A 56069-nucleotide genomic window follows, 5' to 3' on the forward strand; every position below is an offset into this window, starting at 1 on the left:
CGCCCGCGTCGTCGCCAGCATCCAACGGCACCTCGACAACCTCAAACCCGACACACGGGTTGACCCAGGCCCGAGGGCCGGTTAAACGCGGATCGTTTGACCTGTTTGACCAGGCGGTTGTAGCCCTCCGTTCTCGCGTTCGTGATACCGGTGGTGATGAACGCGTTGATTTCCGGCCACCACGTGTCGACCATCTTCGCCAACGTGATCAACTCCGGGATCTGCGAATCGATGCACCATGCGAAGAATCGATGCAGCCGATGTGAGGTTCGAAGCCGATCTCCACCGTCGCGGACCGTCGACAACAGCGTTCGTAGTTCTTCTTTCGCGATGTAGGCCGACAAGATCTGCGCACTGGGGTCCTGCGCGTCGATTTCATTCCACATCCGAGTAAACCCGTTGTCGGACATACGTTCCCGCCCGCGCAGCAACCGCCGTCGGTTTGCCCATTCCGGATCGATCGCCCGTCCACGCCGGGACCGCTGATCCCACGTCACCCGTTGCCGGACCTTGGTGACCGCCTCGTTCGCTTTGGCGACGAGATGGAAATGATCGACCACCAGCACTGCGTTCGGCAACAGGTCCGGGGTGCGGACTGCGGAGGCATAGACGGCGGCGGGGTCGATTGCGACATACTCGATGCCGTCTCGAAACTGCGCACTGCGGGCACGGAGCCAGCCCACCACTGTCGCCGACGTGCGACCGCTCTGCTGCCCGAGCAAGCCCTGAGAGCCGCTGATGTCAACGAAGCCGGTGTCCCACGGATCGGTGCGCACCCAAGTGCCGGTCGTCGCGCAGCGGTCCCATCGAGGCCTGCCGCGGCGGGTCTCATCGATCCCCAACACCCGCACTGGGTCCGGTTCGGCCAACGTCAGCTCAGCCAGGGCGACGAATCGGCGGTGAGCGGTCGGCCACGACACGCCATGACTGGCGGCAACTTCGGAAACGGATCGGGCGGCGTCACCGATCGCCCAGCCCATCGCGCGACCGAGCCGGCCGGTCACCCTCGACCGCGGCGGAAGCTCGCCGATGCTCTCGGTGAACGATCCGCGTTGACAGTAGTCCTCCCTGCATCTCCATCGTGTTTTGTTCCACTGCAATGCAATTGGACTATCGCCGTATGGGATATCTTTCGGTCTGGTGACCGCATGCCCCTTCACCGATGTCGACACCACCCCGCAACCCGGGCATGCCGCTGCCCGCTCGTCGTCGGTGAAGAACTCCACCAGCCGCACTCCGACGTCGTCATTGGATACGCGGTCCACGCGTACTCCGGGCAACCCGAACAGCACTGTCGTACTCTGATCCACGCCCTTGGTTCCTTCTGCAGTCGGAATGTGTCGCAACATCCAGACTTCAGGGGCCAAGGGCTTTCAGCTGGTAGACGCGCCGAATGAGCTCAGGGCCAGGGTTGCCCGCTCAAGATCGAAGAGCCCCTATGCCACGGCGCACGCGAGAGCCAGAGGTTCGAATCGGAATCTCCGGCTGGACGTATGCGCCGTGGCGAGGCGACTTCTATCCAGCCGGCCTGCCGCACCGCGCTGAGCTCGGATACGCGTCGACGCACCTGTCCTCGATCGAGATCAACGGCACCTTCTATGCAATGCAGAAGCCGTCGAGTTTCGTGAAGTGGCGCGAGGAGACGCCGGAAGATTTCGTCTTCGCCATCAAGGGTGGCAGATACATCACCCACGTCAAGCGTCTCGTCGGTGCCGAAGTGGCGCTGGCGAATTTCTTCGCCACCGGGGTGTTGAGTCTGGGCGCCAAGCTCGGTCCCATTCTGTGGCAGCTTCCACCCAATTTTCAGTTCGATGCGGACAAGGTCGCTGCATTCTTCGATGTACTTCCTCGAACGACAACGGCAGCAATCGAACTCGCCGAGCAACGGGACGACAAGCTGTCCGAGGATCGAGTGAATCTCGACGTCGATGGAGACCGCCCGCTGCGACATGCACTCGAAGTTCGGCACCCGAGCTTTCAGGTGGAAGAAGCTGTCTCGCTGTCGAGGGAGAACGGTATTGCCTTCGTCGTTGCAGACAGTGCAGGTAAATATCCGTACGTCGAGACGCCGACTGCAGAATTGATGTACGTACGTCTGCATGGCGCCGACGAGCTCTACGCGAGCGGCTACACCGAAGAAGCGCTCGACGGTTGGGCAGCGAAGATAAAAAAGTGGACCGAGCAGGGCCTCGACGTCCACGTGTACTTCGACAACGATGCGAAGGGTTTCGCACCGTTCGATGCAATGAAGCTGATCGAGCGGTTGTAGCGCTTTCTACCCTCGTATTGGGTACTCGCTAGATATTCGTAGATCGGCCGAGACGGAATAGTCGGAGCCTGCGCAGCGTCAGAACCTGCATGACTACTTCGGACAATGCCACGCCCGCCGCCGCTTCCGGGACGTTCCGGCTCGGTGGCGACCTCGAGATCAACCGCCTCGGATACGGGACGATGCAGCTGCCGGGGGAAGGCGTCTGGGGAGAGCCGAAGGATCGAGCTGCCGCCATTCGCGTTCTCCAGCGGGCCGTCGAGCTGGGCGTGAACTTCTTCGACACCGCCGACAGCTATGGACCTGAGGTTGCCGAGGACCTACTGCGCGAGGCCCTCCATCCTTACCGTGACGACGTCGTCATCGCCACCAAGGCCGGACTGACCCGTCAGGGCCCCGGCATCTGGACGCCCGTCGGACGCCCCGCCTACCTGCGTCAGCAGGCAGAACTGAGTCTTCGACGTCTCGGGTTGGACCGAATCGACTTGTTCCAGCTCCACCGAATCGACCCCGAGGTAGCGCTGGAGGACCAGGTCGGTGAGTTGAAGAAGCTGCAGGACGAGGGAAAGATCCGTCACATCGGGTTGAGCCAGGTTTCGGTAGCCGAGGCGGAGGCCGCGCAGAAGATCGCGCCGATCGTGTCCGTTCAGAACCTATATAACCTCTCCGACCGATCTTCGGAGGAGCTGTTGGACTGGTCGACAGCCAACGGCGTCGGCTTCATCCCGTGGTTCCCCCTGGCAACGGGCAAGCTCAGCGGCGAGGGCAGTCCGTTGTCCACGCTCGCGAAGCAGCACAATGCCTCGCCGTCACAACTTGCACTGGCTTGGCTGTTGAAGCGTTCGCCGGTCGTGTTGCCGATCCCGGGAACCTCGAGCGTGGAGCACCTGGAAGACAACCTCGCGGGCGCGAGCGTAGAACTCACCGACGACGAGTTCGACGCGCTTTCTACCGCAGGAGCCTAGAGCCGTCCCATACTGCCGCGTTCGAGAAGTGACGCGAGCAGCTCCCGAGGCAACGACAGCGGCGGCATCGAGCTGAGCTGAATGCTGTCCGGCGCATCGAGATTGCTGTTCTTGATTTCACCGATCTCGTCGTGCAGATGTTCCATTTTCACGTCGAGTTTGTTCGCACTTTCGGCAGCATCGGTGAGCTCGTCGAGCAGCGAGACGGGGATAGCGCCTCGGTATTTGTAGAAGATCTTGTGTTCGAGGCTTGCCCAGAAGTCCATCGCGATGGTGCGGATCTGTAGCTCTACGAGAACGGGCTGGACTCGGTCCGTCATGAATACAGGTATCTCGACGATCACGTGAAGACTCTTGTAGCCGTTGGGTTTCGGATTGGCGATGTAGTCCTTGATCTCGATGACCTCGACGTCGCTCTGCCCGGTCAGCATGTCGGCGACGCGGTAGGTGTCGGAGATGAAGCTGCAGGTGATCCTGATGCCTGCAATGTCGAAGATGTTCTTGCGAATGTCTTCGAAGGTGAGCGGGCAATTTTTGCGCCGCGCCTTCTCGAGAAGGCTCTCCGGCGTCTTGAGTCGAGATGTCACATGTTCGATCGGCGAATACTGATGGATGTGCGTGAATTCCTCCTTGAGGATATTGATCTTGGTCATCAGTTCGTCGGTGCCGAACTTGTACCCCATCATGAACCGCGTGAAGTCGTTCCGCAGTTGAGCGACCTGCGCGGCGGTCGTATCCAGTGAATCTGCGGCCGAATCGCTGTTCTGCATAGCTCGATTGTCCATCAATGTCCGAATCTACGCGTCAAGCCCCTAGGCTGGGGTCTTGCCTGCCTGCCCGCGAATCGAAGCTCGCGTCGCCGCAGCGATCTCCGAGTGGCGGCGTGAAGGTGACATCGCCGCAGGTTCTACAGGCATGAGTGCGGTGATGGCCGCGGCCGCAGGAGCATGCCCTCGACCCGACCAGCACGGTTCGTGGGCCGAGGGCATGACCGCGAGCGCACCGCAATGGTGCATTCTCGGACCATCGATCGCCCGATCGATGGAGCGTTCCTGAAGTGTCGGGTCGATCTGATATCGCCATGAAGGCCCCGTTTTTGCCGAATGTTTTTGGACCGTCCGCGAGTGTTGACTTCCCGGACGGCTCGATGAGAATAGCACAACAATCGAACGTATGTTCGTAGCGGGCGTATGCAATGACCACAACCACAACCACAACCACCGCAACGCACACCAACTCACCCGTGGCTGCTCGTGTCGGCTGGGTGCTCACCGCGTTGATCGCGATCTTCCTGATTTTCGATGGAGTCACCAAGCTGATGAACGTGCAGGCGGTGAAGGACGCAACCGTGGATCTCGGCCTTCGGGAGGAGATGATGCCCGTCGTCGGCATCGTTCTACTCGTATCGCTGGCCCTGTACTTGTTGCCGCGCACAGCATTTCTCGGTGCCGTGCTGCTTACCGGTTACCTCGGTGGCGCGGTCCTCACCAACTGGCGCGTCGACAAGCCGCTGTTCAGTACCGTGCTGTTTGCGGTGTATGTCGGGATCGTGGTGTGGGGTGCACTGTATCTCCGGGATCCGAAAGTACGTCAGGTCATGCCTTTCGTGCGCTGACGCGGATGCCCTCCGGAATCAGAGGGCATCCCTGGCGACCTCGAACAGTGTTACGGACTGATCGGCGTCTGCTCGTGCCGCCAGGAACGCCTCGGGGTCGATCAGATCCGCTTGACCGACGATCGAACCCAGATCGGCTATGCGTTCGACGCCGGTCAGGACCATTTCCTCCTCGACCGTCCCCTCGGCATATCCGTAATAGCAAGTCGAAGTGGTGTGGATGTGGTCCTTGTCGATGCGATTCGCGCGACCCTCGATCTGACGGATCTCGATGGGTGTCCACCGAGGGTCGTGGATGAGAGTGACCCGAGGAGCGGCCGTCGACACCGCCTTCTCTGGCAGCAGCAACTCGTTGGAATGCAGGTTGATCGCACTTGTCGTCGTAGACACGATGACTCGTGCAGCGCCGGTTTGAAATCGGCGAATCTCGGTCTCCTGGGCCGCGCTGCTCATACTGCCGTCGACCACTGCGACATCGAGACCCTCGTCGCGGAGAGACTGCGACAACTCGGCGACTGATTCGCGATAGAACATCGACACGAACACCTGATTGCCGTCCCGCACCCATGAGCGGACCTGGTCAGCAGATGCGGGAATGCGTAAGTACGAGCACTTTTGGCGTAACCGCAGTGCGGCCGCTCGCGTACTCGGGTTCTTCTGGAGCACCCGTCGACCGCTCACGGTCTTCCAGTTCGGCAGTCCTACTTCCTTGCGATAATCCACCCATGCCGAGTGATAGAGCCGCTTCTGCACAGCCGTCAGTTCCTGGCCCAGAGGCTCGCGCGGCGTGGGCGGAGACGGCCGCGAAATCGACCATGGGACAGCGCCACCGGATAGCCAACGATGGATGGTGCCGATGTCGCGCTCGCGTCGTGCAGCATCCTCGGGCTCCCACCGCCACGTCTTCAGTCCGGTTGTCGCCTTGCCTTCCTTGAGCGCGAAGCCCGACTCCTCGAGGAACGTCGCCCATTGCGCGGTGATTGCGTGGCCGAGGCCTGCGTCGTCACCGATGATCGGCTCCTGCGCACGACTCTGCTCGATCGCCCGGGCCATGTACGCGAAATGCATCGGTTGATAACCGGGGGTGGCGGACATCCAGACGACGGCGCGTGCAGCCTCTTGGTAGCGCCAGAGGATCTGCGACTGCTGCGACTCGATATTCATCAACGCGTGCGACTCGTCGGCCACCACGATGTCGATGTCGAATCGAAGTTCGCCGAGCGTGATGGTCCTCTTGTTCTGTGTTCGCTTGCGTTTGCCCAGATCTACATCCTCGGGGACCGTCAGCAGCTTCTTCGTCGACTGATAAGTCACCAGTAGCCAGCGCTTACGCTCGGACGGATGAACATCGGCCTCGGTGTCGGCGATGGTGCGCCGCCAACCGGGAAGAGCACCTTTGGGTGCTACGACCAGCACTGTTCCGATGCTCGGATCCTCCATCTGGCGGACGGCCTCGCACACGGCAAGAGTCTTGCCCAGACCCGTCGAGTCCATCTGGGCGAAATACGGGAACCCGTTGTCCAATGCTTCGAGATGCCTCCGCACCGACTCGAGCTGCGTCTCGCGCGGCGTCATCGACCGCTCGTGCATCTCCTCGGGCCGCCACTCCTCGTTGGCGTCGTCCTCGATCCAGCGCTGCAGGCTGTACGGCATCGACTCGAACGACGCCAAACCGTCGGGCAGTTCGGTCCCGTAGAACGCGAACACCCGCGGACCCGGATGCCACCGAGCACCGGAGGCCGACGCGAGAGCGCGATCCTCGAACGGTACGTCGAGGACCCACACTCGCTCACCCGGGTCCGGCAACCGTAGGTCCGGCGCGACGGTCTTACGGGGTGCACGCTTGCGCGTCGTGGTCCGCTTGGCAGGTGTCCGCTTGGCAGCGGCCTTCTTCGCAGGGGCTTTCTTGGTCGTCGACTGTGCTGCCGTCGACTCCTTGAACTTGCGCGCAGCGGCGCTCTTGCCTGCGCCGATGGTTCTCGCGGTGGTTGTGGGCTTGCGTCTACGAGGTGGCATCGGATCCAGTCTGTCGTACGGTGTCCGAAATACCGTAGAGGACGGCACCGACATCCCCTGGCCGTGCGAAGCATGCACCATTTTTGCAAACCGGATGCCCTCGCTATGACGTGATCGAGGGAGCGAGGTTCCGAACAAGCGTGCTCGCTCTCCACCCCACATGCTCGGTGATGTCCTGCCATATCGTGTGCGGCGGCACTACGGTGGTGACCATGAACTTCAGTGACCATCAAATCGGTATATATGCCCAGGGCATGTTCACCGATCAGAGGCCGCAGATCACCACGAACCTGGCCAGGCTGGAGGAGCAGGCCGCTGCCACCCTCAGCCCGGAAGCTCTCGGGTACATCGTCGCCAGCGCAGGTAGCGGTTCTACGGCACGCGCGAACCGCGATGCATTCGACGAGTGGCGGATCGCCCCGCGCATGTTGCGGAGTTCAGCAGAGCGAGATCATGCGGTCACAGTGCTCGGCACTTCCATGCCCGCGCCGCTGATTATAGCGCCGGTGGGTGTTCAGACTCTCGCGCATCCGGACGGTGAGCTTGCGACAGTGCGGGCAGCCGCCGAGCTTTCGGTGCCCTACATTCACTCCACTCAAGCTTCCCATTCGTTCGAGCAGATCGCCGAGGCTGGTGGCGACGCCCCCAGGTGGTACCAGCTGTACTGGCCCACAGACGAATCCGTTCTGCTCAGCTTTCTCGATCGAGCCAAGGCATCGGGATTCACGACGCTTGTACTGACGCTCGACACGACGCTTCTCGGCTGGAGGCCGGCCGACCTCGACCGTGGATACCTGCCGTTCCTGGCGAACCTCGGGATCGAGAACTATCTGACCGACCCGGCATTTCTCGCGGGTCTGGATCAATCGGTCGAAGCGAATCCTGTTGCTGCAGCTATGCACTGGGCGCAGATATTCCCCAACCCTGGTTTGAACTGGTCCCAGTTGGCGTTCCTGCGTGAGCAGTGGGACGGACCGATCGTATTGAAGGGAATCTGCACGGTTGCCGACGGCCGAGCAGCCGTCGATCACGGGGTGGACGGGATCGTGGTGTCCAATCACGGTGGGCGCCAGATCGACGGCGCTCGTTCGTCGTTGAGCGCGTTGCCGGATATCGTGGACGCCGTCGGTGATCAGCTGACGGTCTTGTTCGATTCCGGTGTGCGCACCGGGTCCGACATGGCGAAGGCGCTAGCGTTGGGGGCCGACGCGGTGCTGCTGGGGCGGCCGTTTCTGTACGGTTTGGCGCTCGGCGGCCAGGACGGTGTGGCGCATGTATTGCGTTGTCTTCTCGCTGAATTCGATCTCGTCACCAGCTTGTCGGGTCATACCGGTGCCGCCGAGCTCGGTCGTGAGTCGGTGATCCGAGCATGAGCGGTCAACCTGCCTGGGTCGATCACGCTATCTGGTGGCACATCTATCCTCTGGGATTCGTCGGTGCCCCGATTCATGACTGGGACGGCGGTTCGCTCGAGGACGAGCATCGACTGCACCGCATCGTCGACTGGTTCGACTACGCCGTGGAACTAGGGGCGTCGGGAATTGCCCTCGGTCCGATCTTCGCCTCCGCAAGCCATGGATACGACACCATCGATCATTTTCGCATCGATTCGCGGCTCGGCACCGAAGCGGACTTCGACGACGTCATCGGCCAAGCTCGTTCGCGTGGACTGCGAGTCATGCTCGACGGCGTATTCAACCATGTGGCACAGGCATTTCCGCGATTCGTGCAGGCGCTCGAAGCGGGACCGGATTCACGGGAGTCCGAGTGGTTCCACCTCGACTGGTCCGGTGCAGGACCGACTCATCGTAATTTCGAGGGCCACGATGAACTGGTGACGCTCAACCATGACAGCGCCGCGGTCGAGCAGTATGTCGTCGATGTCATGTCGCATTGGCTCGAACGGGGTGCAGACGGATGGCGTCTCGACGCGGCATACGCTGTGCCGCCGCGGTTCTGGGCGGCGGTTATTTCGCAGGTTCGACAGAAGTTCCCCGACGCCTACTTCCTCGGTGAGGTCATCCACGGTGATTATGCAGCCATCGTGAAGGCGAGCTCACTGGATTCGGTGACTCAGTACGAGCTGTGGAAAGCGTCGTGGAGTGCAATCTCGGAAAGGAACTTCTTCGAGTTGTCGCACGCGCTCGGGCGTCACAACGAGTGGCTCGAGACGTTCGTTCCGGCTACGTTCGTCGGTAATCACGACGTGGCCCGCATCGCCAGCACCATCACCGACGAACGCCATCTCGAGCATGCGCTCGTGGTCCTGTTCACGGTCGGGGGCATGCCGATGATCTACTACGGCGACGAACAGGGCTTCCGCGGCGCGAAAGAGGAGCGTGTCGGTGGCGATGACGAGGTTCGGCCGGAATTTCCCAGCAGCAGAGAGGAACTCGCCCCGTACGGTTGGCCGACGTTCCATCTGCATCAGCAGCTGATCGGGCTTCGCCGCAGGCATCCCTGGCTCGTCGAGGCGCGCACCGAGACGGTGGAGCTGTCCAATACCGCGATGCTGTACCGCGTCCACTCGGGTGACGAGCAGTTGCACGTGGCGTTGAACCTCGGTGACGAGGAAGTGACGTACCGCGTGGACGGCGAGATATTTGCCGGCGAAGCACATGCGGGCGGCGGATCCACCAGGATTCCACCCCACGGCTGGGTGGTGCTGGGCTAGGTGCAGGCGTCATTCGGGGTCCGGACGTACCGAAAATCGACTTGTCCGGTATCTATACGTATTTCTACGATGGATGCTAGATAGACGGATATTCGGCAAGAGGTTACAGTCTTCCTCGACACGGGGTGCCTAACGGCTGAGAACACACCCGTCGAACCTGATCTGGTCAACACCAGCGTAGGGATGTCTGCACGTGGGATACGTGCATGCTCTGCGCGGTGTGGGCCGGAAGAGCGAAAGGCCTGACATGAACATCCAGTCGAAAAAGTTGGACGAGCAGACAGTAGTCGTCACCGGAGCGGGCAGAGGTCTGGGCACCGCGGTGGCCAGGGCATTCGCGCGAGAAGGCGCTCGCGTCGTGGTGAACTACCGCAACAGCCGAGTCTCGGCGGAGGCGCTGGCGTCAGAGATCGGCGGGATAGCGGTCCAAGCCGACATCACCGACGCCGAGCAGGTGGACGCGTTGTTCACCGAAGCCGAAGCGCACTTCGGTTCCTCCGTGACGACGGTGGTCAACAACGCGTTGGCCGACTTCTCGTTCAACGGGGACGCGCGCAGCAAGGCCGACTCGATCACATGGGACGAGTTCGACGCGCAGTTCCGTGGCACTGTGCGTGGTGCGCTGACGACTACGCAGCGAGCGCTGAAGGGGATGCGCGCAGCAGGATTCGGCCGAATCATCAACGTGGGCACCAATCTTTTCCAGAACCCAGTGGTGCCGTACCACGACTACACGGCATCGAAGGCTGCGCTGTTGTCTCTGACTCGAACTCTCGCAGCGGATCTCGGCGGCGACGGTATCACTGTGAACATGGTGTCGGGTGGCCTACTGCGGACCACCGACGCCAGTGCCGCTACACCAGAGGAAGTATTCGACCTCATCGCGGCGTCGACGCCGTTGCAGCGAGTGGTGACACCAGAGGAGTTCGCAGATGCCCTGTTGTTCTTCGCGTCTCCGTGGTCGAGGTCGGTGACCGGACAGAATTTGGTTGTGGACGGCGGCTTGGTCAAGGACTGACATGCTGCACCTCAACGCATTCCTCTACGGCTGTGGGCATCACAGTGCAGCGTGGCGTCACCCGAATTCGAGGGTCGAGGACCTCGGCGATATCAGCTACTACCAAGAACTCGCGCAGACCGCGGAGCGGGGCAAGTTCGACGCCGTGTTCTTCGCGGACGGACACTCCGTTCGTGATCCGGCCGGCGCGGGCACCTGGTTTCTCGAACCGATCACAGCCCTGACGGCGATGGCCGGAGCGACCACCCATATCGGCCTGGTCACCACCATATCCACGACGTTCTACACACCGTTTCACGCTGCGCGGTTGCTCGCCTCGCTCGATCACATCAGTGGTGGCCGCGCAGGATGGAACGTCGTGACCTCGATGTTCGACGCCGAGGCGCGCAATCATGGATTCGAGGACATTCCGGCACGGGTCGAAAGGTACGAACGCGCAGAGGAATTCGTCGAGGTTGCCCTCGCGCTATGGGACAGCTGGGAACGGGACGCGCTGGTACTGGATCGCGAGGGAATGTATGCGGATCCGGCGAAGGTGCATCCCATCGATCACGTCGGCAAGCACTTTCGGGTGGACGGCCCGTTGACGGTCCCCCGGTCTCCGCAGGGACGTCCGGTGCTGTTCCAGGCAGGCGCGTCGGGACCGGGGCGTGATCTTGCGGCTCGTTACGCGGAGGCGATCTACGCCGTTGCCTACGATTCCGAGGCCGGCGCCGCCTACTCTTCGGATGTCAAGCGCCGCATAGATGCTGCCGGACGAGACAGCTCGTCCGTCGGAATCATGCCGGGTTTGGTGACGTATGTCGGGTCGACGATGAGCGAGGCGAATGCGAAGAAGGCCGAGCTCGATGCACTGCTTCCCGTCGAGCAGTCGTTGCGCACACTGGGGATGTTCGTGGAGCAGGACTGCAGCGATTGGGAGCTCGACGGACCGGTTCCTGCTCTTCCGCCGATCGAGGAGTTCACCGGACCGCACGGTCGATACGAGACGATCCTGCGGACAATCGCCAAAGACGACCCGACTGTCCGCCAGCTTCTCGGGACACTCGCAGCAGGTGGAGGGCACGCCACGATGATCGGAACGCCGGAATCGATCGCCGACGAGATCTCCGAGTGGGCGCGCAGAGGAGCTGCCGACGGCTTCAATCTGATGCCACCGCTGTATCCGGACAGTCTCGACGACTTCGTCGATGAAGTGGTGCCAATTCTTCAGTCACGCGATCTCTTTCGTAAGGAGTATTCTTCGCGCTCACTGCGCGAGAATCTGGCATGATGCGCTGGCACGGGTGGTGCATCCGCAGAAGGGGGAGTATGTCGGAGCGAATGGCCGTCGTGACAGCTGTTGTCGTTCTCGGGTCCGTGGTGATCGTGTTCGGGGATGGCGTCCCGGCTACCGCCGAACCTCTCGTCCCTCCCGGCGCGTGCGCGGCCGACCTGACGAACGAGACCGGGTCGCTGGTCCCGGAGGATCTCTCGATTCCGATCCCATTTCCGCATCTCGCACCCGTGCCGTATCCAGCCCCGACGACGGCCCCGACACGTATCGACCCGGAACCGTTGCCGGCGGACCCTTGCTTGGATCCGTGTCCGGACCTGACCGATGAGACCCGCGATCCCACAACGCTTTCGAGTGAATTGGACATTCCCTGGATCGGATTCGAGTTCAAACCGTTCACCATTCCGATCCCGATCCCCGGTCCCGAATTGGAGCTTCCGCCTCCTCCCGATCCAGCGTCACCTCCCGTCGAACCGGCGGCCAGAACTTCTGCACCGCCGATGCCGCAGATCGGCAACGTCACCCGTGTTGCCAAACAGACAGGCGCGGGATCGATCAATCGCACCGACAAACGGTGGCAGGTCTACGGAACGGACCTGGGCATGATGTGGGAGAGCGCCCCCGGACAGATAGCGACGGTATTCGGCGATACCGTCGGCAAAGGCTTCCATCCACCTGGAGGGCAGGGGCCGGATTGGCGCAGCAATGTACTCGCGTTCAGTTCCGACACCGATCTGTCCGACGGGGTTACCTACGACAGCATGGTGCAGGACAGTCGTTGTCACGCAGCTGAACTCCTTAGCAGTCGCAAGCTCGACAACGTCGAGATCACCACGATTCCCACCTCTGGCTTTGCGATCGGCGATCGTCAATACATGAGCTACATGTCCATCAGGACGTGGAACAGTATCCCGGGAACCTGGTGGACCAACTACGGTGGGATCGCGTACTCGGACGACGGCGGCTCCACCTGGACGAAGGATCCGTACGCACAGTGGGACAACATCTTCGGCGTCAGTAAGTTTCAGGTGACGTCGATGGTCCCGCAGGGTGACTTCGTGTACATGTTCGGTACCCCGAACACCAGACTCGGCGACGTCGGCGTCGCACGCGTCCCGAAGGGGCAGGTGCTGAACAAGTCCGCGTATCAGTATTGGAGCGAGGGCAACTGGACACCGGTCGGAGGGTATGGCGCAGCGTCGACGATCGTGGCGGCCCCGGCAGCTGAACTTTCGGTGCGGTACGACGATTCACGACAGAGATGGCAGATGACCTACCTCGACACCGCGAAAACGGCTATCACGCTGCGGGAGTCCGACTCTCCGCAGGGAGCGTGGTCCGACGGAGCGCCGGTGGTCAGCGTCGCCGAATACCCCGAGTTGTACGGAGGGTTCATGCATCCCTGGTCCACCGGCACCGATCTGTACTTCAACATGTCGACGTGGTCTGACTACAACGTCTTTCAGATGCACGCGGAGCTGACGAACTAGATATTCAGCGAATCGATGTACTTCTCGGTGAGCTCGGCGATCTCGACAGCATGAGAGATCGGTGACCAATGACCGGCGTGAATATCGTTGCGAGTCAGATTCTTTACCCATTTTCCGGTGTCTTCGTAATGATCGGGCCGCACCGCGACATCCTCGGTGTTGACGATCAAGTGCACTGGGATGTCGATGAATCGTTCCCGCGGCTTCATCAAGCGCGGAAGAAGGTTTGCACGATACAGGTTCACCCCGTTGGTCGCGTCGGAGAACAGTGTGGGGTTCTCGGTGACCAGCGACGGGTCGACGTCGGAGAATTCTTGCAGAAACGCAGGCCAGCCCTTCGCGAACTGGCGTCGAATTCGTAAAGTCGAGAGACCGGGAATGTGGAAGGTGACGGTGTACCACGATGCGCGCGTCTGGGCGAGCACTTGCTTGACGTTGCTCCAGTTCGGCTTGGTCAACCGCGACCGCGACCATTTGCCGAGATGGTCCAGGTTCGGGCCCGAAATGGAAGTGTACGAACGGATTCGATCTACTGCATGAGGTTCGGCAGCTGCATCCCATACTGTGACGGCGCCCCAGTCGTGTGCGAGAACGTTGACCGGTGCGTTCGGGCTGACTGCGTCGACGACGGCATGGAAGTCCGAGGCCAGATTGGGGAGTCGGTAGGCGGAGCGTTCACGCGGAACGGTACTTTCGCCTGCGCCGCGTGCGTCGTAGCTGACGACGCGGAAGCGCTCGGTGAGTCGTGGAACGATGTGACTCCACATTTCGTGTGTGTCCGGCCAGCCGTGGACGAGGACGATGGTCTCGCCGTCCGGATTGCCGGTCTCGTAGACCGCCAGTGACATTCCCTCGTTGACCACGGTTGTGCGGGTGCTGGCTTCACGCATCGGGTGGTACGTCCTTTTCGGTCTCGGTCGGAGGCGTCACACTTTCTCGAAGGTTACTATAAGCCTCGGTTACATGTAAGTGGATTGTCGGTGCGGGGTGGGAGGATTGAACAACCTCTCCGCCGACAAAAGGAACCCTCGAGATGTGGCCCAATGACTGGCCTGCGACACCCCGAGCTATCGCGACCTCTACCGAGGAGGCGCTTGCTGCCGCTCGTGCACGCTCGGAGGATGCCTATCGCGACGCTGTGGCCGACGTGGAGTCCGAGGACGCGGCTCAAGTCGGTCTGGTGCATGCCGAAATCATCCGAGCGTTGCTCGAAGAGCTGCATCCCGACGGGCTGACCGGCGAAGATGTTCAGGAAGTGCTGGCGCGGACCGTGCGCTCGGCATCGGAATGGTTCGGCGAGCTCGATGTCGATGGGTTCGTAGAAGTGCTCACGGGTGCGCTCGGGGTCGCGGACACCGAGGCTGCACGTCGGCGACCCCGAGCTGGTCATGCGTTGTTGATCATTACCGCACTGTCCAGTGCCAGGCGGCGTACTGCCGACGGAAAAGATGGGCATGACTCGACGTCGAGCGAGGTGTATGTCCGGCAGGCGATCGAAGAGATAGCTCGTTCGCAGACCATCGAGATGCCCTAGTGCTTTCTACCGAGATCTAGCTTGTCGACGAGAGTGCGGTAGGAGGCCCGAGAGTCACCCGTACAGCATGTTGGCCGCACCGATCACGGCCCGGATCGACGAGCTGGTACCGTCCGCATCCATCGCCATGGACCACGCGCGGCGGCCGTCGAATTCGCAGAGGACGAAGGTGGCGATGGTGGCGGCCTCGATGCCGCTTCCGGAAGTGCCCCGCCGGCGGCTGGAAACGCTCTGCTGGTGGAAGTTCAAGATTTCGATATGGAAGCCTGCGTCGTACAACATCGAGGTCAGGGCGTCGATCGGGCCGTGTGACGTCGCCGTTGTCGTGTGGATCGTGTTCCCGACGCCGAAGGTCGCGTCGAATCTCGTCTGTCCACCGCGGCCGGGTCGGGCGGACCAACTGCCCAGTCTGATGGGCCCGGTACGTGCACCGAAGCGCTGCAAGAAAGCGGCCCAGCTCATGTTCGCGGCCTGGTCACGAAGGTCGCGCGGTAGTGGTGCGCCATAGCGGGCGGCGAAGCAGTCGTTGGGGAAGGTGGTGGAAGTAAGAGTGTTCATGTCGGTGGTTCTCCGAAAGTGAATGGAGGACCGAGATAGTACGACGACCCGCAGCGAGGGGTCGGTCCGAATTAGACCCCGCTACGGCGGCGTACTACGAGAAGGTGTTCCACAGAGTCCAATGTAGGCGCAGTTTCCGCTCTCGTGCAACCGTGTAGTCGAGTCTAACCAAATCTAGGACATCGCGAAGACCTGCCGATACAAGCCGAGAAGGTTGCTAGCCGTCCATACCGGCGTCTAGGACACGCGCTAGATGTGCCGATACTTTGCTATGGCGGTTGTTATCTTGGCCCCATGGACCCCGTGCGTAATCCCTACGCTCCGGGCGCAGGCCAGCGCCCACCCGAACTGGCAGGCCGCGAGAAGCAACTCGACGCGTTCGACGTCGTGCTCGAGCGGATCACTCGCGGTAAACCGGAGCGAAGTGTGGTCCTGACGGGGTTGCGCGGCGTGGGCAAGACCGTTCTGCTCAATCATCTTCGCTCGGCCGCGGTCGCACGTGGTTGGGGAACCGGCAAGATCGAGGCAAGGCCGGATCAAGAATTGCGTCGACCGCTGTCGTCTGCGCTGCACATGGCTGTTCGCGGTATTGCAGCCGCTCATCGCGATCCGGACAGAGTCGACGAATTCCTCGGTGTACTCAAAGCCTTCGCCTTGCGTGCCTCCGCGGACAAGGGGATGCGTGAACGTTGGCAGCCCGGTATCGATGTTCCCGCGCTGAGCGGCCGGGCGGATTCCGGGGATATCGAGATCGATTTGGTGGAACTGCTGCTCGACGCGTCGGTGCTGGCTGGTGACGTCGGCGTCGGTATCTCGATTTTCATCGACGAAATGCAGGATTTGGGGTCTGCCGACATCTCGGCACTGTGCGCGGCCTGCCATGAGCTCAGCCAAGATGCGGCGCCACTCATCATCGTCGGAGCAGGTCTTCCGCATCTCCCCGCGGTGTTGTCGGCGTCGAAGAGCTACTCCGAGAGGCTTTTCAGCTACCACCGGATCGGGCGGCTCGAGCGGAAGGCTGCCGATCTCGCATTGATCGCTCCGGCAGATCGCGAGGACGTGGAATTCACGACCGAGGCACTCGACGCGCTCTACGAGGCGGCGGATGGATATCCGTACTTCGTTCAGGCCTACGGCAAGGCGACGTGGGATCTGGCGCCCGCGAGTCCGATCACGGTCGAGGACGTGCGGGTTGCAGCCCCGACCGCCGAGGAGGAACTTGCCGTCGGATTCTTCGGGTCTCGCTATGAGCGCGCCACCCCTGCCGAGCGTGAGTACATGCGAGCGATGGCCGATCTGTCCAGCGACGACACCTCGGTACCGACGTCAGCGGTGGCGACGGAGTTGAAGCGCAAGCCTGCGTCGTTGTCGCCGGCTCGTGACGGATTGATCAAGAAGGGGCTGATCTACTCCGCCGAGCGCGGGACCATCGCGTTCACCGTTCCGCACTTCGGGCGGTATCTGCGGGCTCAGACCGACGAGTAACGGGTCAGCTGTTGATCCGGGTCATATCCCCGTCGTAGAAGTCGATCAATCGCTGGTCCATCACTTTTCGCCACAGTGGTGGGATCAATGCGCAGAAGATCATCACCGCGTACCCGGCTGGGAGCTGCGGTGATTCATCGACGGTCCGAAGGGCTTGGTAGCGGCGGGTCGGGTGAGCGTGGTGATCGCTGTGCCGCTGGAGGTGGTACAGAAAAAGATTGCTCCATAGGTGGTCGCTGTTCCAGCTGTGCCGGTGATCGGTTCGTTCGTACTTGCCGTTGCTCTTCTTCTGCCGCAGTAAGCCGTAGTGCTCGAGGTAGTTGGCGGCCTCGAACAGAATGATGGCGATGACGGCCTGTATCAGGAGGTACGGCGCAACCTGCCAGCCGAAAACCCCGATGAGAACCGTGAACAAAACGAGCGAGATAGCGGCGGCATTGAACAAGTCGTTGTGTGCGGACCATTTCGCGGAACCGACCCGATGTAGACGACGTTGCTCGAGAGCCCAGGCAGAGGTGAGGCCACCGATTATGCTGCGGGGCAAAAATTTCCAGAAATTCTCCCCGTAACGCGCCGAGGCAGGGTCTTCGGGGGTTGCGACGCGAACATGGTGACCATGGTTGTGCTCGACGTAGAAGTGTCCATAAAACGCTTGTGCGAGTGTGACCTTCGACAACCAGCGTTCGACGTTCTCGCGCTTGTGTCCTAGTTCGTGAGCGGCATTGATGCCCACGCCGCCGACGATTCCGATGGTGACGGCGAGCGCGAGTCGCTCGGGAACCCCGAGTGGTCCGTCGGCCCAGAGATAGCATGCTGCAACCAAACCCGCGTATTGAAGCGGTATCAGTAGGTACAGGCACCAGCGGTAGTACTTGTCGTCCTCGAGGGCCCGCGCTGCTTCGAGCGGTGGGTTATTTCGGTCGACCCCGGCGAAGACGTCGATCAGTGGGATGACAATTCCCATGATCAACAGGCCGAGGAGCCAGAATGCGCCTGGGCCCAGCACCGTGACCAGCCCCCAGGCCATGAACGGGCTCAGCGGAATGACCAGACCGAGCGGCCAGAGGTAGCGCTTGGGGTCTCGCCACCGCGCAGCGGGTATCGCCTCGGAGGGAGCATTCATAGGGGGTGGAGCACGCCCTCTCGATAGATCGACCGAACTTTCAAGCAATCTACGACAAAACGGTAACAGCTAATTATCGGCAAATGTCATGACGGATCTCATATAATTGGGCGCCATTTCGTGATCGGATGGGTACGCCGTCTTCCCAGAGCAGAAGACTGCCTTTCGAGATCGCTGAAGTTCAGCGTCGCAGCAGAGGAGATATACACGTGAAACGCACCGAGGCATCGTTCAGTGGAGTGCATGGAACCAAGATCGTGTACGACGTCTGGACGCCGGAAGTTCGCGAACCGTCGGCCATCCTGGTGCTCTCGCATGGACTAGGTGAACACGCGGGCCGCTACCACCATGTCATCGAACGTCTCGGGACGCTCGGTCTCGTCGTCTATGCGCCCGATCATCGTGGGCACGGAAGATCCGGTGGCAAGCGGCTCGAACTGAAGAAGTGGTCGGATTTCGTCGCGGACCTGCACGAGGTCTTTCGAATCGCCGATGCGGCTTACCCAGGTATGCGGAGTTTCCTGCTCGGCCACAGCATGGGTGGTGCGATCGCCCTGTCGTACGCGCTCGAGTACCAAAACGAGCTCGATGGGCTGATGCTGTCCGCCCCCGCGGTGGTCCTCGGTGACAGCACTCCGAAAATTCTGATTCCGATCGGCAAAATCCTGGGCAAGATCGCGCCGAGCTTGCCGGTTCAGGAACTCGACTCGGCCGCGGTGTCTCGGGATCCGGCCGTCGTGGCCGCGTACAACGCCGACCCGCTCGTCTACCACGGCAAGATTCCAGCCGGGCTGGCCAGCGGATTGGTCGGCGCCATGGAGAGTTACCCCGCGCGGCTGCATACGCTCACGCTCCCGGTTCTTCTGCAGCACGGCAGCGACGACAAGCTCGCCGACGTATCGGGCAGTCGCTCGATCGCCGAATCCGCCGGATCGACCGACCTGACCATCGAGGTGTACGACGGGCTGTACCACGAGATCTTCAACGAACCGGAGCAAGATCGAGTGCTCGACGACCTGATCGCCTGGCTGTCGCCGAGAGTCGCGTGAGCCGGTAGGTTCTACCCACGGCCGGGCGAGCCTTTTCGCTACAGGAACAGGCTCGCCCCGTTTCGGTAGCACACGTCCGATACCCACTCGTCTCCCAGATCGAGGCGAGCCACCGCGGTCAGTGCGTCCAGATACGGATACGGGATGTTGGGGAAGTCGCTCCCGAACAGTATGCGGCCCTGAAGATCTATCAGTTTCGATCGACCCGATTTCGGGAACGGCCAGGACGCTTCCGAGAAATCGGTGAACGCCATGGTCGTATCGAGTCGCACGTTCGGATACTGCAACGCCATCTGAAGGAACTGGAGATATTCGGGCATGCCCATGTGCGCGATGATCAGCGGAAGTCTCGGAAAGCGTTGCAGTAGCGTGGCAATCGATTCCGGTCCGGTGTGTGGTCCGGAAGCGGGCCCCGAACCGCAATGGATCACGACGGGGATCGCCGCGTCCTCGATGATCCCCCACACGCCGTCGAGCAGCGGATCGTTCGGCGGGTAATTCCCGACCTGTATGTGTGACTTGAAAATTTTTGCGCCGGATGCCACCGCCGATTCGACGTACTGCGTGGCACCTTCCTCGGGGTAGAACGTTGCGGTGTGCACGCAATCGGGCACCCGCTGCGCGAACTGCGTGCCCCACGAGTTCAGCCACTCCGCCATGCCCGGCTTGTGTGGGTAGATCATCGAGGTGAAGCCCCGTACGCCGAACTCGCGCATCATCTCGATACGCGTGTCCTCATCCTCCCGGTAGGTGATCGGCCAGGCCATTCCGGTGAGCGGGCCCGCAGAGTCGAAGTACGTCCAGACCTTGTCCATGACGTTCTTCGGCATGAAGTGGGTGTGTACATCGAAGAGTCCGGGCAATCCCAGGTCCGTCCAGAAAGACCGAATCTGCTCGGTTTCAGTGGGCGACATGGCCGTCGAACCATTCGAGCGTCTTGGTCCAGGCGTCGACTGCGGCCTCTGGATTGTAGACCGCGGGGCGATCGTTGCAGTTGAACCCGTGCTCTCCCTGGGCGTATCGGGTGATGTCGGTCGACACTTGTGATTTCGCCACCGCGGTGCGCAATTGTTCGACCTCGTCGATCGGAATTCCCTTGTCCAGGTCGCCGTAGAACCCGTGCCAGGGCGTCTGCAACGCATCGGCGACCGACAACATTGCTGGATATCCGAAGCGTCCCTTCGAAATTCCGCCGCCGTAGAACGTCGCTGCGGCACCGACAGCGCGTCGTGCAGCGGTCTGGAAGGTGACCGATCCGCCCATGCAGAATCCGACGATCACAGTCTGCCGTGGCTCGAATCCGAGTTCGGCCAAGGCCGAGAATCCGGCGTCGACATCGGAATCGACCTCGCTTGCTTTCAATGCGCCGATGGCTGCCATGGCCGGGTCCATGTCGTCGTACGCGATGATTTGGGTTGGTTGTCGATGGAACAGATGCGGCGCGGTGGCGACCCATCCGGCATCGGCGAATCGTTGGCAGATATCGACGATGTGGTCGGTGACGCCGAACGCTTCCTGAACTACGACGACACCGCCGCGCGGGGTTCCGGAAGGCTTGGCAGTGGTGAGGGGGGTGGACATACCTCGATTGGACCACCTCGGCCGATCCATCTCCGCTCCGGCCTCCCCCAGCCGGGTCGGCACTCCTCACGCCGGTTTTGTACCGTGGGTCACACGGCGCTTCGCGCCCTGACCGAAAAAGGGACTTTTCCCAACGAGAGGACAGTTCATGCGTGCGGTGCACATCACGAAGCTGGATGGGCCGGATTCGGTCGAGATCGTCGAGGTCGATGAACCGGCCGACGACGGGAAGTCCGTGCTGATCGACGTACACGCCGCCGGGGTCGCCTTCCCGGACGCTCTGCTGACTCGCGGGCTCTACCAGTACAAGCCCGCGTTGCCGATCGTGCCCGGCAGTGAGATAGCGGGGATCGTTCGGTCGGCTCCCGAGGGATCCGGGTTCACCGCAGGTGATCGCGTCGCCGCCCTGACCGGACTGTCCGACGGTATGGCCTCGGTTGCCGCCGTGTCCCCGGAGACCGTCTTCGCGCTCCCGGACACCGTCTCGTTGACGGCAGGCGCCGGACTGCTGTTCAACGATCTGACGGTGCATTTCGCGCTGCGTGAGCGCGGACGTCTCGCCGAGGGCGAGACGGTTCTCGTGCACGGCGCCGCGGGAGGCATCGGTACCTCGGTGCTGCGGATGGCTCCGGTTCTGGGCGCTGCGCGGGTCATTGCCGTCGTCAGTTCGGATGCGAAGGCCGAGACCGCGCGGGCCGCGGGCGCCACCGACGTCGTGCTCGTGGACGGATGGAAGGACGCGGTGAAGGAACTCACCGGAGGCAAAGGCGTCGACATCGTCGTCGATCCCGTCGGCGGTGACCGATTCACCGACAGCATTCGCAGTCTTGCGCCGTCGGGTCGGATCCTGGTGATCGGGTTCACCGGCGGTGAGATCCCGACGGTCAAGGTCAACCGACTTCTGTTGAACAACGTCGACGTCGTGGGTGTGGGCTGGGGCGCATGGTGGATGAGCAGACCGGGTTACCTGAAGCAGCAGTGGGCCGAGGTCGAACCATTGCTGGCCTCGGGCAAGCTGACTGCGCCCGAGCCGTCGGTGTCCCCGCTCGAGAAGGCGGGCGAGGCAATTGCCTCCCTCGAAAATCGAACCGCCGCAGGCAAAGTGGTTCTGACGCTCGGCTAGTCAGGAAGATCGACCTCGCGGGCGTGCGCCAACGCGGCCACTTCCGCGGGGAAGACGTTCTTGAAGACGAACGGATCGGTTCCGAGCGCCCAGTTCGGGGCCAGTTCGATCGCGTAGCGCTCGAAGTATCCGAGTTGCTTGCCCACCAGGATCAACTCCTCCGGGCTCGAGGTTCGGTAATGCTGCCCCATGCCCACGAGCGCCTTGATGAAATCGGTCAAGCTGAAGTGCGCCAACGTATCCGAGAGCATCGGTGCGAACACGGACTGCAGAATCGAGCCGACCTCGGCGTCCGTGCCGACATCCTCGGAGATGATGCCGAGCCGTTTGACACTGCCGGCAAGCCGAGTGAAGTCTCCGTCGATCACGGTGGCGTGAAAGAGATCCTGCAGCAGCGAGCGCCACTGCTCGTCGAGTTCGCCCATGACGCCGAAATCGAGAAACGAGACCCGCCCGTCGTCGAGCACCCAGACGTTTCCTGCATGGACGTCACCATGGAAAAGCCCATGCAGGACAAGGGCTTCCATCCATACCTTGGCGGCCCTGCGGACGATCAACTCGGATTGCTCGCTGGGGGTGCACTGATCCAGCGGGTATCCGCGCATACGTTCCATGCAGATGACCCGGCCGCCGCAGTACTCCGCAATCACCTCGGGCGCCGTCACGAAGGTGTTGTCGCCGAAAGCGGAGATCGCGGCCCGAAACGACGCCTGTCGCCGTGCTTCGACGACGCTGTCCAACTCTGCGAACGTCGCGGCGTGTAGATCGACGATGATGGCGGAGGCGTTGGCAGTCTCGAAGAAGGCGATGTACTTCTCCAATGCCCGAGCGAAGACGTAGGCGATGCGGAGATCGATCTTCATGCGGTGGTAGATGCCCCGGCGCTGAACCTTCATGACAGCTTCGCGGCCATCGTTCAGCACGCAGAGATGCACCTGGGCGACAGAAGCAGACGACAGCGGCACGTCGTCGAACCGGGCGAACAGGTCCTCGACGCTACGCCCGAGGTCTGCTTCGATGATCGCTCTCGCCTGCGCCCCCGGGAACGGAGGTACCTCGTCGAGGCAGCGCAAACAGGTATTGGCCAGTACCTTCGGGAAGAGTCCAGGTGAGGACCCCATCAGCTGACCGACCTTGACGAACGTCGGTCCGAGTACGAAGAACGCGTCGACAACCCCGTCGGAGGCATGCGCTGCCCAGCCGCGGCGGGGCCGAAAGGTCCACTTGCCCAGCGCCAGAATCTGATAGGAGAGCAGAACAGCAGCGATCACGACGAGACGCAGAAGTTCACGAATCCCGATCTGGCGCAGCGGCGGAGCGAGACTCTTGCTCATCGAACCACTCGACAGACTGCTCGGGAGGGCCGGACGTGACGCACCACCTCGCGGCGGTCTGCAGGTACTCGTGCCACAGTTGCTCCTCGAAGGCGTGTTCCGCATGCAAGCCGCGTGTCGAACGGGTCCGACTGTACCCACCTGTACGACGACCGTTTCCCAGCCCTGAGGAGTACGACATTCCACGTAGGAACGCACGCGCTGCAGGACTGCTCTTCGCCTTCGCCTCGATGCAATATCTGCTGCTCGAGGCGTTGACAGCCTCAAAATCCGAGGGCTACCGGTACGCCTATGACACCGTCAGCGATCTCGGGGTGCCGACGACATCGGACACCTCGTGGCTGATGAACGTCGCATTCTGCGTGTCCGCGATCTCCGTGCTGGCTGCGGGCATCTGTTCGGCATCGCTGCTCGGACGTCGGCGATGGGCGTATCTCGGTGCCATATCCGCATACGCCCTCGGCAGCGTGCTCGTCGCACTCGTACATGCCGGTGACGGAAAAGCACACATCATCGGTGCTGTACTGGCGATCGGCGCCGGAAACATTATTGCCCTGCTTGTCGGCACGGGCGTTCCAACCTGCCCGCGTTGGTACTCGAAGGGCAGCATCGGATTGGGCGTGCTCGGGTTCGTCGCATCCGGTCTACTGATCGCCGGTGTCGGCCCCGTGGGTGTGATGGAGCGCGCGTCGATCTACACGTTCACCGGTTGGGAGCTGCTCACCGCAGCAGCGGTCGGGATGGTCGTTGCGCGCACGAAGCGATAGCGGTTCGCTTTACACCGTTCCCCGAGCGAACCATGCGCGCGCTTCCACCGTGAAGGGCTGCTCTGGGCGATCGAAGGTATTCAGGCAGGCCAGTCGAAGGGCTGCGCGACCGCTGACGTCGAGCGTCTCGAGGTAGGCACCATGAGGGCCGATACCGAGGGTGAACGGCTCCCACCAGTCGTCGAAGTTCGCGTACGAGGCACTGGCCGTGAGCGCGCCGTCCTCGACATCGCTGAGGCCGGCCTCGCGAAACACCGCAGCAATCTCGCCCGCGGTGTCGCCGGTCAGCTTCATTCTCTCGCTGACAGTGGGGTCTGCGGCGACCATGAATTGGCCGAGGATCCGCATGGCCGGCATTCCCCTGCGGTCCCATTGACACGCTGCCACCGTCCCCCCAGGCCTGCTCACGCGGGACATTTCGCGCACACCGGCAACCGGGTCGCTCATGAAACCGATGACGAGACTTGCCAGCGCAGCATCGAACGAGTCCGTGTCGAAGGGCAGGCTCTCAGCGAAGCCCTCGCGGACATCGACTCCTGGATTGTCGGCCCGACAAGCCTTGACGAAAGGAACAGACGGATCGATTGCCGAGACACCTGACGCACCGACTCGCGACACCAGCTCACGCGTCAAACCTCCAGGACCGCAGCCGATGTCGACGACGCGCATGCCCGCCTCGACGGGGACTGCATCGGCGAATGCCGGTGCCAATGTCGGCAGATAGCGCCCGATCAGCCGGTCGTAGCCCGCCGCCGGAGCTGCGAACATCCGAGAAGTCTCCTCGCGCATAGCTCTCATCATCCGCCCGGACGTGGCATAAGAGCAATCACCTCGGCCGCTGAGTCGGTGGTTGACCTGGCGATTGGGAGATCCGCCCCGATGCATGTAATGTTTGTTTCACAACGACGCGGGGTGGAGCAGCTCGGTAGCTCGCTGGGCTCATAACCCAGAGGTCGCAGGTTCAAATCCTGTCCCCGCTACCAATGTTAAAAAAGAACCAGCACCTTCGGGTGCTGGTTCTTTTTGTTTGCATCTCTGCCGGTCAGGTCAACCTGAACTTGACGATGTCGGTGACGTTGTCGACAGCATCGACGAGTACCCGTAGTCGCTCGGACGGGCCCGGTGCCTCCAGCACGTCCTGACGGTCGGACTGCCCCATCGGAACCTGCGCGGCAAGGGTGAACAAGCGTTCGCCGGCCTCGGCGGGAAGAGTCGAGAACGTCGGATCAGGCGGTGGTGCAGCGCCTTCGACCCGTGCCAGGTTGCCGATCAACGCGTACAACTGAGAAATCTTGTTCTGCAGTGACTCGAAGTCGGATTCGGGTAGCGGTGTGGCGGCGTTCTCGTCGGCCCATACGCGAAGATCAGCGCGCGGGTACGGGTCGTCCTCCAGCCATGCGTCGACCCGAAGTCTTTCGCTGCCTACACATTCCACGTAATGCCTGCCGTCGCCGACCTCTTCGTGGGCGACAATATGAGCAGCCGTTGCAATATGGTGGCGGACATCTCCGCCTCCGGATTCTTTCCCACGCGCAATCAGCACGACCCCGAAACTGGGGTCCTCCATAGCGAGACAAGCGGCCAGGAGTTCGTGGTAACGCGGCTCGAAGATGTGCAGAGGAAGGCGCTCTCCAGGCAACAGCACGCTGCCGAGTGGAAACATCGGCCACAGCGACATCGTCAGTCCGACACTGTTGTTGTCGGTGCTGCCGTTGTCGGTGCTGCGTCGACCTCGGAGTTCGCGGTGAGAAACTCGTCGAGAACCCGGAAGAAAAGATCCGGCTCGTCCAGCTGTGGGAAATGTCCTGCATTGGAAAAGATCTCGACGCGGCTGTTCGGCACTTCCCGTCTGACGTTGTCGGCATGGGAGGCCGGAATCATGCGGTCCTTGCCACCCCAGATCAGTAGTGACGGAATCGATTCGAATTTCGCGAAGTGTTGCTTGGCACTGACCGTCTGACCACGCGGACCGACGACGGCGCGCGTCGAGGCAAGAAACGCCTCGCGGGCCTGTTTGTCGGACACCGACTTGAACGAGCGCCACGTTTCCGCCATGCTCGCGCCCGGCCGTACCGGAAGCCCCCACTTGTTCAACTGCCCGATGACGCTCTCCGCGTTCCTGCGCACCCAATCGGACGCCAGTACCGGAAGAACGAGCTCACTGCCGGGCAAGGTGGCGGCTTTGAGCAGCAGGCTCACTTCGGTGCCGAGGCCGCCGCTGCTGACAAGCACCAGCCGCTCGACCAATCCCGGGAACAAGTAGACGGTCTGCATCACGATCCCGCCGCCCAGCGAATGGCCGACCATCGGTGCAGACTCGATGTTCAGATGTTCGAGCAGATCGCGGATAGTCGCAGCATGCGAGCTGAGCGAATAGTCTCCGGACGGCTTGTCGGATCGGCCGTGGCCGAACAGATCGGGCGCGATGACACGGTGCCGCTCCGACAGGCGTTCGATTTGGCCTGCCCAAGATTCGTGCGATCCCAACAGGCCATGGACCAGCACGACCGGTGGACCGTCGCCGACGTCCACGTAGCGAAGTACGTCCTTGTGCAGTTCGACCGAGTTCAGTGGGTAACGCGGTGAGTCCTTGTTCATGGGTCGAGAGCCTCCCGGCTGCGTTGCGACAGCGTCGAAAACCAACGTACGCGGTTCGGGGGATCTAGGACAGCTCATCGAGTCCTGGCTCACGCGATAAGGCTCTGCCGAGGAGTGGTAGCTATCACGATGACTGGCGATGGACGTCATCAGCGGTCTGCGGCCTCGGTGCCGCACTATCGAGTCGGTCATCTGTGATCTGTCCGTTCCCGCCGCCTGCGCCTGTGCAATGCGTCGTCGATGATGTCGGCAACTCGGGCGACGATAGGTTCACGAACCATGTCGATGTGATTGCCAGGAACTTCACTGATGACGAGATCGCCCGTCGCCAACGTTTCCCAGGAGCGTCGATCGGACGTGTTCTCACCCGTCACGACGACAGTGACCGGGCCGCTCCACGGCTTCGGTCGATGAGCGTGGAGTGCTCTGGAACCGATGATGCCGAATGCCAGCCAACGTTCGGTGGTCGGAAACCGAACCAACCCCGCAAGAGCCACCGATACTGCCCGGCGAGCGAGCGTGCCGAGACAGGATTTACGGTGCGGTGCTCTGTCGGGAGCCGCTTCCAAATCGGGGTTACCCTCCGACAGCTTGTCCAACATCGTTCGGTACAGGCGAGGGTCGAGCAGTATCAGCTCGGCGACTATGTCACCGTCCGATTCGAGAATGTGAGCCATATCGAGGGCAATCCACGCCCCGAGCGAATGTCCGACCAGTAGATACGGTCCCTGTGGCTGAATCCGGCGGATCTCGCGGACGTATCGACGCGCGGCGCGGCTGATGCTGCGATCCGGAAGTGCCCTTCTTCCAAGACCTTTGGCTTGTATCGCGTACACAGGGCGGTCGTGGTCCAGGTGATTGGCCAGCGGAATGAGTCCGACTGCCGGTACGCCCGCCCCCGCGATGACGAAGAGAGGAGCCGCCGAACCTTCGCTCCGCAGTGGAACCACGACTCCATCGTGTGACGACCTTGCGGTGTCCCGATCGACATCGGCGAGCTTGGTATCGACAGTCCGGGCCAAGCTCCGGATGTTCATCGCTTGCGCGAGTTCCTCCGTGGAGATCTCGACGTGGAAGGACTGTCGCACTCCCACCACGATCGTGGTCAAAGCAAGTGAGGTGGCACCCAGCGCGGCAAAATCTGCGTCGCGATCGATCTCGTCCAGCCCTAGTTCTTGTTGAACGATCTTACCGATCCACCTTTCGGTGGGACCATCGAAAGCGTTGTCGGAAGCGGACTCCGGCAAATGTTCGGAATCGAAGAGCTTCGAACGATCGACCTTCCCTCGTTCGTTCCGGTCGATCCTGTCCACCCGGGTGATGTGCGTGGGGACCGTCCATTCCGGCAAGTCTCTGCGAAGCGCATCACGCACGGCGGCTACAGGAGATCGATCGGAGACGAAATATGCGACGAGTTCCTTGCCCGATTCGACATCGCGTGCAACGACCGTGGCGTCGTCCACACCGTCGACAGAGCGAAGTGCGGCTTCGACTTCCGTGGGATCCACCAGGTAACCCGACACTTTGATCACATCATCGACTCGACCCACGAGGTGCAGAACCCCGAACCGATCGATGCGACCTACATCTCCGGTGAGGTATCGGTGCCTCGCGTCGTGAGTACTGAAACGCGAGCGCGTCAACTCTTCCAGCCCTAGATATCCATCAGCCGACATCGGCGCCGAGATCCGAATTTCGCCGATCTCACCCAGCTTCCGCGTCCGCCCGCCCGCTCCGACGATTTCCACGATCTTTCCGTGCGGGCTGCACCCGGCAGGAATGAACCCGTGGGGAAGAGCCTGATCCGCGCTGTAGGAAGTGTAGGCGACTACACCGGATTCGGTTGTGGCGTACCAGTTGACGAAGGTTGCATCAGTACCGAGCGCGGACCGAAAGAAGCGTACGTCGGAGGAGTGAAGTGCTTCGCCGTATGTGGTGACGACGCGAAGAGACGGGATTGTGTTCTCGGGTACCGCGCCTACGAGAGAAGGGGGCACGTTGGAGGTGGGTAGCGTCGTGCGCACGCTACCCACCAGTGAAGGCGAGCAATGCAAAGTCGTGATGGAGCACCTCTCGATCCATGTCGCCAGCTGCTCCGCGTGGAAAGCTCGTGGATCGCGACAATGCACCTGTGCGCCACTGAGAAGACCTGCCAACAGGGTGTTGATGCCGGCACTGAAACTCACTGGAAGTACATTCCCCACACGGTCACGTGGTCTGAGCGCCAGGGCCGAGCTGACTTCGTACGCTTTGCTCAGGCACATCCGGTGACTGAGCAGCACTCCCTTGGGAACGCCAGTCGATCCGGAAGTGAATGCGATCATCGCAATGCGATCCCCGGTCACCGTCGGGAGCGGCGCAGCCGAGTCCTCGGCCTCGGAGATGTCGGCACTGTCCATCCGCAGCGCGGATGCCTGCTCGACGATGTGCTGCCGTCGAGCCTCGGGCAGATTCGAGTCGAGAGGTACCAGTGAACGCCCCGACGCGATGACCGCAAGCATCAACGTGATCGACTCGGTGGTGCTGCGCCCGACCACCGCGATGGGACTTCGATCGACCTGGGTCAGGTGCGCAATCTTGCGGGCCACCGCATAGGTCCGGTGCAGAAGCTGATCGAAGGTGAGCACGCCGTCTTCGGCGACCAGAGCCGTCGCGTCGGGCAGCGCGTGGGCGACCTCGCACAACCGATCCAACAGTGTGTCCCGCAGATCGGGTTTGCACATGGGCGCTAGCTCGGAGTGTGGGGACGTGTCGGTCGGATGAAGCGACATGCCCCCCCTTGCAGTGCCACAGCCCATTCGGGTCTTGACTAGAAACCGTCTTCGAGTCTGTTTACGCGCTACAAGGTAACCCCAGGGTCGTTTTATGCGCAACCCTTACGGAATTGTTACTTTCCCCAAGTCGGTGGGCACCCCACGATCACGCGTCTGCAATGGCCTCCAACGGGCGTGTGCGCGCTGCTCTGGCTGCAGGCCAGAGGGCCGCACCGACTCCGACGATCGCAGACCCGATCAGCATCCCGATGACCTGTCCCCACGGAACCGTCATGACCCCGAGGCCTTCGTCGCGAAGAGTTCGCACGAAACCCCAGCCGAACACTATTCCGAGGACCAGCCCGACGATGGCACCGAACAGCGCTATCAAGAGGGATTCGAGATAGATGGTGCGACGCACCTGCGCACGCTGCATCCCCACAGCACGCAACATCCCGATCTCTCGACGGCGTTCGACCACGGAGAGAGCGAGGGTGTTGATGATGCCGAGAATCGCGATCACGACTGCCAACGCGAGGAGCCCGTAGAGAACTGCGAGCAGAGTATCGATCTGTTGGCTCTGGCTGCCCTTGAATTGCTCGCGATCCTGTACCTGTACGACGACGAACGGCTTCGTCGACGCCTCGAGGTCGCTGCGTAGGACATCGAGATCGGTACCGGCGGCCGCACCGACGAGAACCACGATGTCCGAACGTACGATGCTCGGGGTCACCTGCTCGTAGACGCTCTCGGATACGAGCCAGTCACCTACCAAAGGGCTGTCCTCGTAGATGCTGGTCACGGTCACTGGGACGCGAACACCGTCGAACGAGTCCAAGTCCACCACTGTCCCCAGCTGCCAGTTCTTCTCACTCGACGCCGACTGCGAGACAGCGATGCTGTTGCCGGAGAGTTCTGGATCGCCCTCGACAACTTTTCGATCGAACAAGCCGTCGGGACTTCCGTCGAGAGCAACTCCGAAAGTGGATTCACCGGAGATGTTCACCTGTACCGGGTGCAGAATCGCCACCTTGTCCACCCCGGGGGTGTTACGGGCGGCTTGTCCTGCCCCGACGGGAACACCGATGGCCTGAGGTCCACTCAGGATGTAGTCCGCCTCGATTCCAGTGTCGACGAGCGCGTCCACACTGGCCTTCGCCGACGCACCGAGTACGCCGATGACGGAAACGAGCATCAGACCGAGCATCAGAGCGAAGGCAGTTGCTGCCGTGCGGCGGGGGTTGCGGACCGAGTTGGTTCGTGCGAGACGGCCGATCGCACCGAAGGGCCGAGTGAGCACCGATCCCAAGGCGCCGACGATCGGACGCGAGAGTGACGGCGCGGCCAGCGCGACGGCGATGATGACGGCGACGGCTCCGACTCCCACGGTGCCCGCAGCTGCTCCACCTGTCGATTGCGCGCCCACGACGAGTGCGACCGCGCCGAGTACACCGATCACGATCCCGATGATCGTGCGCGTGCGAAGACTGTCACCCGCAGAGGCGAACTCTTCTCGCATGGCCGCGATCGGCGGGATCTTGGCGGCACGACGGGCCGGCGCGTAGGCGCTCAGTACCGTCACCACGATCCCGACGAGGAAGGCCACCAGGACGGTTCTCGGTTCGAGAGCAAGTGCGCCCGAGGGTAATCCGACGTCGAAGGCATTGAGCAGAGCGCGCAGGCCGTAGGCGAGCCCTACGCCGCCGGCGAATCCCAATGCGCTACCGATGACTCCGACGATGAGCGCTTCGAGCACTACCGAGCGGCTGACCTGGCCGCGGCTTGCGCCGATTGCACGGAGTAATGCGAGTTCACGGACCCGTTGCGCCACGATCATCGAGAAGGTGTTGTAGATGATGAACGTGCCGACGAGCAGGGCGATGCCGCCGAATGCCAGTAAGAAGTAGTTCACGAAGGACAACGCGGACTCGATCTCGTCCTGGGCCTCGGCGCGTACCTCGTCTGCTGTCTGCACCTTCGCATCCGGAAGTGCGGCGGCGATCTCTTCGCGTAGGTCGGCCTGGGTCATGCCCTTTGCCGCGAGATCGCGACCTGCGACGTCGTAGTACTGGACATGTGAGCCGTCCGAGAACAGCTCGTTCGCTTGGCTCTGCAGGAACTGGACTCCGATATAACCGCCGGATTCGGCTGCGGTGTCGTAGATTCCGGTCACCGTGACATCGACCGTGCCCTTGGACGGGATGAGGACCTGCGTCGAGTCCCCGACGGTGAGGCCGGACCTCTCTGCGCCACCCTCGTTGATCGCGACTTCACCGGGGGCAGCGGGCGCAACGCCGGAGAGGAAGTCTTCTTTCGCTCCGAGTCGCTGTTCATCGGGGATGTAGGCCTCCCCGATGGTGGGCGCACCGCCGGACTGGACGGTCGTTCCGGACTTGTCGAGAACGACGATCTGCCCACCGACGTAGGGCATCACCGCGGCCACGTTCGGTAGAGCCGCGATGGTCGCGGCATCCTGGGTGGGGACTCCGCTCGAGCCGACTTCCTCCGCACTGACCCGAACATCCGCACCTGCCGCGGTGTCGGAGAAGATCGAGGAGAACGTGCGCTGCAAGGTGTCGGTGAACACGAACGAACCGGCGACGAAGGCCGTTCCGAGTACGACCGACAGGACTGTAAGTGCAAGACGAACTTTGTGTGCGGCAAGATTTCTCAGGGAAACCTTGCGCATGGGATTGGCGGCCATGATCAGACCGTCTCCAGCTGCTTCATGCGGTCGAGGACCGTCTCGGCGGTCGGATTCGCCAGTTGATCGATGACAGCGCCGTCGGCCAGAAACACGACGCGGTCCGCGTAGCTTGCCGCGCGCGGATCGTGGGTGACGATCACTACCGTCTGATCGAATTCGTCGGCCGCGGCGCGCAGAATGCTCAACACCTCCCCGGACGAACGCGAGTCCAAGTTGCCGGTCGGCTCGTCGCCGAAGACGATGTCGGGTCGGCCTGCGAGTGCTCGCGCGCAGGCGACTCGCTGCTGCTGTCCTCCCGAGAGTTCGCTCGGACGATGATCGAGACGATCGCCGATCCCGAGTTTTCTCACTACGGTGTCCAACCATTCCTTGTCCGGCGTGCGGCCGGCGATGTCGAGCGGGAGGGTGATGTTCTCCAGTGCCGTCAGGGTGGGGACGAGGTTGAACGACTGGAACACGAAACCGATTCGATCTCTGCGCAATCCGGTCATCTGCTTGTCGGTCAGATCGGTCAGTTCGGTGTCACCGATCGTCACGGTCCCCGAAGTTGCGGAGTCCAGACCCGCGAGGCAGTGCATCAGAGTGGATTTTCCCGAACCGGAGGGGCCCATGATTGCCGTGAACTCGCCGCGCGCGAACTCCACGCTCACCTCGCGCAGAGCGTGGACTTGGGTATCCCCGGCGCCGTAGGTTTTGGTCAGGGCGATCGCGCTGGCGGCGATATCAGTCATAGTGTTCAGTCTTTCAGTGTTCGGGAGTCTTCACTATCGGGGGACACCCTGAGGTGCGCCCACCTACCATGGATACATGCGTATCGGGGCACACGTCCGCGACTCCGCCGACCCCATCGGTTCCGCGGAGACTTTCGGCGTCGATCTGGTTCAGCTTTTCCTCACCGATCCGCAGAAGTGGAACAAGCTCGAGCCCCACCCCCAGGGCGAGGATTTGAAATCCGGCAGCATCGACGTCGTGGTGCATTCGTCGTATGTCTTGAACGTGGCGAGCCTGAACAATCGGATCAGGATTCCTTCGCGTAAGGCAGTGATCGAGCAGTCTGCGGCCGCTGCCGAGATCGGCGCGATCGGTCTGGTCGTGCACGGCGGTCACGTGCGTGATGGTGAGGACACCACGAAAGGTGTCGAGAACTGGCGCAAGCTGTTCGAGCGCCAGCAGGATGTAGGGGGCTTCGGCGTGCCGATCTTCATCGAGAACACAGCAGGCGGAGATTTCGCCATGGCTCGCCATTTCGACGACATTGCGCGGTTGTGGGACGCCGTCGGCGAATTCGGTGCCGGTTTCTGTCTCGACACATGCCACGCTTGGGCGGGAGGCGAAGAGCTCGTCGGCGTCGTGGATCGGATCAAAGCCATCACGGGTCGAATAGACCTGGTGCACCTCAATAATTCGCGCGACGAGTTCGGCTCTGCGCGCGACCGGCATGCCAACCTAGCCGACGGAACGATCGATGCAGACGTGCTGGTCGCGGTCGCCGAGGCAGCAGGCGCTCCGGTGATCCTCGAAACACCCGCCGACGGTCTGGCCGAGGACGTTCGATTTCTGAAGAGCCTCTAGAGGAACATCGAGATCGTCTTCTCCCAGAAGCGTTCGAAGTCGTCGACGTCCGCGCAGGTGAAGACTCGGCTGTTCCAACGGAACTCGGTGTCCACCATCGTGACTCCGTCGATCTCGATGACGTCGCAGGTGACGGACAGGTTGTGGGTCAGCGGGTGACTGTCGTCGGGGAGAGCACTACCGGTGCCGTACTCGAACGAAATCTGAGCGCCTGCTCTTCGCACCAGTGCCGGAGTGCTCAGGACGTGCTTGGCGGTATCGAAGTCCAAGCCGTTGTTGGGGGCCGCGGCGACGCGTCGACGGACTTCGGAGGTGAGTGCGTCGACATGGCCGGTGGACGGGAGACGAACCGGGAAGAAACCGCGATCTTCGGACGCTGCGTCGAGATTGCCGAATCGGCCGGCTTCGATGTCGACGAGCACTCCGGAGGTGCAGTTGCGACAGCGATCGCTCTGCCACGAACCGACGGTGGCTGCGAGGACGGCAAGCAGGGTGGTGGCCGGTGGATGATGCTTACCCGCCCATTGCGTACGCGAGGTGGTGACGACCGAGGAATCGATCGTATCTATTCGGGGATCGGTGCGACGGCTTCCGAACGGCCGTTCTTCGGGAGTGAGAACTGCAACCCAGTAAGGAACCTGTGTCGCTGCGGACTGTGCTGTCACCGATTGCCTTCCGCTCAGTGTCGCCTAACCTAACTAATCTCACTGTAGCGAGATCAGGAACGATTGGCGAGAGGGGGTCAGCCCAGAAGCCGAGGAGCCGAAGCCGACGTCGGAAGATCCCCGTCGTTCACGCGGTCGAGTAGCTCTTGCGACCACACCAGAAGCCCGGCCACATCGAGTCCGTACGGCGGATCGACTTCGTAACCGACGATTCGGTCGTGGCCTTGTTCGAGCAGAGATCGAGCCCCCACGGCATTACCACGTAGGAGGTGCGTCAGGCCTACGGCGAGCTGAGCGAGACCCTGCCAGAGCATCTGCTCCGGTTCCGGTGAGTCCTTCCACGTTCCTTCGAGTATTTCGTGGGCATGGAAGGGCATGTCGGCATCGAGCAATTGTTGTGCTTTCGCGATGGACTCGAGCGGCGGAAGCCTGAGGTCCTCGGGAATCCGCTCGACGCCGACTTCATCGCGCGATAGCGGCCTTCCCAGACCGTCGCGGGGGCGTGCATTCGACGGTTTACCGTTGGCATCGCGTTCTCGTTCCGGCATGTGCGGTCACACCTTGCTGGTCGTCGTCACCGTTGGGGTTGTCACGGTCGGGTTCCTCGCTGTTACTGCAATCAGCGCGAGAAGCGCAATCGCGGAGACACCGACCATCGTCACCGATACTGCCACGGCATCGTTACCGAGAACACCGACTACCGGCGCGACTATGGCGCCGGAGCCGAACTGTGCAGCGCCAAGCAGTGCCGCAGCAGTTCCTGCGGCTTCACCGTGCCGGGACAGTGCCAGGGCAGGTGCGTTCGGCATGACGAATCCGACTGCCCCGAGGACGAACCACAGCGGGATCAGGAAGCCGAAGATTCCGCCGATGTCCGCGACTGCGAGGACGGTCATCACTGCGGCGGCGAGCACGCCCGCCGACAATGCGCTGATCACGATGCGTACGGGTGTGAAGTGGGCGAGGAGAACGACGTTGAGCTGTGAGGCACCGATCAGGGCAATCGCACCGAGCGCGAATACAACAGCGAACTGCTGCTCGTCGAGTTCGAATTGCTCCTGGAGCACGAACGACGAACCTGCGACGTAGGCGAACAGGGCGGACATCGCAAGAGCGGCAACAAGCACGAGTACGACGAACTGTCCGTCGCGCAGGAGGCCGCCGTAGGTGCGGACCACCGGCATGATGCCGCGACTGCGTCGCCGCTCGGGTGGCAGGGATTCACGAAGTGAGAACACGGCGAGGACGAGCAGGGCCACACCGAGCACGGATAGGACACCGAACACCCAGCGCCATGAGCCGGCAAGAAGAATTGCCCCACCCAGCGACGGCGCCAGGACAGGCGCAACGCCCATTACCAGCATCAGGCGGGACAGAACGGTTGCGGCGGCTCTACCGGTGAACAGATCGCGTACAACCGCCATTGCGACGACTGCAGCTGCCGCTGCGCCGAGGCCTTGCAGCCCACGAAAGAGACCGAGGACGGCGACGTTGGGAGCGACGACGCACAGCAGTGATGCGACGACGTGGACTGCTGTGCCGACAATGAGTGGCAGCCGGCGGCCGACGATGTCGGACAAAGGCCCGATGACGAGCTGGCCGAGGGCCAATCCGATCAGTGTTCCGGTCAGAGTGAGTTGCACTGCGGCCGAGGACGAGTTCAGGTCGTCGACGATTGCCGGCAGCGCGGGTAGATACATGTCGATGGTCAGCGGGCCCAGTGCGATGAGCGCACCGAGAACGAGAATGACCCTCAGCCGCTCGGATGATGTCGGCTCGGTGACCGCTGCTACGGGTGGGTCGACAGTGGTAGTTCGTTCCGGGGCTCGAGACACCCAAAGGTCAGCAACGAAGATGACCGATATGTTCCCGAGAGGGAAGCGTTGGGGCTAGAGTCCGCAATCGTGACCACGCCAGAGGACAGTCCGCGGCAGGCTATCGCCCGCGCGTACATCGATTCCTTGCTCTCCCACGATCCGAGCGCAGTGAAGTTCGCGCCCCACGCACGCCGCGTCGAAAACGGACTGACCACAGGATTCTCGGGCCCTGGGTTGATCAAGGCGCTCGGCAACGCGTTCTATTACCGCGCGATCATCGGGATCCGGAACATCGAACTCACCGAATCCGGCGACACGGTGCACTCGACCTTCCTTATCGATGCGGGATTGCGTGGCAGGCGGATGGTGACCGTCGCGGTCGAGGAAAGCTTCCTGATCCCGGACGGCACCATCCACCACATTCGCGCGAAGCTTCGGATCCCCCTCAGGCGGGCACGCGCAACTGCCTGAAAACCGGTGTCGAGCCCGCCTACGCGGACACAGCGGCAGACGTCGCGTCGAGTCGGGCAAGTTCGGCGGGCGACAAGGTCAGCGCCGGAGCAGCCATCAACGCGGGTAGCTGAGAGATTGTGCTCGCGCTCGCGATCGGCGCAGTGACAGTCGGCTGATGCAGCAGCCACGCGAGAGCGACGGTGGCGATCTCTTCCTCGTGATCGAAGGCGATCTCGCTCAACGCATCGACGACCTCGAGTCCCTTGTCGGTGAAGTAGCCCGTCGCGAGCCGCTTCCGGGGCTGGCCACCCTCTAAATCCTTGCGCACGCGGTATTTGCCGGTAAGAAACCCCGACGCCAAAGAGAAGTAAGGAAAGACCCCGAGATCGTTATCGGCGGCGAGCGGGGCAAGGTCGGATTCGTACGCGTCCCTGGTGACCAGGTTGTAATGCGGCTGCAGAGCGATCGGTGCTGCGAAATTATTCTCGCGTGCGACCTTCAACCACTCCTCGACGCGATCGGCCGAAAAATTGGAGATCGCGACGTACCGAACCTTGCCCTCTTCGATCAGCGAATCGAACGCTGCGAGCGTGTCGACGAGTGGAGCATCGCCGGAATCGGTATGGGCGAAGTAGACGTCGATGTGATCGCTCTGCAACCGCTTCAACGACGCCTCGGCCGCGGCCGCGATGTTCTTCGGTGTCAGTCCCTTGAACTCAGGATGCTGGCTGACCTTGGTTGCGATGACGACGTCGTCACGGTTGCCGCGGGCAGCAGTCCAGCTTCCGATGATGGTTTCGGACTCGCCACCGGAGTTGCCGTCGACGAACGCGGAGTACGAGTCGGCCGTGTCGATGAAATTTCCGCCGCCGGCGGAGAACGCCTCGAGAATCTCGAAGGAGGCGCTTTCATCACTGGTCCAGCCGAAAGTATTGCCACCGAGAGCCAGCGGAAAGATGTCGAGGTTCGAATGTCCGATTGTTGCCACCGAGTACTCCTTCAGTCGTCCAGAACTAACCGTGACGGGGAACACCGCCTCGGTGTCGGTTATTCCGCTCGCGCGGGCCAGCGCGGGTTGGGCGCAGCGGGGCGCGGGTGTGGAGCCGCTCGGGCAATTTACTCTCCGTGTTGGGATTCGAACCTCCTGCAGGGGGTTCGAATCCCAACAGGCGGAGCATTTGCGCAGAGACGGATCTTCCACGACGAACCCGGCCCGTTCACCCACGCGAAGCAGTCGGTCGGATACGCCTGCGGGCCACCGGGTGGCTGCCTTCAGTGACCGGAGTGGTCGACGAGCGACGTGCGAGGTCCGAACTTCGGTTTGACGGCCTTGCCGCTCACTGCAAGAAGGCGCACCGCCCGAAACCTATGCGGGGCAAGAGGTTCGAGATACTCGACCATGGCCGCATCGTCGAGAGGTCGACCCAGCAGCGACCAGCCCACCACGGCAGCCAAGTGATAATCACCCACGGACAACGCGTCGGGATCTCCGAACGCACGTTGCGCGACTTCGGCGGCGGTCCAGACGCCGACCCCTGGAATCGACCGCAGCCGACGCGTCGCATCTGGCGCGGTCATCGTCGCCGTTTCCTCGAGCCTGCCGGCCGACTGGGCGCAGCGAACGATGGTCTTCGACCTGGCCGGATCGACATTCGCCAGATGGAACTCCCACGACGGGATCATGCGCCACACCTCCGCCGTGGGTGGCACGAACATCGGCTTCGGCGTTGGCCCAGGGGCGCGCTCGCCGAACTTGGTGACGAGTCGGCGCCACGACGCGAATGCGGAAATTCCGTGCACACGCTGTTCCAGAATGGCCGGCACCAAAGCTTCCATGACAAGGCCGGTACGGCCCAGCCGGAGGTGCGGAAACTCCCGATGTGCCTGAATCAGCGTCGGATGTTCGGGCGCGAAATCCGACGCGTCGTCGTCATTTCCCAGCAGTGCGGGGAGCATGCCCGTGAATTCTGCGGCGCCTGCCCCCCATGCCTCGCTTCGAACGCGGTACCGAGAAAGTTGCGTCAATCGATATGAGAGAACGCCCGACTTCAAGCGTGAGGTTCGCCACACCGAGCCCGCTGAATCGCGTTCGAAAGTGGGGTCGCCTTTGCCTCGCCGAAGCGGGGAGAGCGTCATCGCCGCGTCCATCGGGTGCTCCGAAACGAACTCGGTCACGACCGAGTTCGCGGCGGTGTGGAGATCGGACGACAACATGTTCTGTCGAGCCTAGCGCTCAGAACCGACCGGCGACCGAAACGACGGTTCGGCCGGTGATCTGGCCTTCCCGGATCTTGTCGAGCGCGAACTGGACGTCGGTAACGGGAATCTCCGTCGTGAGCGCAGCGAGGTGGCGTGGACGCATATCGGACTCGAGTAGCTGCCAGATTGCCCGTCTACGCTCGATCGACAACTGCACGGAGTCGATGCCGAGCAGTGCGATCCCTCGCAGGATGAACGGAAGCACAGTCGTCGGGAGTCGAGTTCCTCCGGTCAAACCGCTCGCAGCCACCGCGCCGCCGTAACGTGTCGTGCTCAGGAGATGGGCGAGTGTCGTGCCACCGACGCAGTCCACCCCTGCGGCCCACTCTGCACGCCCCAGCGGCCGTGGTTGCGCATCCGGATCTTCCGGAATTCGCCCCATCACCGTGGACGCACCGAGGCTGGTCAGCAATGCGGCCGCCTCTTTCTTTCCAGTCGATGCATGAACTTCGAATCCGGCTCCCGCCAACAGATCCACACTGACAGTCCCCACTCCGCCGCTTGCGCCGGTCACCAGAACCGGGCCGTCCGACGGCGTGATGCCTCGATCGAGCAGAGCCGAGACGGACAAAGCTGCCGTGAATCCAGCTGTTCCGATCGCGGCCGCGTCACGGGTGGACAATGCGGTCAGGGGCACGACCCAATCCTCCGGTACGCGAGCAAATTCGGAGTAGCCACCATGTTGCGCGGTGCCGATGTCGTACCCGTGAGCGACCACGGATTGTCCGACAGTGAAGTCGCTGCTCGTGGAATCGACTACGGTTCCCGCGATATCGATTCCGGGAATGATCGGATATTCGCGTACGACGCCACCTTTCGGAGTGATCGCCAAAGCGTCCTTGAAGTTGACGGACGAATACTCCACAGCGATGGTGACAACACCCGATCGGTCGGCGTGTGTCGGTAGAAACGACTCGTCCACCGGTTCCGGAGCGAGCACGATCCCGTCGGATTGCCGGGCGACAAGAGCTTTGAACGAAGAGGGCACGGAGTTACTCACAAGAGACAATCCTTCCGGTATCGGTTGCGTACCCACCATATCCAATCCAGCGCGGCGCCTGTTGTTTGTCGGGGGACCGAAGTAGGGTCCTGTTTCGTGATCATTGTGAGTACGGACGGCTCGTGTCTGCGTAATCCGGGAGGCGCAATCGGGTGGGCTTGGGTCGATCACACCGGTCCCAGCAACTCCGGTGGCGAACCGTCGGGAACCAATCAGATCGCCGAGTTACGGGCTCTTCTCGAAGCAATTCTCGCCCATCCCGGCGATGAGCCGTTGTCCATCGAGTCGGACTCCCAGTACGCCATCAAGTGCGCCTCCGAATGGCTTCCCGGGTGGAAGCGAAAAGGGTGGATAACCTCTTCCGGTTCCCCTGTCAGCAACATCGAACTCATCAAGAGCATCGATGCCGCGATCACCGAGCGCACCGGGCCGGTCCGGTTCCGTTGGGTACGCGGACACGTCGGGAATCATTTCAACGAAGCCGCCGACGCACTCGCCGGTGAGGCTGCGCGTGCCGTCGCCGTTTCCGGAGCAGTTGCGACGCCCGCGAAAGCAGCGCCTGTGAAAGCCGTACCCGCGAAGGCTGCGCCTGCAAAGGTTGCACCGAGTGCTGCGAAGCCCCGGAGTAAGGCCGCCGAGCCGGTCGACGAAGTAGCGACGCTCTTCTAGCGATCGTCGCCGTCGTAGCTCAAGTAATTCATCGCTGTACAAAGCATGAATGCAAGGCTGGGGGCATCGAAAAGAAACTTCTGGAGGTTGGACCCATCCACGTTCACACCAGCGGCGAATAAATCATGAGACACCCGCTGCTGCTGTCGCCCCCGACCGCCGTCAGTAGTGGGTGTCTCACTCTATTTGTTCAGGCCAGCTCACTCGACCGGCTCACCGCCGTCGCTGGAACGCGGGCCGGGCTTATTAGGGCCAACCAGCCGTCCAAGGGCTACCTCTTGCCTGGCCGCTGGTCGAGAGGAATGCCCCACTGCTTGATTTGAGGTCGCCAGTGCGCTGAGTTCGCGGCCAGCGCAGTCGGTGGTGTGAGCTCGCGCGCGAAGTGTCGCAGCACCAAGAACAGCCCCACCGCATAAAGCGCCGAGAGCGCATTGCCCAAGAGGAGCGTCTGGATCACCTCGCCCATTGGGCCATAGTCGACCGGGGCATCCGATCCCCCGGCACCGACTCCATCTTGCAAAGAGTGCAGCGCCGCGGCCAATGCCCAGCCGCCCAGTCCAGCGATGGTGAACAGGTGAGTGGATCGATAGGCCGCCAGCCAAATTATCGCGGCCGCTATTGCCGTGAACAGGGGATGCGCTATCTCGGCAAGGGGGCGGATCCCCGACATCACCAGTGCCGAGTTGGTACGGGTGATGGGACCGCGTGAGAATCCGGGCGGGTCGCTCCCGTCCAAGCCCGGCCATCCCATTCGCCGGCGACCACGGGGCGTGTCGTTGGATACCAGGGGGGCGTGACTGCTTCGACCCTTACCGGCGAAGTGGCATGGCCATTTATCTCGTTCAACGAACTCTCCCGTCGGCGCGGAGAGGCACCGGTCATCTCGCCTCGAGAATAAGGATACGGACATCGGTACCCACTGCCGGGCACTGCAGCAAGTTGGACCCTCGAACGTGGTCAGGGCCGAGGAGGTGCATGACATGGCGGGCAAGTGCGGCAACGGGCGTCCGGTATCCGCGCAAATAAAAAAAACTGGAAGTACTCGCTGACGGTTTAGCGAAAGCAGGTTGTCGGTATTGGTGTACTCCTTAATTGCAAAAGACCCATCGAATCTGTCGCTCGAGACAATCGAATATGTGGACGGATGGTCTCTGCGCGGTGTACGAACGACCTTTGCTCCAAGACCTCTGAGTAATAAGTAATCATTTCGTCTCATTTTTTGCTGCGGGCTGGGATATCTTTTTCTGGAAATTCCCTTGACACCAGAGTGAAGGCAGTGGTCATGAAAAATTATTAGTGCTGGGCTTGGCATTTACGGCAGTGACGTTCATCGCTTCGTGTTCGAACGATGCGAGTAGTCCGAGCACCTCGACGTCGAGCGTGACATCCACCTCCGCGACATCCTCGACCCCCACCCCCTCGAAGTCGGCGGACCCGGCGGCTCCGGCGGTCCCGGCGGTCCCGGCGGTCCCGGTAGTTCCGGTAGTTCCGGCGCCAGGAGTGCAGGGTGCCGACGGATCCACAGGCAATCAACTTTCAGCGGGTTACTGCGCACAGAACGAAGACCCGGGCTGCCCAGCAGGAAGCTACGTCGGCCCGAATGCAATTCCCAATCCCTACGGATCCGATACCTATGTTCCTTGTGAGGGCACAATCTGTACCAACCCGGACCAGGGGGGCAAATACCGACCCCAATGGGCCTCCTGCGCCAGGATTGCCCGGGAGCGACACCGACAACTGCGACGGCACTATCTGCACCAATCCCAACAACGGGGGCAATTGAGCTTGCCTCCACCGCGGCGTTGCCACAGTCTTCGGGACGGCGACCACGCCACACTGCTTTGTTGGTTTCGGTAAAAACGCCGAGCCCCGATAACTCGCTCTTCGAAACTGTGTCGTCGGATCACCCATCCACCCTTCCACCGGCGGCGAATGAACAATGAGACACCCGCTGTTGCTGTCGCCCCCGACCGCCGTCAGCAGCGGGTGTCTCTCTAGTTTTCTGCGGCCAGCTCGCTCAGTCTGCTCGAGGTCCGCGCCAGATCGAGGCCGATACATCCAACTGTGAAGCTCACCAGCGGCACCGTGGCGTGAAAATGCGTCGGGACATCGGCGTCGTACAGCACGTCGATCAGGTTGCAGAAGCGCTGGATTGCATTCTCGTCCGCATCCCTCAGCGCCGGAATGTCGCGGACGGTCAGGGAGTCGAGTCCTTCGATCATCGCCAGATAGTCGCCCGTCGATCTGGGTTCGACGCAGAGTTCGGTGAACGACCATCCGGACGACGCGTCCACCATCGACCACGTGCCCGTCGAGAATCTGGTCGAGGAGATTCCTTCGGCTCGATAATCGAGCGGTCCATCGACTGCGATTACCTGCATTCGAGATTCCAGCAGCGCGATCGTGGGCGCAAATGCGTCGTGAAACAGTGGATTGGGCAACAGGCCTGCGGGCGGGTAGTTCGACGTCGCCACCATCGTGACCCCGCGAGTGAACAGTTCATCGAGCATGCGGGCGAGGAGCCTCGCGTCGCCGATATCGTGCACGTGCAATTCGTCGAAGCACAACACGGCTATGTCTCCCAGTAGTTCGTCCAGAGCCCGCTTCAGCGAGAATCCATGCCGAAAGTACGACGCGTGGAGGTCACGAAAGAAGCTGTGGAAGTGCACCCGCTTCGTGGCGATACCGGTGATGGATTCGACATAGCGGTCGAGGAGCCAGGTCTTTCCGCGCCCGGCGGGTCCCCAGAGGTAGACGCCTCGGATGTCTGCACTGGCGAGAACGTCGGCAGCGGCGGCTTGGGCATCGTCGAGTACGAACGACGAATCGAAGCCGGCGCGGGGAACTCCAGGTCTCATGAACCGAGACTCTACATATGTAGAGTCTCGGTTCATGGACCGTCGAACTGTGATTGCAGACGCAGCGATCTCGCTGATCGCACACTCTGGGATGCGTGCGCTGACGCACCGAGGGATCGACTCGGCACTCGAATTTCCTCCCGGCTCCACCTCGTACTACTTGCGCACCAAGCAGGATCTGATCGGCGCGGTGGTCGAACGAATCACGGAGTCATCACGGGCAGCGTTCGAACAAGTGAACTCCGGCGACCCCGTGGAAGTGACGGTTACCTATCTAGCAGATCTCCTGACCGAACGTGCGGATCAGCTGAGGGCACGGCATGCGCTGACCATCGATCCGACCGTCGAACCCGCGGCGCGCGAGCAATTGGCTCGATGTCTGTTCTCAGCCGAGGGAGCAACCGAACTGCTCGGCGAGGTCCGGCTAGGAGAGGGATTTCTCGCCCTGTGCGAAGGGCTCATCGCCGTTGCGTTGATGTGTGGGTACGACGGAGCACTTGGCTACGACACCGAGTCCCTACGCACCCCGGTAGCCAGGTATCTCAACGGCCCCGGGGCGTAGCGCGGCAGGAACTATTTGGTGAACGCCAACGATTGGACGATCTGCAGTCCGAGCGACTCATCGCCGAGGTATTCGATCCGGTCGACCGCAGCGGAAGCGTCGATCCGGCCCCCACACAGGCGGGTAAAATCTCCGGATGGAAGCACGATCGTGACCGTCGCGGGACCGGCCAGTTCTTCGACGACCTGTGCTCGCCCGGGGACGTCGACGTGTGCGCGGCGAGGCCGGCTACCGGTCAGGTCGAAGGTGACCGACGAGCCGTCGGGTGCTTTGCCTAGTTTGCCGACGATGTATCCGAGTCCTTGGACGATTTCGTCGACCGAGTAGTCGGCGGAGACGCTGTCCGTACCACCGGGTGTCCCGATGGCGTCGCGGATGTCCTGCTCGTGCATCCAGCAGTCGAACACCCGGATACGCATGAATCGTCCGTACGTCGCTTTTCCGGCAGGGGTCCACGACGGCGCGGCGAAATCCTCCTCCGACATCGCTTCGAGAGTCCGAGCGCGATCGCCCGTGACCGTCCGGAACCGTTCGATCAACTCGGCAGGGCTCAGCGGGCTGAACGACTGAATCCACTTCTCGTTGAGCACGCCTATGTCGTTGTGTACGTGCCCGAGTGCGCTGACGTCGATGTCGGATTCAGGAGGCGTGTGCCCGGCGAGCGAGAGTTCGGTGCCGATGATATGCGCGATCACATTGTGGACGCTCCAGCCCGGGCAGGGCGTGGAAGCAGCCCACTGGTCTTCGTCCAGTTCGCGCACCAGCGCGTCGATGGATGCCCACTCCTCGATCAGGGCCTTCACGATGCTGTCCTTGTCGATCACTGCGTGCTCCCGTTCGTTCGAGATTGTCCGGTCGGCCGGCTGTCGCGGTAGAAGTAATTGCTGCACAGGGGCGTTCGGCTACTTCCCGAAGTCGTACGTGATTCCGGTGAGTCTTTCGCTTGCGTGCCACAGCTTTTCGGCAAGCTCCGCGTCCTGAGCTTTGGACGATATTTTGGCAGGGCCGGGGACGCCCCTGGATTCGAACAACGAGCTCGGGCCGCTGTACGAGCCCGGTCCGCCGCTCTCGAGGGCATAAAGGGTGGGAAGAGCGCCTGCGCGTGCGGACTGGGATATGAACTTGAGCCCGATCGAAGCGGCGAGGGCTGCGATCTTCGAACTCCCCAAACCGTCCGGGCTGGTGTAGAGCGCAGTCTCGGAAATGCCCGGGTGCGCTGCATTGCTGGTGATCGTAATTCCCGCTCTGTCCAGTCTGCGTTGCAGTTCGAGAGCGAACAGTAGATTCGCGAGCTTCGAATTGGCATACATCCGCTGCGGTTGATAACCGTTGGTGGCTTGCAGGTCGTCGAAGTCCAACTTCGGCGCTTGCTTGTGTGCAACCGAGGAGACGGTGACGACCGTTGCGTGATCTGCTGCACGCAGATTCGGCAGCAGGTGGCCGGTCAATGCGAAGTGTCCCAGGTGGTTGGTTCCGAATTGGAGCTCGAAACCATCCTTGGTTTCCGCTCTCCTCGCAGGCATCATCACGCCCGCATTGTTGATCAGAACGTCGAGACTCTTCGGGGCGGACTCGGCGAACTCGCGGACCGAACCTAGGTCGGCGAGGTCGAGGTGTGCGGTGTCGACGGTACCTTCGGGTGCCTCCGCGGCGATCTTTTCCGCCGCCCTGTTCGCCTTGTCCAAGTTTCGGCAGGCCAACGTGATGTGGTCGCCCTGCTTGACCAGTTCGAGTGCTGTGAAGTAACCGATGCCGGTGTTTCCACCGGTGAGAATGACGTTTCGCTGCTTGTAGTCTGGCACGGCCACAGGTTACCTTCGGCGAATCGGATCTGCCTATGACCGAAATAGGCGCAGGGTCGACGTACCGCCGGTCGATTTACCGCCCGCTAGTTCCAGAGCACAGCCACAATCACATTCACAATCGCCAGTCCACCGGCAGCATGGACCAGGTTCACCACTGGCTCGGAGCGCTTCTGCCGGGCGCGGGCGATCTCGGCACAGGCGACGACGGCCAAGCCGACGAGCAACTTCACGCCGATCTTCCCCATGTTGTAGTCCTTGCCCAGAGAATCCACGCTCTCGCCTAATCCGACGAGGACGATGCCGGCCAAGAATGCGATCCGCGCGCCCCACACCATCACCTCGGTGATCCGCGGTGCCTTGATTACTGTGAGATACCCGCCCACGATGGCGGCCATTGCGACAAGGTGTACCAGCACCACGACGTTGTATACGAATTCCATGTCGTCACCCTATCGGTGACGACCAGCAATAATGAGCAGTCGACGCGATGTCGCATCATGACCGGTCAGGGCCGCAGCCGTTCTCTCTGTCTAGTGTGGAGAGATGTTCGTCAACTCAGCCGACACGTTTGTTGCCGACGCCCTCCGCGGCCTGGTGGCTTCCACCGGCGACATTGCCTGGCAACCCGATCCAGGATTTCTTTCCCGGCGCGACCGAATCCCGCAGGGACGGGTCGCGTTGCTGTCCGGCGGCGGATCAGGCCACGAACCGATGCACGCAGGCTTCATCGGCGAGGGGATGCTCACCGCAGTCTGCCCTGGACTGGTGTTCACCTCACCGAACGCACTGCAGGTGCATGAAGCGTCCAAGGCGATCAGTGCAGGCGGCGGTGTGTTGCACATCGTGAAGAACTACACCGGTGATGTGATGAACTTCCACATAGCTCGGGAGTTGTTGCGCGAGGACGGTATCGAGACGGATTTCGTCCTGGTCGACGACGACGTCGCGACCGAACGCTCCGATGGGGACGGTCCAGGTCGGCGCGGGACTGCAGCGACGGTCGTCGTCGAAAAGGTATGTGGTGCAGCGGCGCAACGGGGAGGCTCGCTCGATGCGGTTGCAGCGCTGGGTCGACGGGTGGTATCGAACTCGCGCAGCATGGCGGTGGCCCTGGGGCCGTGCACTCTTCCAGGTTCGGCTTCACCGTCGTTCGACCTGCCCGAAGACGAGATCGAATTGGGCATCGGTATCCACGGCGAGCGCGGAACGTCTCGTGTTCCGACGATGTCGGCGCGAGACATCGTCGCCGAGTTGGCGGGCGCCGTGGTGGCTTCGCTCGCGCTCGAACGCGGCGACACCGTGCTCGCATTCGTCAACGGTTTGGGTGGCACCCATCCACTGGAACTGCATCTACTGTTCGGCGAGCTGGCAGAGTACTTGTCGGACAAGGAAATAACTATAGCCCGCACCCTCGTCGGAAGCTTCGTGACGGCACTGAACATGGCAGGCGCGTCGATCACGCTCGTCCGTGTCGACGAGGAGATCCTTCGACTGTGGGACGCGCCGACATCTGCGCCCGGGTGGCCCAATACGCCGCAATCGGAGTACCGCGGTGTCGGCGAGCGAGGCAGCTTCGGCCCGAGCTTCATCCCTAGCGTAACGAGCAGTGACACAAGTGTATTCGTCGGCAAGTGGATATCGAGTTGGGTGCGGCGCGTACTCGACGAAGAGCCGGCATTGACAGATTTGGACCGGAAAGCCGGGGATGGGGACTTCGGAACCAACATGGTGGCCGCGCTCCATCGACTCGATCTCGACAGCATCCGCGAAGAACTTCCTGCTGCAACGGTATTCGAGGCAGTGTCCGAGGCATACCTGGGTCACGCGGGCGGAACGTCCGGCGCACTGTTCGGGTTATGGTTTCGGCAGTTCTACCGTGAACTCGGTGAGACCATAGACCTCGACGCCATCGTGCGCGCCGCACGGAACGGACTGGACAGCATCACCGAACTCGGCGGCGCACAGGTCGGCGACAAGACGATGGTCGACGCCATCGCTCCTGCCGTGGCAGCGTTGGAAGAGGCAACGTCACTGGTAACCGGATTCCATGCGGCCGCCGTAGCTGCCAAGGAAGGTGCCGCATCCACCAGCGAATTGACGGCGAACCGTGGCCGCGCGTCGTATGTCGGCGAGGCGGCCCGCGGTGTCACCGACCCGGGCGCGCTGGTGATGGCGTGGTACTTCGAGGCAGCGTCGGACGCTGCAGAGTCAGTGCTCGCCCAGTGAGGAGAGAAACACTCGCGCCAGTGCTTCGAGGCCGGTTTGATCGTCGGTATCGAACCGATTCGGTCTCGGGCTGTCGAGGTCGAAGACTCCGATCAACTTGCCATCGTAGCTGAGCGGAACCACCAACTCCGATCGCGTGGAAGCATCACAGGCGATATGTCCGGGGAAGGCATGGACATCCTCTACACGCTGTGTCGTAAGGGTTGTCGCTGCGGCCCCGCACACTCCCTTGTCGAGCGCGATGCGCACACAGGCAGGCTGCCCCTGAAACGGTCCGACGACCAGCTCGACGCCGTCGTACAGGTAGAAACCGGCCCAGTTGACCTCGGGGAGCGCGTGATAGACCAGAGCCGAAATGTTGGCGGCATTGGCGATGCGATCCGACTCCCCGGACACCAGAGCTCGAGCCTGCTGTACCAATTGGGCGTACTGCTCGGCCTTGGTACCGGCAAGTGAGGTAGGAGTGAACGACATAGGCCGAAGTCTATTTCTTCGGAACCTTGCCTCTGGCACTGAGGCGACCTGCCGCGAATCCGACAGCGAACAGCACCAGCAGTATCAGCCACAGAGGTGAGGTTACGTTCAGCCAGAACAGCTCGATGGTGGTTCTGTACCGGTTCTGGGCGATGAATACCGCCGCGAGAATCACCAGGATGATGGATATCCAATGATTTCGGACGATGCCCAGTGCTCGATCTTTTCCCGACATACACCGGAAAGCTACCTTCTCAGAGCGACTTTCGGTGGCGAACCGCACACAGCTTTCACTTCACCGAACCCTGTCGCGGCCTACGCTCGCGCCGAGGACGATGAGGTATAGCGACATTCCCCCGACTTGAATCCGCTGCGCGATACCGAGTCCATACTCTCCGGGCAGGTTGTCGGCGATCAGCAACCACGCCGTCGCCACCGAGGTCACGATCAGAACTGCAGTGCCGGCAGCGCGCAGTAGCGGCATCGACCGGTACCGAAACGACGCTGACGTAAACGCGAGCATTGCGGTGAACACGGCAAACACGGCGATCGTGCTGGTGAGCGCGTGAATGTGGTGCAACTGTGGAAAGAGACCGCTCGGCTCGACAGGGCAGCTGGGGTCGTTCTCGGCCACACACCCGATCGGCAATTGAGAATCTGCGATCGTGGCAATCCCGAAAATGCCAAGGGCGATCCAGCCGAGAGTCGTGAGGCGGTGTGGTCGAATCCACCACAGTCCCAGGACCGCGGCGAGGACGAGGAGCAGCCCGGTGATCAGATCGGCCGTGCCGAAGAACTCCTTGTAAGGCTGATCCGCGGCATCGAGCTCACTGAGAAACGAGTGCGCCGGATCCAACCCCGTATCGAGGAAGAACTCCGCCACCCATGCCGAGTACAACAGCCCGGCGACTATCGAAATCACCATCAGCGTGGTGACTTTCCGGGGCGTCACTTCCGCCACCCTAGTTCTCCGGCCGCTTCGTCAAGCGCACGAGTAACCTTGTCTGCTGCGTCTCGGGCCGCCTCGTGCTCCCACACGCGTACGACGGTCCACCCCGCAGCAGCCAATCGGGCATCGGTATCACGGTCGCGGACCACGTTGGCGGCAAGTTTGTCGGTCCACCACAGCGCATTGTTGCGGGGTGAGGTGGCGTGAACAGGGCAGCTGTGCCAGAAACAACCGTCGACGTACACGGCCACTTTGCGTCGCGGGAACACGACGTCGGCACGCCGACGCACACCTTTCAGCGGAGCCCGATCGACGAAGTACCGCAGGCCGCGACGATGGAGTTCACGACGCAACGCAAGTTCGGGGTCCGTGTCGCGCCGGCGCTGCTTGCTCAGACGCGCACTGGTCGCGGCATCGGTGCGCGGGCGATCGGCCACGTGAACTAGCTGTCTTCGCTGTCTTCGGGTTCGGACCAGGTGGGCGCGAATCGGTTTCTGCGTTCGACCTCGCCGTGCACAAGAGCGACGAACTCTTCGAACGACAATGTCTGGGTGTCGGAAGGACGTCCATTCCGCGGTGGTGACTCGTCGACGTCGAAGAACCGGACCTCACCGCGATCGGGGCCGTCCGGCTCGTAGAGGCCGATGAACACCTTCTCGAACAGGTCGTAACGAGTGTCCTCGGCGCCCAGATCGACCCACATTTTCCCGGTCCCGCCGACGACCGGACGTTTTCCGCGGCCTGAGCGTTTGGACAGCGTCGTCACATGATGCGCGAACGAGGACTTGCCGATGTCGCTAGCCTTCGCCGGATCTCCGTCGTCACACGTCGACAGCGGCTCGAACATGACTGCGATCAGGACGCTGTACGGCTGGCGCTGATGCAACACCATCGCCTCACCGCGCAGTTCGTGGTCGTTTCGGACGATGTTCTTGGTCCAACGCCCCAACTTGCCGGTCCTCGGGCTGTAGTCCTGAAAGCTGTAGGTCTTGATCGACACACACAGAATCAGGCCCAGCGTCGGGTCGAGCGCCTTGACGTCGAGTCTTTTACGGCCTTTTGCGACGTCGACCTGCGCTTCCTGGCCCATCCCCATCGCGTCGGGAGTGATTCCCGGATAGTGGGGCCGCAACGCGTCGGCCACCGTCTGCGCGAGATGGTTCGACAAGCGTTGGGCGTAGTTCTTTTTGTCGCTGCGGTCTGCGCTCGGAGATGGCTTGGCCCCGGCCAACGTCAATGGCCGCGCCAGCGCGGGAGGGTCTGGAAACAAGTGATCGCTCATGCGGCGCGAGGTGTGGGGTGCCCGCCCATGCGGTCGAGGTGGCTCTCCACGTCGTCGAGGAAACCCGGAACGAATCGAAGGTTGCCCATTTTCGCGCGCTTGAGGAAGCCCGCGGTGGCCCTGGCGGACAGCAGCCGAGAGTCGTCGAGGAAGTCGCTGAGATTCTCGTACGGCTCGTGCACCGGCCAGGTGGATCGGTGGACTCGGAACGAAGAGCCGTTGCGGCCCCAGGCGGCCGTCGGCCAAGCCTGCCCCGGCAGAAGCGGGGTGTCCTCGGAGTCGTCGTGCGGCTGCGGCCGATCCAACTGCGAGGCGACCCACGACGCCATCCGCACACTGACCGCGTTGCCGACGAGCTTCCACCGATGGCCGGCCCGTACCCCGGGCAGCGACAGCGCGGGCGCCGTCCAATCGGGGTCGAAGCCCTGCAGGCGCTCGGCGCCGATGATGCCCGGCGTCACGATCTCCCCAGACGGCAACCGGATGGCAGGTGGACTGGCGATGCCGATCGAAGATCCGCCCTTGAGCGTCGGGACGGCATTGATCGCCCAACCGAGCCCACGGGTGCCCTCGGTCCAGTAGAAACCACACGGCTGCTCACTCGGGTCGCCCTCGGGCACGGGACCGGCGTCCTGCCCGAACAGCACCTCTCGCGGATCCTCGGTGCGCGAGGCCAGCATCAAAACACGCTGGCGCCGCTGCGGAAGCCCGAACGACCGAGCGTCGACGACGCGGTAGGCCCACATGTAGCCGAGATCGGACAACGCATCGGTGATGTGACGCATTGCCGCACCCCGGCTCAGTTGCAGCATGAAGGGGACATTTTCGATCAGGAGCCAACGCGGACCGTTGCGTCGTTTGACGAGCCGAAATACTTCGTCGACGAGCCCGGAACGAGACCCGGTGATACCCGCAGTCCGGCCGGCCTGAGACAGGTCCTGGCAAGGGAATCCCGCCGCGACCAACTCGGTGCCCGAAGGTAACGATCGCAACTTCGTCACGTCACCGTGCACTGGAGTATCGGGGAATCGAGCCCCGAGAACGGCCTGTGCCCCCGGGTCGATCTCGCACAGCAGTTCGGTCGACCACCCTTGCTCCGAAAGCCCCAACTCGAGCCCGCCGATCCCGGCGAACAGCCCGACCATCGATCGTGAACTCACGGGCACCCTTCTGTGGCTCTCGGAACTGATCGGACTCTTGAAACTGATCGAGAACAAAATTCATACAGAAGGTTACTCGAGACCTCCGACAGGTTAGGCCAGGCGCACGGTAAGGCGTACGAGGTCCCCGGCCGTGGAATGTGGCGGCCCGAAAATCGGTTGGTCGAAGGACTGTGGAGTGAAACCATTCCTCCAACAGTCCGAAGGAGTTTCGCAGTGTCCACGAGTGTGCTCGAGCCCGAGGTAGGGACGGTCCAGTCGTCGTCCTCGATTCCTGACGAACGCAGTTCGTTGGCCCGCTTTCTGCCGTTCATCGCACCGTATCGGTGGCATTTTTTCGTCTCGATTGCGGTGTCGTTGGTGGCGACTCTCACTGGATTGGCGATTCCACTGGTGATCCAGGGCATCATCGACGGCCCCATCACCGAGGGCAACGTGGCGGGCGTGTGGTGGCCTGCGGCATTGATCCTGCTGCTGGGCACCATCGATGCCGTGGGGATCTGGATTCGGCGCTATCTGGTGTCGGGGCCGTCGAGCCAGTTCGAAATTTCTGCACGGGCAACCGTCTTCGAGAAGTTGCAGCGGCTGTCGGTGTCCGCGCACGAAGGCTGGGAGTCCGGCCAGTTGCTCTCTCGCGCGATAGCGGACCTGTCGGCACTGAGACGGTTCGTCGCCTTCATCGGCCCCTTTTTGATCATCAACACGGTGACGCTGGTCGTCGGGCTGGGCGTTCTGTTCGTGCAGTCCTGGCAGCTCGGTCTCATCATGGCCGTGACAGCTGTTCCCCTGGTGATCATCTGCGCGCGGTTCGAGTCGCTCTATCGCGTTCTCGCGCGCGATGCGCAGGATCAGGCAGGCGACGTCACGACAACCGTCGAGGAATCCATTCAGGGCATCCGGGTGCTCAAGGCGTTCGGCCGGAGCGCGCATCTGGGTCGTCGGTTCCTTTCCGAAGCGGCGACGCTGCGGGGCACCGAACTGCGGAAAGTTCGATATCTCGCGATCTTGTGGTCGCTGATCGTCGGCATCCCTCCGCTCGGAATCGGGTTGATGCTCGCGTTCGGTACCTACTCGATCGTGGCGGGCACGATGACAGCAGGAATGTTGGTCGCGTCGATGGCCATCGTGTCTTTCCTGCTATGGCCGATCGAATCGTTCGGATTCCTGCTCGCCGAGCTGAACAATGCACGCACGGCCGCAGATCGTTACTGGGAAATCATGGACACACCCGAGACGATCGGCGAACCTGTTGCGCCGGTGCCGCTTCCGAAGGACGTGCATGGAACGTTGGCGTTCCATGGCGTCGGCTTCACGTTTCCCGACGCGTTGGCGCCGCTGCTGACCGATGTCGACTTCCGGATCGAACCGGGTGAGACGGTCGCGCTCGTCGGGGTGACGGGTAGTGGGAAGACGGCGCTGACCAATCTGGTGCCGCGACTGTACGACGTGACCGCGGGTGCGATCACCATCGACGGTATCGACATCAGGACGTTGGCACTCGAGGACCTGCGGTCGGTGGTGTCGGTGGCGTTCGAGGATCCGGTCCTGTTCTCGGCGAGCGTGCGCGAGAACATTGCGCTCGGTCGGCCGGAGGCATCGGATGCCGACGTCGAGGAAGCGTTGCAGATCGCTCATGCCGTCGAGTTCGTGGATCAGCTGCCCTGGGGGCTGGACACTCGAATCGGGGAACAGGGAATGAGCCTGTCCGGTGGGCAGCGTCAGCGATTGGCCCTTGCGCGGGCGGTGCTCGGCAAACCACGAATTCTGGTGCTCGACGACCCGCTTTCGGCCCTGGACGTCAACACCGAGGCTTCGGTTCAACACGATCTTCGACGCGTCCTGACTCTTTCCACGACGCTGCTGGTTGCGCATCGGCCGTCGACTGCGGCGCTCGCGGATCGGGTGTTGTATCTGGAGAACGGAAGAATTGTGGAACAGGGAACGCACGAACGACTCCTGGCGTCGTCGCCGAAGTACCGCCACGTCATGGGTTCGATTGATGGCTGAACCGCAGAAGGTAAGTGACTGGCGCGGCGTCGGCAACGAGGATTCCGATGTCGATTCGACGGGCAACCTGGTCCTGGCGGCGAGGTCTCGTCGACTGTTGGCGTCGTTGGTTCGGCCTTACAAGAAACAGGCGCTGCTGGCGCTGGCGGTCATCATCGTGGACAACCTGGCGTTCGTCGCCGGTCCACTGTTCATCGCGTACGCGCTCGACAACGGGATCTCCGCTGCACAGGACGGCCGCTGGATGCCGCTGGTGTGGACGGTGCTGGGCTACATCGGATTCGGCATTCTCGGTGCCATCACCACGTACACGTTCGAGATCGTGTCCGGGCGGCTCAGTCAATCGATCCTGTTCGATCTCCGTAAACGCGTATTCGTGCACGCGCAGCAGCTGAGCTTGTCGTTCCACGAGAACTACACCTCTGGCCGGCTCATATCGCGATTGACCAGCGACGTGGAGTCGCTACAGACCTTGCTCGAAAGTGCTTTGAACGACGCCCTGTCCGCGGTTCTGTCGATCGTCACCATCGCGGTCATTCTGGTGTATCTCGATGTGCCGCTTGCGCTTGTGGTGTTGGCAGGCTTCGTTCCGCTGGTGCTGGTGACGCGGTGGTCGCAGCGCAGGCAACGCACCGGTTATCGACGCACGCGGGTGGCGATCGCGAAGGTCGTCGTTCATTTCGTCGAGTCGATGGGTGGCATTCGTGCGGTGCAGGTCTTCCGGCGGGAGCAACGCAACGATGCGATCCTGGACGTCGAGGACCGTGAATATCGAGATGCGACGACGTCCGCGTTGCGCGGCATGGCGAGCTACACAGGCATCGTTCGGTGGCTCGGCAATCTCACGCTCGTGATCATCGTGGTATTCGGTAGCTATCGAGTGATCAACGGACACATGGATATCGGCGTGCTCGCAGCATACGTGCTGTATCTGCGCCGCTTCTACGGACCGTTGGACGAACTGGCGCAGGTGTTCAACTCGTATCAGTCCGCAGCAGCCGCACTCGAGAAGATCTCCGGAGTGCTCGAGGAGGAGCCGTCGGTGCAGATGCCGAAAGATCCGGTGTTGCTCCGCTCTGCGCAGGGGGACATCGACTTCGATCGTGTGCGGTTCGCGTACAACACGGATCGAGTGGTGCTGCCGGAATTCTCGTTGCACGTACCGGCCGGCCAGGTCGTGGCGATGGTCGGCGCAACCGGTGCAGGAAAGTCCACTCTCGCAAAGCTTCTCGCACGCTTCTACGATCCGACGGAGGGTACGGTCAGTCTCGACGGAGTGGACCTCCGCAGACTCGACGACGAGAACATGCGCGAGCACATCGTCATGGTGACCCAGGAGTCGTTCCTGTTCTCCGGCTCGGTCGCCGACAACATCAGACTCGGCAGGCCCACCGCCACCGACGAGGATGTGCGAGCAGCAGCGGATGCCGTCGGGCTCACGGAATTCATCGCCACACTTCCCGACGGAATCGACACCGACGTCCGCAAACGAGGGGGCAGGCTCAGTTCGGGGCAGCGGCAACTCGTCGCGTTCGCCCGAGTGTTCCTAGCCGCGCCAGCGGTGATCGTCCTCGACGAGGCGACCTCGAGCCTCGACATTCCGAGCGAGAGGTTGGTCCAGCGCGCCCTCGAAACAATTCTGCGGGGGCGGACCGCGTTGATCATCGCGCACCGCTTGTCGACAGTTGCGATCGCCGATCGCGTCCTGGTGATGGAGAACGGCAACATTGTCGAGGATGGGACTCCGGATCGACTCATTGCCCGGCAAGGCAGGTTCGCCGACCTGCACGACGCGTGGGAAACCAGCCTCGTCCAGTGAGTGCGCGTCCTCGGGCAGTGGTGATGGGTGAGATAGCTTGGCTGCGTGCAATTCAGTGCGTTCGAGGCCTATGCAGCCGAGGTGGGGCTGACCGCAGCGGTGACTCCCGAGGTGCACAACAGTGACTACGAGTCGGGCATTGCCCAGATCTGTGACGAGGCGTGGCATATCCGGACTGCGCGAAACACCCCGACCAAGCCTGGCGCTTTCGTCAGCTTTTGGCAGCGAGACACGGACGGAACGACGATGCCGTTCAGCGATGACGATCTCGCCGCGGGCCTGCTTGTCTTCGTGGAACAGTGGGGCCGACGCGGCGTGTTTCGGTTCACCTGCGCGCATCTTGCCGAACTTGCCATCACCTCAGGGAAGCGGCCGGGCAAGCGGGGGTTCCGGGTGTATCCGAGTTGGTGCGCAGGGCTGAATGCTCAGGCCACCGCCACGCAACGCGCGCAGGCGTCCGCGTTCGAGGAGTATTAGCTCCGGCTTGCCCTAGGTCCATGGCGTAATGGGCGGTTTCACCCACATGATCTTCTCGTCGGCATGCTTCGGCTCGGCCG

Annotated in this window: 56 protein-coding genes, 1 tRNA gene, 1 pseudogene and 1 riboswitch (1 of these 59 running past the window's edge); of the genes and pseudogenes, 24 read left to right on the forward strand and 34 right to left on the reverse strand. The window is 62.1% G+C overall.

The features are described from left to right. Positions 1-41 precede the first annotated feature (41 nt). Positions 42-1310, reverse strand: a complete 1269-nt coding sequence (locus QMK32_RS21590; protein ID WP_283477391.1) for an ISL3 family transposase — start codon at positions 1308-1310, stop codon at positions 42-44. Between the two features lie 128 nt (positions 1311-1438). Here QMK32_RS21590 and QMK32_RS21595 point away from each other — a divergent pair, with 128 nt between their 5' ends. Beyond that, positions 1439-2269 carry a DUF72 domain-containing protein gene (locus QMK32_RS21595; protein ID WP_283477393.1) on the forward strand — a complete coding sequence of 277 codons (831 nt, stop codon included), beginning with the start codon at positions 1439-1441 and terminating at the stop codon, positions 2267-2269. Positions 2270-2358: 89 nt separating this feature from the next. Continuing rightward, positions 2359-3234 carry an aldo/keto reductase gene (locus QMK32_RS21600; protein WP_283477395.1) on the forward strand — a complete coding sequence of 292 codons (876 nt, stop codon included), beginning with the start codon at positions 2359-2361 and terminating at the stop codon, positions 3232-3234. On the opposite strand, the gene QMK32_RS21605 is transcribed toward QMK32_RS21600, so the two are convergent. Then, positions 3231-4004 (reverse strand): GTP pyrophosphokinase, encoded by a 774-nt coding sequence (locus QMK32_RS21605; RefSeq protein WP_502943729.1) that lies wholly within the window; start codon positions 4002-4004, stop codon positions 3231-3233. The two genes, QMK32_RS21600 and QMK32_RS21605, sit on opposite strands and share 4 nt — an antisense overlap. A 55-nt stretch (positions 4005-4059) precedes the next feature. Here QMK32_RS21605 and QMK32_RS21610 point away from each other — a divergent pair, with 55 nt between their 5' ends. Together QMK32_RS21610 and QMK32_RS21615 are read left to right on the forward strand one after the other, a co-directional pair. Further along, a complete protein-coding gene (locus QMK32_RS21610) occupies positions 4060-4290 on the forward strand; it encodes a hypothetical protein (RefSeq protein ID WP_283477397.1) in 231 nt (76 codons plus the stop codon). Between the two features lie 139 nt (positions 4291-4429). Further along, complete coding sequence (locus QMK32_RS21615; protein ID WP_283477398.1) at positions 4430-4849, forward strand: DoxX family protein; 420 nt, start codon at positions 4430-4432, stop codon at positions 4847-4849. Positions 4850-4867: 18 nt separating this feature from the next. Here QMK32_RS21615 and QMK32_RS21620 read toward each other — a convergent pair whose 3' ends face one another. Beyond that, a complete protein-coding gene (locus tag QMK32_RS21620; RefSeq protein ID WP_283477399.1) occupies positions 4868-6865 on the reverse strand; it encodes a helicase-related protein in 1998 nt (665 codons plus the stop codon). A gap of 212 nt (positions 6866-7077) precedes the next feature. Between QMK32_RS21620 and QMK32_RS21625 the strand changes: the two genes are divergently transcribed. From QMK32_RS21625 to QMK32_RS21645, 5 genes are all read left to right on the forward strand, one after another. After that, positions 7078-8238, forward strand: coding sequence for an alpha-hydroxy-acid oxidizing protein (locus tag QMK32_RS21625; RefSeq protein ID WP_283477401.1), 1161 nt, complete (start codon positions 7078-7080; stop codon positions 8236-8238). Beyond that, positions 8235-9539, forward strand: coding sequence for an alpha-amylase family glycosyl hydrolase (locus QMK32_RS21630; RefSeq protein WP_283477402.1), 1305 nt, complete (start codon positions 8235-8237; stop codon positions 9537-9539). The genes QMK32_RS21625 and QMK32_RS21630 overlap by 4 nt, the downstream gene beginning before the upstream one ends. 111 nt (positions 9540-9650) lie before the next feature. Continuing rightward, positions 9651-9740: riboswitch (TPP riboswitch) on the forward strand. A gap of 46 nt (positions 9741-9786) precedes the next feature. Further along, the gene (locus QMK32_RS21635; RefSeq protein ID WP_283477404.1) at positions 9787-10557 is read left to right on the forward strand and encodes a 3-oxoacyl-ACP reductase; all 771 of its coding nucleotides are present in this window, start codon (positions 9787-9789) and stop codon (positions 10555-10557) included. 1 nt (position 10558) lies between these two features. Further along, entirely contained in the window at positions 10559-11830 is a 1272-nt protein-coding gene (locus tag QMK32_RS21640; RefSeq protein WP_283477405.1) for an LLM class flavin-dependent oxidoreductase, read from the forward strand. Positions 11831-11868: 38 nt separating this feature from the next. Then, entirely contained in the window at positions 11869-13323 is a 1455-nt protein-coding gene (locus tag QMK32_RS21645; RefSeq protein ID WP_283477406.1) for a glycoside hydrolase family 183 protein, read from the forward strand. Here QMK32_RS21645 and QMK32_RS21650 read toward each other — a convergent pair. Continuing rightward, positions 13320-14213 carry an alpha/beta fold hydrolase gene (locus tag QMK32_RS21650; RefSeq protein ID WP_283477408.1) on the reverse strand — a complete coding sequence of 298 codons (894 nt, stop codon included), beginning with the start codon at positions 14211-14213 and terminating at the stop codon, positions 13320-13322. The two genes, QMK32_RS21645 and QMK32_RS21650, sit on opposite strands and share 4 nt — an antisense overlap. 143 nt (positions 14214-14356) lie before the next feature. Between QMK32_RS21650 and QMK32_RS21655 the strand changes: the two genes are divergently transcribed. Then, positions 14357-14857 (forward strand): hypothetical protein, encoded by a 501-nt coding sequence (locus QMK32_RS21655; protein ID WP_283477410.1) that lies wholly within the window; start codon positions 14357-14359, stop codon positions 14855-14857. Positions 14858-14911: 54 nt separating this feature from the next. Here QMK32_RS21655 and QMK32_RS21660 read toward each other — a convergent pair whose 3' ends face one another. Next, the gene (locus tag QMK32_RS21660; RefSeq protein WP_283477411.1) at positions 14912-15415 is read right to left on the reverse strand and encodes an alpha-isopropylmalate synthase regulatory domain-containing protein; all 504 of its coding nucleotides are present in this window, start codon (positions 15413-15415) and stop codon (positions 14912-14914) included. Between the two features lie 294 nt (positions 15416-15709). Here QMK32_RS21660 and QMK32_RS21665 point away from each other — a divergent pair, with 294 nt between their 5' ends. Further along, entirely contained in the window at positions 15710-16900 is a 1191-nt protein-coding gene (locus tag QMK32_RS21665; RefSeq protein ID WP_136170696.1) for an ATP-binding protein, read from the forward strand. A 4-nt stretch (positions 16901-16904) separates the two neighbouring features. Here QMK32_RS21665 and QMK32_RS21670 read toward each other — a convergent pair whose 3' ends face one another. Next, positions 16905-18023: an alkane 1-monooxygenase gene (locus QMK32_RS21670; RefSeq protein ID WP_283477413.1), complete on the reverse strand. Its 1119-nt coding sequence runs from the start codon at positions 18021-18023 to the stop codon at positions 16905-16907. 209 nt (positions 18024-18232) lie between these two features. On the opposite strand from QMK32_RS21670, the gene QMK32_RS21675 reads away from it, so the two are divergent. Beyond that, positions 18233-19072: an alpha/beta hydrolase gene (locus QMK32_RS21675; protein ID WP_269302102.1), complete on the forward strand. Its 840-nt coding sequence runs from the start codon at positions 18233-18235 to the stop codon at positions 19070-19072. A gap of 38 nt (positions 19073-19110) precedes the next feature. On the opposite strand, the gene QMK32_RS21680 is transcribed toward QMK32_RS21675, so the two are convergent. Together QMK32_RS21680 and QMK32_RS21685 are read right to left on the reverse strand one after the other, a co-directional pair. Then, positions 19111-19986: an amidohydrolase family protein gene (locus tag QMK32_RS21680; protein ID WP_283477415.1), complete on the reverse strand. Its 876-nt coding sequence runs from the start codon at positions 19984-19986 to the stop codon at positions 19111-19113. Next, positions 19973-20653, reverse strand: coding sequence for a dienelactone hydrolase family protein (locus QMK32_RS21685; protein WP_283477416.1), 681 nt, complete (start codon positions 20651-20653; stop codon positions 19973-19975). Before QMK32_RS21685 ends, QMK32_RS21680 begins: the two co-directional genes overlap by 14 nt. A gap of 148 nt (positions 20654-20801) precedes the next feature. Between QMK32_RS21685 and QMK32_RS21690 the strand changes: the two genes are divergently transcribed. Next, positions 20802-21776 (forward strand): NADPH:quinone oxidoreductase family protein, encoded by a 975-nt coding sequence (locus QMK32_RS21690; RefSeq protein WP_283477417.1) that lies wholly within the window; start codon positions 20802-20804, stop codon positions 21774-21776. Here the strand turns inward: QMK32_RS21690 and QMK32_RS21695 are convergent. Next, positions 21773-23110: an ABC1 kinase family protein gene (locus tag QMK32_RS21695; protein WP_283477418.1), complete on the reverse strand. Its 1338-nt coding sequence runs from the start codon at positions 23108-23110 to the stop codon at positions 21773-21775. The two genes, QMK32_RS21690 and QMK32_RS21695, sit on opposite strands and share 4 nt — an antisense overlap. A 230-nt stretch (positions 23111-23340) precedes the next feature. Here QMK32_RS21695 and QMK32_RS21700 point away from each other — a divergent pair, with 230 nt between their 5' ends. After that, positions 23341-23877, forward strand: coding sequence for a DUF998 domain-containing protein (locus QMK32_RS21700; protein ID WP_283477419.1), 537 nt, complete (start codon positions 23341-23343; stop codon positions 23875-23877). 9 nt (positions 23878-23886) lie between these two features. Here QMK32_RS21700 and QMK32_RS21705 read toward each other — a convergent pair whose 3' ends face one another. Then, positions 23887-24645 carry a class I SAM-dependent methyltransferase gene (locus QMK32_RS21705; protein ID WP_283477420.1) on the reverse strand — a complete coding sequence of 253 codons (759 nt, stop codon included), beginning with the start codon at positions 24643-24645 and terminating at the stop codon, positions 23887-23889. Between the two features lie 138 nt (positions 24646-24783). On the opposite strand from QMK32_RS21705, the gene QMK32_RS21710 reads away from it, so the two are divergent. Then, a tRNA-Met gene (locus QMK32_RS21710) sits at positions 24784-24860 on the forward strand. A gap of 59 nt (positions 24861-24919) precedes the next feature. On the opposite strand, the gene QMK32_RS21715 is transcribed toward QMK32_RS21710, so the two are convergent. From QMK32_RS21715 to QMK32_RS21735, 5 genes are all read right to left on the reverse strand, one after another. After that, on the reverse strand, positions 24920-25555 hold the full coding sequence (locus QMK32_RS21715; RefSeq protein ID WP_283477421.1) for an LON peptidase substrate-binding domain-containing protein: 636 nt from the start codon (positions 25553-25555) through the stop codon (positions 24920-24922). A 2-nt stretch (positions 25556-25557) separates the two neighbouring features. Continuing rightward, on the reverse strand, positions 25558-26475 hold the full coding sequence (locus QMK32_RS21720) for an alpha/beta fold hydrolase (RefSeq protein ID WP_283477424.1): 918 nt from the start codon (positions 26473-26475) through the stop codon (positions 25558-25560). A gap of 188 nt (positions 26476-26663) precedes the next feature. Continuing rightward, positions 26664-29246: a non-ribosomal peptide synthetase gene (locus QMK32_RS21725; protein WP_283477426.1), complete on the reverse strand. Its 2583-nt coding sequence runs from the start codon at positions 29244-29246 to the stop codon at positions 26664-26666. A 148-nt stretch (positions 29247-29394) separates the two neighbouring features. Beyond that, on the reverse strand, positions 29395-31932 hold the full coding sequence (locus tag QMK32_RS21730; RefSeq protein WP_283477428.1) for an ABC transporter permease: 2538 nt from the start codon (positions 31930-31932) through the stop codon (positions 29395-29397). A 2-nt stretch (positions 31933-31934) separates the two neighbouring features. Further along, positions 31935-32666, reverse strand: a complete 732-nt coding sequence (locus QMK32_RS21735) for an ABC transporter ATP-binding protein (protein ID WP_283477430.1) — start codon at positions 32664-32666, stop codon at positions 31935-31937. A 76-nt stretch (positions 32667-32742) separates the two neighbouring features. Between QMK32_RS21735 and QMK32_RS21740 the strand changes: the two genes are divergently transcribed. Next, positions 32743-33507: a deoxyribonuclease IV gene (locus QMK32_RS21740; RefSeq protein WP_283477432.1), complete on the forward strand. Its 765-nt coding sequence runs from the start codon at positions 32743-32745 to the stop codon at positions 33505-33507. Here the strand turns inward: QMK32_RS21740 and QMK32_RS21745 are convergent. The 3 genes from QMK32_RS21745 to QMK32_RS21755 form a co-directional block, all read right to left on the reverse strand. Further along, the gene (locus QMK32_RS21745) at positions 33504-34172 is read right to left on the reverse strand and encodes a hypothetical protein (RefSeq protein WP_283477434.1); all 669 of its coding nucleotides are present in this window, start codon (positions 34170-34172) and stop codon (positions 33504-33506) included. The two genes, QMK32_RS21740 and QMK32_RS21745, sit on opposite strands and share 4 nt — an antisense overlap. 77 nt (positions 34173-34249) lie before the next feature. Next, entirely contained in the window at positions 34250-34720 is a 471-nt protein-coding gene (locus QMK32_RS21750; RefSeq protein WP_283477435.1) for a DUF309 domain-containing protein, read from the reverse strand. 6 nt (positions 34721-34726) lie between these two features. Further along, on the reverse strand, positions 34727-36007 hold the full coding sequence (locus QMK32_RS21755; RefSeq protein WP_502943732.1) for a multidrug effflux MFS transporter: 1281 nt from the start codon (positions 36005-36007) through the stop codon (positions 34727-34729). Between the two features lie 69 nt (positions 36008-36076). Between QMK32_RS21755 and QMK32_RS21760 the strand changes: the two genes are divergently transcribed. After that, positions 36077-36460 (forward strand): DUF8021 domain-containing protein, encoded by a 384-nt coding sequence (locus QMK32_RS21760; RefSeq protein WP_283477436.1) that lies wholly within the window; start codon positions 36077-36079, stop codon positions 36458-36460. Between the two features lie 19 nt (positions 36461-36479). Here the strand turns inward: QMK32_RS21760 and QMK32_RS21765 are convergent, their stop codons facing one another. The 3 genes from QMK32_RS21765 to QMK32_RS21775 form a co-directional block, all read right to left on the reverse strand. Continuing rightward, positions 36480-37430, reverse strand: a complete 951-nt coding sequence (locus QMK32_RS21765) for an aldo/keto reductase (RefSeq protein ID WP_283477437.1) — start codon at positions 37428-37430, stop codon at positions 36480-36482. Positions 37431-37714: 284 nt separating this feature from the next. Then, on the reverse strand, positions 37715-38590 hold the full coding sequence (locus QMK32_RS21770) for a DNA-3-methyladenine glycosylase family protein (RefSeq protein WP_283477512.1): 876 nt from the start codon (positions 38588-38590) through the stop codon (positions 37715-37717). An 85-nt stretch (positions 38591-38675) separates the two neighbouring features. Continuing rightward, a complete protein-coding gene (locus tag QMK32_RS21775; protein WP_502943733.1) occupies positions 38676-39740 on the reverse strand; it encodes an acrylyl-CoA reductase family protein in 1065 nt (354 codons plus the stop codon). Positions 39741-39797: 57 nt separating this feature from the next. On the opposite strand from QMK32_RS21775, the gene QMK32_RS21780 reads away from it, so the two are divergent. Continuing rightward, positions 39798-40370 carry a ribonuclease H family protein gene (locus QMK32_RS21780; RefSeq protein WP_283477439.1) on the forward strand — a complete coding sequence of 191 codons (573 nt, stop codon included), beginning with the start codon at positions 39798-39800 and terminating at the stop codon, positions 40368-40370. Between the two features lie 271 nt (positions 40371-40641). On the opposite strand, the gene QMK32_RS21785 is transcribed toward QMK32_RS21780, so the two are convergent. Together QMK32_RS21785 and QMK32_RS21790 are read right to left on the reverse strand one after the other, a co-directional pair. Beyond that, the gene (locus QMK32_RS21785; RefSeq protein ID WP_283477440.1) at positions 40642-41106 is read right to left on the reverse strand and encodes a PrsW family glutamic-type intramembrane protease; all 465 of its coding nucleotides are present in this window, start codon (positions 41104-41106) and stop codon (positions 40642-40644) included. A gap of 544 nt (positions 41107-41650) precedes the next feature. Next, positions 41651-41893 carry a hypothetical protein gene (locus QMK32_RS21790; RefSeq protein WP_283477520.1) on the reverse strand — a complete coding sequence of 81 codons (243 nt, stop codon included), beginning with the start codon at positions 41891-41893 and terminating at the stop codon, positions 41651-41653. On the opposite strand from QMK32_RS21790, the pseudogene QMK32_RS25455 reads away from it, so the two are divergent. Next, positions 41868-42153, forward strand: a pseudogene (locus QMK32_RS25455) (hypothetical protein); the annotation flags it as partial. The gene QMK32_RS21790 and the pseudogene QMK32_RS25455 sit on opposite strands and share 26 nt — an antisense overlap. Before the next feature lie 211 nt (positions 42154-42364). Here the strand turns inward: QMK32_RS25455 and zapE are convergent. Beyond that, positions 42365-43228, reverse strand: coding sequence for a cell division protein ZapE (zapE, locus tag QMK32_RS21795; RefSeq protein WP_283477441.1), 864 nt, complete (start codon positions 43226-43228; stop codon positions 42365-42367). A 34-nt stretch (positions 43229-43262) separates the two neighbouring features. On the opposite strand from zapE, the gene QMK32_RS21800 reads away from it, so the two are divergent. Beyond that, positions 43263-43790 (forward strand): TetR/AcrR family transcriptional regulator, encoded by a 528-nt coding sequence (locus QMK32_RS21800; RefSeq protein ID WP_283477442.1) that lies wholly within the window; start codon positions 43263-43265, stop codon positions 43788-43790. Between the two features lie 11 nt (positions 43791-43801). Here QMK32_RS21800 and QMK32_RS21805 read toward each other — a convergent pair whose 3' ends face one another. The 3 genes from QMK32_RS21805 to QMK32_RS21815 form a co-directional block, all read right to left on the reverse strand. Further along, positions 43802-44614, reverse strand: a complete 813-nt coding sequence (locus QMK32_RS21805) for a maleylpyruvate isomerase family mycothiol-dependent enzyme (RefSeq protein ID WP_283477443.1) — start codon at positions 44612-44614, stop codon at positions 43802-43804. Between the two features lie 78 nt (positions 44615-44692). Continuing rightward, positions 44693-45592 carry an oxidoreductase gene (locus QMK32_RS21810; RefSeq protein ID WP_283477444.1) on the reverse strand — a complete coding sequence of 300 codons (900 nt, stop codon included), beginning with the start codon at positions 45590-45592 and terminating at the stop codon, positions 44693-44695. Between the two features lie 86 nt (positions 45593-45678). Further along, complete coding sequence (locus QMK32_RS21815) at positions 45679-46035, reverse strand: hypothetical protein (RefSeq protein WP_088942628.1); 357 nt, start codon at positions 46033-46035, stop codon at positions 45679-45681. Between the two features lie 103 nt (positions 46036-46138). Here QMK32_RS21815 and QMK32_RS21820 point away from each other — a divergent pair, with 103 nt between their 5' ends. Then, positions 46139-47821, forward strand: coding sequence for a dihydroxyacetone kinase family protein (locus QMK32_RS21820; RefSeq protein ID WP_283477446.1), 1683 nt, complete (start codon positions 46139-46141; stop codon positions 47819-47821). Here QMK32_RS21820 and msrC read toward each other — a convergent pair. From msrC to QMK32_RS21850, 6 genes are read right to left on the reverse strand one after another with little or no spacing between them, the layout of a single operon-like run. After that, positions 47804-48295 (reverse strand): free L-methionine (R)-S-oxide reductase MsrC, encoded by a 492-nt coding sequence (msrC, locus tag QMK32_RS21825; protein ID WP_283477449.1) that lies wholly within the window; start codon positions 48293-48295, stop codon positions 47804-47806. The genes QMK32_RS21820 and msrC overlap by 18 nt on opposite strands. 10 nt (positions 48296-48305) lie before the next feature. Next, positions 48306-48530: a LapA family protein gene (locus tag QMK32_RS21830; protein ID WP_283477450.1), complete on the reverse strand. Its 225-nt coding sequence runs from the start codon at positions 48528-48530 to the stop codon at positions 48306-48308. A gap of 60 nt (positions 48531-48590) precedes the next feature. Next, the gene (locus QMK32_RS21835) at positions 48591-49220 is read right to left on the reverse strand and encodes a DUF998 domain-containing protein (protein ID WP_502943735.1); all 630 of its coding nucleotides are present in this window, start codon (positions 49218-49220) and stop codon (positions 48591-48593) included. A gap of 23 nt (positions 49221-49243) precedes the next feature. Further along, positions 49244-49681 carry a very short patch repair endonuclease gene (locus QMK32_RS21840; RefSeq protein WP_283477453.1) on the reverse strand — a complete coding sequence of 146 codons (438 nt, stop codon included), beginning with the start codon at positions 49679-49681 and terminating at the stop codon, positions 49244-49246. Between the two features lie 5 nt (positions 49682-49686). After that, positions 49687-50526 (reverse strand): hypothetical protein, encoded by an 840-nt coding sequence (locus QMK32_RS21845; protein ID WP_283477454.1) that lies wholly within the window; start codon positions 50524-50526, stop codon positions 49687-49689. Beyond that, complete coding sequence (locus QMK32_RS21850; protein ID WP_283477514.1) at positions 50523-51671, reverse strand: DNA cytosine methyltransferase; 1149 nt, start codon at positions 51669-51671, stop codon at positions 50523-50525. The genes QMK32_RS21845 and QMK32_RS21850 overlap by 4 nt, the downstream gene beginning before the upstream one ends. Before the next feature lie 231 nt (positions 51672-51902). On the opposite strand from QMK32_RS21850, the gene QMK32_RS21855 reads away from it, so the two are divergent. The 3 genes from QMK32_RS21855 to QMK32_RS21865 are packed head-to-tail and all read left to right on the forward strand — an operon-like array spanning position 51903 to position 55989. After that, a complete protein-coding gene (locus tag QMK32_RS21855) occupies positions 51903-53693 on the forward strand; it encodes an ABC transporter ATP-binding protein (RefSeq protein WP_283477457.1) in 1791 nt (596 codons plus the stop codon). Continuing rightward, positions 53686-55512, forward strand: a complete 1827-nt coding sequence (locus tag QMK32_RS21860) for an ABC transporter ATP-binding protein (RefSeq protein WP_283477459.1) — start codon at positions 53686-53688, stop codon at positions 55510-55512. The genes QMK32_RS21855 and QMK32_RS21860 overlap by 8 nt, the downstream gene beginning before the upstream one ends. Positions 55513-55557: 45 nt before the next feature. Continuing rightward, complete coding sequence (locus QMK32_RS21865; RefSeq protein ID WP_283477460.1) at positions 55558-55989, forward strand: MepB family protein; 432 nt, start codon at positions 55558-55560, stop codon at positions 55987-55989. Between the two features lie 12 nt (positions 55990-56001). Here QMK32_RS21865 and QMK32_RS21870 read toward each other — a convergent pair whose 3' ends face one another. Next, positions 56002-56069: the final stretch of a hypothetical protein gene (locus tag QMK32_RS21870; RefSeq protein WP_283477462.1), read on the reverse strand. Its footprint extends 259 nt past the window's final position; only the last 68 of its 327 coding nucleotides appear in the window; its start codon lies beyond the right edge, outside the window — the gene reads right to left on this strand; its stop codon occupies positions 56002-56004.

Source organism: Rhodococcus sp. H29-C3 (genome assembly GCF_030063405.1).
Taxonomy (GTDB): domain Bacteria; phylum Actinomycetota; class Actinomycetes; order Mycobacteriales; family Mycobacteriaceae; genus Rhodococcoides.

Coding starts and splice junctions, on each gene's coding strand:
- QMK32_RS21820 (WP_283477446.1), top strand. CDS start 46,139: ATGTTCGTCAACTCAGCCGACACGTTTGTTGCCGACGCCCTCCGCGGC.
- QMK32_RS21770 (WP_283477512.1), bottom strand. CDS start 38,590: ATGGACGCGGCGATGACGCTCTCCCCGCTTCGGCGAGGCAAAGGCGAC.
- QMK32_RS21715 (WP_283477421.1), bottom strand. CDS start 25,555: ATGTCGCTGTGGCCGATGTTTCCACTCGGCAGCGTGCTGTTGCCTGGA.
- QMK32_RS21860 (WP_283477459.1), top strand. CDS start 53,686: ATGGCTGAACCGCAGAAGGTAAGTGACTGGCGCGGCGTCGGCAACGAG.
- QMK32_RS21600 (WP_283477395.1), top strand. CDS start 2,359: ATGACTACTTCGGACAATGCCACGCCCGCCGCCGCTTCCGGGACGTTC.
- QMK32_RS21650 (WP_283477408.1), bottom strand. CDS start 14,213: ATGCGTGAAGCCAGCACCCGCACAACCGTGGTCAACGAGGGAATGTCA.
- msrC (WP_283477449.1), bottom strand. CDS start 48,295: ATGTCGTTCACTCCTACCTCACTTGCCGGTACCAAGGCCGAGCAGTAC.
- QMK32_RS21800 (WP_283477442.1), top strand. CDS start 43,263: ATGGACCGTCGAACTGTGATTGCAGACGCAGCGATCTCGCTGATCGCA.
- QMK32_RS21700 (WP_283477419.1), top strand. CDS start 23,341: ATGCAATATCTGCTGCTCGAGGCGTTGACAGCCTCAAAATCCGAGGGC.
- QMK32_RS21685 (WP_283477416.1), bottom strand. CDS start 20,653: ATGTCCACCCCCCTCACCACTGCCAAGCCTTCCGGAACCCCGCGCGGC.
- QMK32_RS21640 (WP_283477405.1), top strand. CDS start 10,559: ATGCTGCACCTCAACGCATTCCTCTACGGCTGTGGGCATCACAGTGCA.
- QMK32_RS21850 (WP_283477514.1), bottom strand. CDS start 51,671: ATGGTCGGGCTGTTCGCCGGGATCGGCGGGCTCGAGTTGGGGCTTTCG.
- QMK32_RS21830 (WP_283477450.1), bottom strand. CDS start 48,530: ATGTCGGGAAAAGATCGAGCACTGGGCATCGTCCGAAATCATTGGATA.
- QMK32_RS21645 (WP_283477406.1), top strand. CDS start 11,869: ATGTCGGAGCGAATGGCCGTCGTGACAGCTGTTGTCGTTCTCGGGTCC.
- QMK32_RS21705 (WP_283477420.1), bottom strand. CDS start 24,645: ATGTTCGCAGCTCCGGCGGCGGGCTACGACCGGCTGATCGGGCGCTAT.
- QMK32_RS21595 (WP_283477393.1), top strand. CDS start 1,439: ATGCCACGGCGCACGCGAGAGCCAGAGGTTCGAATCGGAATCTCCGGC.
- QMK32_RS21615 (WP_283477398.1), top strand. CDS start 4,430: ATGACCACAACCACAACCACAACCACCGCAACGCACACCAACTCACCC.
- QMK32_RS21680 (WP_283477415.1), bottom strand. CDS start 19,986: ATGTCGCCCACTGAAACCGAGCAGATTCGGTCTTTCTGGACGGACCTG.
- zapE (WP_283477441.1), bottom strand. CDS start 43,228: ATGAGACCTGGAGTTCCCCGCGCCGGCTTCGATTCGTCGTTCGTACTC.
- QMK32_RS21735 (WP_283477430.1), bottom strand. CDS start 32,666: ATGACTGATATCGCCGCCAGCGCGATCGCCCTGACCAAAACCTACGGC.
- QMK32_RS21730 (WP_283477428.1), bottom strand. CDS start 31,932: ATGGCCGCCAATCCCATGCGCAAGGTTTCCCTGAGAAATCTTGCCGCA.
- QMK32_RS21720 (WP_283477424.1), bottom strand. CDS start 26,475: ATGAACAAGGACTCACCGCGTTACCCACTGAACTCGGTCGAACTGCAC.
- QMK32_RS21835 (WP_502943735.1), bottom strand. CDS start 49,220: ATGGTGATTTCGATAGTCGCCGGGCTGTTGTACTCGGCATGGGTGGCG.
- QMK32_RS21845 (WP_283477454.1), bottom strand. CDS start 50,526: ATGAGCGATCACTTGTTTCCAGACCCTCCCGCGCTGGCGCGGCCATTG.
- QMK32_RS21665 (WP_136170696.1), top strand. CDS start 15,710: ATGGACCCCGTGCGTAATCCCTACGCTCCGGGCGCAGGCCAGCGCCCA.
- QMK32_RS21695 (WP_283477418.1), bottom strand. CDS start 23,110: ATGAGCAAGAGTCTCGCTCCGCCGCTGCGCCAGATCGGGATTCGTGAA.
- QMK32_RS21690 (WP_283477417.1), top strand. CDS start 20,802: ATGCGTGCGGTGCACATCACGAAGCTGGATGGGCCGGATTCGGTCGAG.
- QMK32_RS21670 (WP_283477413.1), bottom strand. CDS start 18,023: ATGAATGCTCCCTCCGAGGCGATACCCGCTGCGCGGTGGCGAGACCCC.
- QMK32_RS21775 (WP_502943733.1), bottom strand. CDS start 39,740: ATGGTGGGTACGCAACCGATACCGGAAGGATTGTCTCTTGTGAGTAAC.
- QMK32_RS21660 (WP_283477411.1), bottom strand. CDS start 15,415: ATGAACACTCTTACTTCCACCACCTTCCCCAACGACTGCTTCGCCGCC.
- QMK32_RS21655 (WP_283477410.1), top strand. CDS start 14,357: ATGTGGCCCAATGACTGGCCTGCGACACCCCGAGCTATCGCGACCTCT.
- QMK32_RS21630 (WP_283477402.1), top strand. CDS start 8,235: ATGAGCGGTCAACCTGCCTGGGTCGATCACGCTATCTGGTGGCACATC.
- QMK32_RS21635 (WP_283477404.1), top strand. CDS start 9,787: ATGAACATCCAGTCGAAAAAGTTGGACGAGCAGACAGTAGTCGTCACC.
- QMK32_RS21740 (WP_283477432.1), top strand. CDS start 32,743: ATGCGTATCGGGGCACACGTCCGCGACTCCGCCGACCCCATCGGTTCC.
- QMK32_RS21620 (WP_283477399.1), bottom strand. CDS start 6,865: ATGCCACCTCGTAGACGCAAGCCCACAACCACCGCGAGAACCATCGGC.
- QMK32_RS21605 (WP_502943729.1), bottom strand. CDS start 4,004: ATGCAGAACAGCGATTCGGCCGCAGATTCACTGGATACGACCGCCGCG.
- QMK32_RS21815 (WP_088942628.1), bottom strand. CDS start 46,035: ATGGAATTCGTATACAACGTCGTGGTGCTGGTACACCTTGTCGCAATG.
- QMK32_RS21750 (WP_283477435.1), bottom strand. CDS start 34,720: ATGCCGGAACGAGAACGCGATGCCAACGGTAAACCGTCGAATGCACGC.
- QMK32_RS21725 (WP_283477426.1), bottom strand. CDS start 29,246: ATGTCGCTTCATCCGACCGACACGTCCCCACACTCCGAGCTAGCGCCC.
- QMK32_RS21625 (WP_283477401.1), top strand. CDS start 7,078: ATGAACTTCAGTGACCATCAAATCGGTATATATGCCCAGGGCATGTTC.